This window comes from Lactobacillus kefiranofaciens, from assembly GCF_014656585.1.
Classification (GTDB): domain Bacteria; phylum Bacillota; class Bacilli; order Lactobacillales; family Lactobacillaceae; genus Lactobacillus; species Lactobacillus kefiranofaciens.
Window position 1 is genome coordinate 230,686 of sequence record NZ_CP061341.1, and the last position, 57,671, is coordinate 288,356.

The 57,671-nt window shown below is 39.5% G+C and carries 53 protein-coding genes, 2 tRNA genes, 2 pseudogenes and 1 riboswitch (2 of these 58 only partly in view); of the genes and pseudogenes, 46 read left to right on the forward strand and 11 right to left on the reverse strand.

The window, feature by feature from the left end:
- Positions 1–439 carry the final stretch of a monovalent cation:proton antiporter family protein gene (locus ICI50_RS01130; protein ID WP_188891789.1) on the forward strand. 1,397 nt of this gene lie to the left of the window's left edge, so the window shows 439 of its 1,836 coding nt (coding positions 1,398–1,836); its start codon lies beyond the left edge, outside the window; it ends in the stop codon at positions 437–439.
- A gap of 41 nt (positions 440–480) precedes the next feature.
- Here the strand turns inward: ICI50_RS01130 and ICI50_RS01135 are convergent, their stop codons facing one another.
- The 3 genes from ICI50_RS01135 to ICI50_RS01145 all read right to left on the reverse strand — a co-directional run bounded on the left by ICI50_RS01135 (position 481) and on the right by ICI50_RS01145 (position 3,080).
- Positions 481–1,446 carry a Gfo/Idh/MocA family protein gene (locus tag ICI50_RS01135; protein ID WP_188891791.1) on the reverse strand — a complete coding sequence of 322 codons (966 nt, stop codon included), beginning with the start codon at positions 1,444–1,446 and terminating at the stop codon, positions 481–483.
- Positions 1,447–1,458: 12 nt separating this feature from the next.
- Positions 1,459–2,250, reverse strand: a complete 792-nt coding sequence (locus ICI50_RS01140) for a DUF6612 family protein (RefSeq protein WP_013855242.1) — start codon at positions 2,248–2,250, stop codon at positions 1,459–1,461.
- Between the two features lie 80 nt (positions 2,251–2,330).
- Positions 2,331–3,080 (reverse strand): DUF6612 family protein, encoded by a 750-nt coding sequence (locus ICI50_RS01145; RefSeq protein WP_188891793.1) that lies wholly within the window; start codon positions 3,078–3,080, stop codon positions 2,331–2,333.
- A 166-nt stretch (positions 3,081–3,246) separates the two neighbouring features.
- Between ICI50_RS01145 and ICI50_RS01150 the strand changes: the two genes are divergently transcribed.
- From ICI50_RS01150 to ICI50_RS01235, 18 genes and pseudogenes are all read left to right on the forward strand, one after another.
- Complete coding sequence (locus ICI50_RS01150) at positions 3,247–3,939, forward strand: 2,3-diphosphoglycerate-dependent phosphoglycerate mutase (RefSeq protein ID WP_013855244.1); 693 nt, start codon at positions 3,247–3,249, stop codon at positions 3,937–3,939.
- A 211-nt stretch (positions 3,940–4,150) separates the two neighbouring features.
- Positions 4,151–4,753, forward strand: a complete 603-nt coding sequence (pcp, locus tag ICI50_RS01155; protein ID WP_013855245.1) for a pyroglutamyl-peptidase I — start codon at positions 4,151–4,153, stop codon at positions 4,751–4,753.
- 62 nt (positions 4,754–4,815) lie between these two features.
- Complete coding sequence (locus tag ICI50_RS01160) at positions 4,816–5,376, forward strand: aldose epimerase family protein (protein ID WP_056940845.1); 561 nt, start codon at positions 4,816–4,818, stop codon at positions 5,374–5,376.
- 99 nt (positions 5,377–5,475) lie between these two features.
- Positions 5,476–6,582, forward strand: a complete 1,107-nt coding sequence (locus tag ICI50_RS01165; RefSeq protein WP_095342284.1) for an LCP family glycopolymer transferase — start codon at positions 5,476–5,478, stop codon at positions 6,580–6,582.
- Positions 6,582–7,189, forward strand: a pseudogene (locus ICI50_RS01170) (glycerol-3-phosphate acyltransferase). Before ICI50_RS01165 ends, ICI50_RS01170 begins: the two are co-directional and overlap by 1 nt.
- A gap of 42 nt (positions 7,190–7,231) precedes the next feature.
- Positions 7,232–10,219, forward strand: coding sequence for an LTA synthase family protein (locus ICI50_RS01175; protein WP_054640416.1), 2,988 nt, complete (start codon positions 7,232–7,234; stop codon positions 10,217–10,219).
- A gap of 260 nt (positions 10,220–10,479) precedes the next feature.
- On the forward strand, positions 10,480–11,742 hold the full coding sequence (gene tyrS / locus ICI50_RS01180) for a tyrosine--tRNA ligase (RefSeq protein ID WP_188891795.1): 1,263 nt from the start codon (positions 10,480–10,482) through the stop codon (positions 11,740–11,742).
- 460 nt (positions 11,743–12,202) lie between these two features.
- Positions 12,203–12,493, forward strand: a complete 291-nt coding sequence (locus tag ICI50_RS01185) for a hypothetical protein (protein WP_244964971.1) — start codon at positions 12,203–12,205, stop codon at positions 12,491–12,493.
- A 119-nt stretch (positions 12,494–12,612) separates the two neighbouring features.
- A tRNA-Thr gene (locus ICI50_RS01190) sits at positions 12,613–12,685 on the forward strand.
- A gap of 59 nt (positions 12,686–12,744) precedes the next feature.
- The gene (locus tag ICI50_RS01195) at positions 12,745–14,058 is read left to right on the forward strand and encodes a C1 family peptidase (protein WP_056940848.1); all 1,314 of its coding nucleotides are present in this window, start codon (positions 12,745–12,747) and stop codon (positions 14,056–14,058) included.
- Positions 14,058–14,711 (forward strand): HD domain-containing protein, encoded by a 654-nt coding sequence (locus ICI50_RS01200; RefSeq protein ID WP_013855252.1) that lies wholly within the window; start codon positions 14,058–14,060, stop codon positions 14,709–14,711. Before ICI50_RS01195 ends, ICI50_RS01200 begins: the two co-directional genes overlap by 1 nt.
- A gap of 170 nt (positions 14,712–14,881) precedes the next feature.
- Positions 14,882–16,513 carry a peptide ABC transporter substrate-binding protein gene (locus ICI50_RS01205; RefSeq protein ID WP_056940849.1) on the forward strand — a complete coding sequence of 544 codons (1,632 nt, stop codon included), beginning with the start codon at positions 14,882–14,884 and terminating at the stop codon, positions 16,511–16,513.
- Positions 16,514–16,588: 75 nt separating this feature from the next.
- The gene (locus tag ICI50_RS01210; protein WP_095342283.1) at positions 16,589–18,217 is read left to right on the forward strand and encodes a peptide ABC transporter substrate-binding protein; all 1,629 of its coding nucleotides are present in this window, start codon (positions 16,589–16,591) and stop codon (positions 18,215–18,217) included.
- A 149-nt stretch (positions 18,218–18,366) separates the two neighbouring features.
- The gene (guaB, locus tag ICI50_RS01215; RefSeq protein WP_056940850.1) at positions 18,367–19,509 is read left to right on the forward strand and encodes an IMP dehydrogenase; all 1,143 of its coding nucleotides are present in this window, start codon (positions 18,367–18,369) and stop codon (positions 19,507–19,509) included.
- A 157-nt stretch (positions 19,510–19,666) separates the two neighbouring features.
- The gene (gene opp3b, locus ICI50_RS01220; protein ID WP_025084211.1) at positions 19,667–20,596 is read left to right on the forward strand and encodes an oligopeptide ABC transporter permease; all 930 of its coding nucleotides are present in this window, start codon (positions 19,667–19,669) and stop codon (positions 20,594–20,596) included.
- An 8-nt stretch (positions 20,597–20,604) separates the two neighbouring features.
- Positions 20,605–21,636, forward strand: a complete 1,032-nt coding sequence (locus tag ICI50_RS01225; protein WP_013855258.1) for an ABC transporter permease — start codon at positions 20,605–20,607, stop codon at positions 21,634–21,636.
- Between the two features lie 15 nt (positions 21,637–21,651).
- Positions 21,652–22,707, forward strand: a complete 1,056-nt coding sequence (locus ICI50_RS01230) for an ABC transporter ATP-binding protein (protein ID WP_013855259.1) — start codon at positions 21,652–21,654, stop codon at positions 22,705–22,707.
- Between the two features lie 20 nt (positions 22,708–22,727).
- Positions 22,728–23,669 (forward strand): ABC transporter ATP-binding protein, encoded by a 942-nt coding sequence (locus ICI50_RS01235; RefSeq protein ID WP_013855260.1) that lies wholly within the window; start codon positions 22,728–22,730, stop codon positions 23,667–23,669.
- 81 nt (positions 23,670–23,750) lie between these two features.
- Here ICI50_RS01235 and ICI50_RS01240 read toward each other — a convergent pair whose 3' ends face one another.
- Both ICI50_RS01240 and ICI50_RS01245 read right to left on the reverse strand, forming a co-directional pair.
- The gene (locus ICI50_RS01240) at positions 23,751–25,067 is read right to left on the reverse strand and encodes a C1 family peptidase (RefSeq protein ID WP_013855261.1); all 1,317 of its coding nucleotides are present in this window, start codon (positions 25,065–25,067) and stop codon (positions 23,751–23,753) included.
- A gap of 139 nt (positions 25,068–25,206) precedes the next feature.
- Complete coding sequence (locus ICI50_RS01245) at positions 25,207–25,632, reverse strand: Hsp20/alpha crystallin family protein (protein WP_095342281.1); 426 nt, start codon at positions 25,630–25,632, stop codon at positions 25,207–25,209.
- A gap of 221 nt (positions 25,633–25,853) precedes the next feature.
- On the opposite strand from ICI50_RS01245, the gene greA reads away from it, so the two are divergent.
- Both greA and ICI50_RS01255 read left to right on the forward strand, forming a co-directional pair.
- Positions 25,854–26,315 (forward strand): transcription elongation factor GreA, encoded by a 462-nt coding sequence (gene greA, locus ICI50_RS01250; protein WP_013855263.1) that lies wholly within the window; start codon positions 25,854–25,856, stop codon positions 26,313–26,315.
- 78 nt (positions 26,316–26,393) lie between these two features.
- Complete coding sequence (locus ICI50_RS01255) at positions 26,394–27,056, forward strand: CPBP family intramembrane glutamic endopeptidase (RefSeq protein ID WP_013855264.1); 663 nt, start codon at positions 26,394–26,396, stop codon at positions 27,054–27,056.
- A gap of 60 nt (positions 27,057–27,116) precedes the next feature.
- On the opposite strand, the gene ICI50_RS01260 is transcribed toward ICI50_RS01255, so the two are convergent.
- Both ICI50_RS01260 and ICI50_RS01265 read right to left on the reverse strand, forming a co-directional pair.
- Positions 27,117–27,187, reverse strand: a tRNA-Gly gene (locus ICI50_RS01260).
- A gap of 42 nt (positions 27,188–27,229) precedes the next feature.
- Positions 27,230–27,826, reverse strand: coding sequence for an SOS response-associated peptidase family protein (locus ICI50_RS01265; protein WP_095342280.1), 597 nt, complete (start codon positions 27,824–27,826; stop codon positions 27,230–27,232).
- Positions 27,827–27,944: 118 nt separating this feature from the next.
- On the opposite strand from ICI50_RS01265, the gene trpS reads away from it, so the two are divergent.
- The 19 genes and pseudogenes from trpS (at position 27,945) to ICI50_RS01355 (ending at position 47,766) form a co-directional block, all read left to right on the forward strand.
- A complete protein-coding gene (gene trpS, locus ICI50_RS01270; protein ID WP_095342279.1) occupies positions 27,945–28,967 on the forward strand; it encodes a tryptophan--tRNA ligase in 1,023 nt (340 codons plus the stop codon).
- A gap of 20 nt (positions 28,968–28,987) precedes the next feature.
- Positions 28,988–29,467 carry a deoxycytidylate deaminase gene (locus ICI50_RS01275; RefSeq protein ID WP_013855267.1) on the forward strand — a complete coding sequence of 160 codons (480 nt, stop codon included), beginning with the start codon at positions 28,988–28,990 and terminating at the stop codon, positions 29,465–29,467.
- Entirely contained in the window at positions 29,424–30,065 is a 642-nt protein-coding gene (locus tag ICI50_RS01280; protein ID WP_013855268.1) for a TPM domain-containing protein, read from the forward strand. Before ICI50_RS01275 ends, ICI50_RS01280 begins: the two co-directional genes overlap by 44 nt.
- A 51-nt stretch (positions 30,066–30,116) precedes the next feature.
- A riboswitch (M-box (ykoK) riboswitch) is annotated at positions 30,117–30,280 on the forward strand.
- A gap of 83 nt (positions 30,281–30,363) precedes the next feature.
- Positions 30,364–33,027 (forward strand): magnesium-translocating P-type ATPase, encoded by a 2,664-nt coding sequence (gene mgtA / locus ICI50_RS01285; protein ID WP_013855270.1) that lies wholly within the window; start codon positions 30,364–30,366, stop codon positions 33,025–33,027.
- A gap of 97 nt (positions 33,028–33,124) precedes the next feature.
- Positions 33,125–35,101, forward strand: a complete 1,977-nt coding sequence (gene metG / locus ICI50_RS01290) for a methionine--tRNA ligase (protein ID WP_188891797.1) — start codon at positions 33,125–33,127, stop codon at positions 35,099–35,101.
- Positions 35,101–35,868, forward strand: coding sequence for a TatD family hydrolase (locus ICI50_RS01295; RefSeq protein WP_188891799.1), 768 nt, complete (start codon positions 35,101–35,103; stop codon positions 35,866–35,868). The genes metG and ICI50_RS01295 overlap by 1 nt, the downstream gene beginning before the upstream one ends.
- The gene (gene rnmV / locus ICI50_RS01300; protein WP_013855273.1) at positions 35,855–36,421 is read left to right on the forward strand and encodes a ribonuclease M5; all 567 of its coding nucleotides are present in this window, start codon (positions 35,855–35,857) and stop codon (positions 36,419–36,421) included. The genes ICI50_RS01295 and rnmV overlap by 14 nt, the downstream gene beginning before the upstream one ends.
- Positions 36,411–37,295 carry a 16S rRNA (adenine(1518)-N(6)/adenine(1519)-N(6))-dimethyltransferase RsmA gene (gene rsmA / locus ICI50_RS01305; RefSeq protein ID WP_188891801.1) on the forward strand — a complete coding sequence of 295 codons (885 nt, stop codon included), beginning with the start codon at positions 36,411–36,413 and terminating at the stop codon, positions 37,293–37,295. Before rnmV ends, rsmA begins: the two co-directional genes overlap by 11 nt.
- Before the next feature lie 139 nt (positions 37,296–37,434).
- Positions 37,435–38,832: pseudogene (locus ICI50_RS01310) on the forward strand (ISLre2 family transposase).
- Between the two features lie 123 nt (positions 38,833–38,955).
- The gene (locus tag ICI50_RS01315; RefSeq protein WP_013855275.1) at positions 38,956–39,204 is read left to right on the forward strand and encodes a Veg family protein; all 249 of its coding nucleotides are present in this window, start codon (positions 38,956–38,958) and stop codon (positions 39,202–39,204) included.
- A 106-nt stretch (positions 39,205–39,310) separates the two neighbouring features.
- A complete protein-coding gene (gene purR / locus ICI50_RS01320) occupies positions 39,311–40,141 on the forward strand; it encodes a pur operon repressor (RefSeq protein ID WP_188891802.1) in 831 nt (276 codons plus the stop codon).
- Between the two features lie 47 nt (positions 40,142–40,188).
- Positions 40,189–41,574 (forward strand): bifunctional UDP-N-acetylglucosamine diphosphorylase/glucosamine-1-phosphate N-acetyltransferase GlmU, encoded by a 1,386-nt coding sequence (glmU, locus tag ICI50_RS01325; RefSeq protein ID WP_013855277.1) that lies wholly within the window; start codon positions 40,189–40,191, stop codon positions 41,572–41,574.
- A 312-nt stretch (positions 41,575–41,886) separates the two neighbouring features.
- Positions 41,887–42,087: a hypothetical protein gene (locus ICI50_RS10725; RefSeq protein ID WP_025084276.1), complete on the forward strand. Its 201-nt coding sequence runs from the start codon at positions 41,887–41,889 to the stop codon at positions 42,085–42,087.
- Entirely contained in the window at positions 42,047–42,319 is a 273-nt protein-coding gene (locus tag ICI50_RS10730) for an SLAP domain-containing protein (RefSeq protein ID WP_236694810.1), read from the forward strand. Before ICI50_RS10725 ends, ICI50_RS10730 begins: the two co-directional genes overlap by 41 nt.
- Position 42,320: 1 nt before the next feature.
- The gene (locus tag ICI50_RS01335) at positions 42,321–42,806 is read left to right on the forward strand and encodes an SLAP domain-containing protein (RefSeq protein ID WP_244040366.1); all 486 of its coding nucleotides are present in this window, start codon (positions 42,321–42,323) and stop codon (positions 42,804–42,806) included.
- A gap of 97 nt (positions 42,807–42,903) precedes the next feature.
- Positions 42,904–43,752, forward strand: a complete 849-nt coding sequence (locus tag ICI50_RS01340; protein WP_188891804.1) for an SLAP domain-containing protein — start codon at positions 42,904–42,906, stop codon at positions 43,750–43,752.
- A gap of 132 nt (positions 43,753–43,884) precedes the next feature.
- Positions 43,885–45,558 carry an SLAP domain-containing protein gene (locus ICI50_RS01345; protein WP_013855281.1) on the forward strand — a complete coding sequence of 558 codons (1,674 nt, stop codon included), beginning with the start codon at positions 43,885–43,887 and terminating at the stop codon, positions 45,556–45,558.
- Between the two features lie 250 nt (positions 45,559–45,808).
- Complete coding sequence (locus ICI50_RS01350) at positions 45,809–46,783, forward strand: ribose-phosphate diphosphokinase (RefSeq protein WP_056941131.1); 975 nt, start codon at positions 45,809–45,811, stop codon at positions 46,781–46,783.
- A gap of 65 nt (positions 46,784–46,848) precedes the next feature.
- On the forward strand, positions 46,849–47,766 hold the full coding sequence (locus tag ICI50_RS01355; protein ID WP_013855283.1) for an ROK family protein: 918 nt from the start codon (positions 46,849–46,851) through the stop codon (positions 47,764–47,766).
- Between the two features lie 58 nt (positions 47,767–47,824).
- On the opposite strand, the gene ICI50_RS01360 is transcribed toward ICI50_RS01355, so the two are convergent.
- Positions 47,825–48,100: a hypothetical protein gene (locus ICI50_RS01360; RefSeq protein WP_013855284.1), complete on the reverse strand. Its 276-nt coding sequence runs from the start codon at positions 48,098–48,100 to the stop codon at positions 47,825–47,827.
- A 33-nt stretch (positions 48,101–48,133) separates the two neighbouring features.
- On the reverse strand, positions 48,134–49,507 hold the full coding sequence (locus tag ICI50_RS01365) for an HD domain-containing protein (RefSeq protein WP_013855285.1): 1,374 nt from the start codon (positions 49,505–49,507) through the stop codon (positions 48,134–48,136).
- 115 nt (positions 49,508–49,622) lie between these two features.
- On the opposite strand from ICI50_RS01365, the gene ICI50_RS01370 reads away from it, so the two are divergent.
- From ICI50_RS01370 to ICI50_RS01395, 6 genes are all read left to right on the forward strand, one after another.
- Positions 49,623–50,027: a YwiB family protein gene (locus tag ICI50_RS01370; protein ID WP_054640571.1), complete on the forward strand. Its 405-nt coding sequence runs from the start codon at positions 49,623–49,625 to the stop codon at positions 50,025–50,027.
- A 46-nt stretch (positions 50,028–50,073) separates the two neighbouring features.
- The gene (gene rpoE, locus ICI50_RS01375; protein WP_013855287.1) at positions 50,074–50,616 is read left to right on the forward strand and encodes a DNA-directed RNA polymerase subunit delta; all 543 of its coding nucleotides are present in this window, start codon (positions 50,074–50,076) and stop codon (positions 50,614–50,616) included.
- Positions 50,617–50,737: 121 nt separating this feature from the next.
- On the forward strand, positions 50,738–52,357 hold the full coding sequence (locus ICI50_RS01380; protein ID WP_013855288.1) for a CTP synthase: 1,620 nt from the start codon (positions 50,738–50,740) through the stop codon (positions 52,355–52,357).
- A gap of 191 nt (positions 52,358–52,548) precedes the next feature.
- Positions 52,549–53,955, forward strand: coding sequence for an ISLre2 family transposase (locus tag ICI50_RS01385; protein WP_188891805.1), 1,407 nt, complete (start codon positions 52,549–52,551; stop codon positions 53,953–53,955).
- A 142-nt stretch (positions 53,956–54,097) separates the two neighbouring features.
- Entirely contained in the window at positions 54,098–55,393 is a 1,296-nt protein-coding gene (locus tag ICI50_RS01390; RefSeq protein WP_025084042.1) for a UDP-N-acetylglucosamine 1-carboxyvinyltransferase, read from the forward strand.
- A gap of 55 nt (positions 55,394–55,448) precedes the next feature.
- Positions 55,449–55,967, forward strand: coding sequence for a GNAT family N-acetyltransferase (locus ICI50_RS01395; RefSeq protein WP_013855291.1), 519 nt, complete (start codon positions 55,449–55,451; stop codon positions 55,965–55,967).
- Positions 55,968–56,011: 44 nt separating this feature from the next.
- On the opposite strand, the gene ICI50_RS01400 is transcribed toward ICI50_RS01395, so the two are convergent.
- Positions 56,012–57,436 carry a C69 family dipeptidase gene (locus ICI50_RS01400; RefSeq protein ID WP_013855292.1) on the reverse strand — a complete coding sequence of 475 codons (1,425 nt, stop codon included), beginning with the start codon at positions 57,434–57,436 and terminating at the stop codon, positions 56,012–56,014.
- A 62-nt stretch (positions 57,437–57,498) separates the two neighbouring features.
- Positions 57,499–57,671 carry the 3' end of an AraC family transcriptional regulator gene (locus ICI50_RS01405; protein ID WP_188891806.1) on the reverse strand. It continues 652 nt past the right edge of the window, so 173 of the gene's 825 nt are visible here — the last part of the coding sequence; its start codon lies beyond the right edge, outside the window; it ends in the stop codon at positions 57,499–57,501.

The following is a 57,671-nucleotide window of genomic DNA, read 5'->3' on the forward strand; positions in this document are numbered from 1 at the left end:
CTCTAACCATGCCGATGAAGACAATATCAAGATTGCTAAGATTGCTAAGTATGAAGGCGTAAATCGCGTGATTGCGCGGTTAAGCGAAGTGACGAGCGATACTTTAGCTGAACTTAAGGCAAAAGGTATTGAGATCTTCAACTTTACCAATGTTCATGCTGCCTTGATGTGGGCGATGATTGAGTCGCCAGCGGTTTACCGAATCATGACGGATACCAAAAATGTGCTGTATTCTGTTCAGGTGAAGAACACGTCTTATACGGGACGGCAGTTAATGGATCTGGAATTCATTGATCAGATTACGGTTAGTCGTATTCGTCGTGGGGATGAATGGTTGACGCCGCATGGTAATACGGTGATTGAACCAGACGACATTTTAGTCTTCTCAGGTGAATTCAAGGCCGCTGATCGTGTGCGCGACTTGTTAAGTCGTGGATAGAAAATAAAAACACCCAGGAATTATTTCCCGGGTGTTAATTTTTATTCCATTGAATTCCGTGCTGCTACTAAAATTTGCATAGTTTCTAGCGTATTAACGAAGGCCGCGTCAGCTTTACGCGTGTCATGTTGATCAATCATTTGGCTAAAAGCGTTGAATTCACTAGCCATTCGGTGCGGATATTTGTTTAAGTTGTAACGCTTAGGTTGCTGGTTACGCATTTCGATCGTGAAGTTATCCAGCGTTCCGGTTGAGCCATCGAAGTAGATGCTGCCTTTTTCTCCTTCGATAAAGGAGCGTGGCGTTACGTAGCTATCTTTGCTGGCGGTGAGGGATGCCTGCTTGTCGTTATAAGAAAGATGCAAGGTACCAGAAGTATCAACGCCTTTTTGCATATTGGCATAATACTTCGCTTCATCGGGCAAGCCAAATAGTGCTGCTGCCAGGTGAATGTTATAGATATTCAGATCCATCAAGGCACCACCGTCTTTTTTAGGATCAAAGACTGGGGCAATTTCACCTTTTAAAAAGGCGTCATAACGGCTAGAATATTGCGTGTAATTCAAGTTTACGATGTGAATCGGCGCGATCTTAGGCAACTCTTCTTGAATACGTTTGAAATTCTCTAAATAGAGATTGGTAATTGCTTCAACGATGATTAAATCATGCTCGTCAGCAATTTGTTTTAATTTCTTGGCTTGATCTACGCTTAAGACAAAAGGCTTTTCACAGATAACATTTTTGCCATGCTCTAATGCGGCTTTGGCTACTTCATAATGCAAGAAGTTTGGCCCTGCCACATAGACTGTGTCAACAGCAGGATCTGCCATCATCTTTTCATTATCTGTATAAACTTTTTGAATATTATATTTTTTAGCTAATTCCTGGGCAATATGTTCACTACGCTTGGTAGTTGAGATTGCTGCTAATTCTAAGTTGTTAATTTGATCAGCGGTAGTTAAAAAATCGTGAACGATCATGCCACTGCCGACAATTCCTAATTTCATTATTTTAAAACCTTATTTCTTTTTGTTAGTAATTGGTAAATCCTTGGCATTCGTAGCATCTGATGGAACTTTTAAGAAGTCGTGGCTGCCGAAGTTGCCGTAGCTTTGTCCAACCTTAACGTGCATTAATTTACCTAATTTCATGTTGATGAAGACGGTGAAGGTAGATAATTTATCATTCTTAACGACTGCCTTAACCGACATGTCTTGATATTTGCCTAGCTTTTGAATTTGCTTGAAGACTTTGGCCTGAGCCGTGCTTTGTGGAGTAGTGTTAAAGATTGGCGCAGCGGCTTTCTTCATCAGCTTCTTATCTGTCAATTTAGCGGTAAGAGTGTAAGTTCCCTTATTGCGCTTCAGCTTGTAGGCGTCGACCAGTTTCTCACTTGGGTTGGTAATTAAGTGATTGTTCATGATGGCGTCTGTTAAGTCAGCGTAATTATGCCCAGTTAATTTTTCTAGGTCGGCCTTGTACCAAGTGTCTTGGCCATTGATATAGACGTTGTTTAAATTAACCCATTCTTCACTAGAGCGAGTTTTGCCCTTGCTAGTAGTTTGATTAGTGATGTGATAAACGGTTGAGTCACCACCAAAGTTCGTGTTGGCTAAGGCCACTTGCTTTGACGTATCAGTGCCTAAAGTAACAGACTGAATTACTTGTCCGCTCTTGAAGTTCTGTTTAACTTTTTTAACAACCTGGGTCTTAGTTAAAGCCGGCTTAGCTTTTTTCTGTTGCTTGCTGCAGCCACCTAATAAGAATAAAGCGGCTAAAGAAATACCAATAAGTGTTTTTTTGAATTTCATAATTTTTCTCCTATATTTTGCTATGTCCATTATAACGAAAAGCCCGATCCCATTGACAGAATCGGGCTTATTTTGGTTAATTATTTTTTGTCTAGCTTGCCTAAATCAACAGCAGATTTCTTAATATTATTAGGAACAGATAGCTGTTTAATCTGATTGATTTGGTCGGCATTCATGGTGAAGGTCTTAATCTTGCCATCGTCTTTATAGGTGGAAGCAACTTTCACATTGTTAACGCTGTAATTGTGATCGACATCGATCTTGATATTATACTTAATTGGCTTGACGTCATCTAAGTCAATACCAATTAGAGAAGTAATGGCAGAGTCTGAAATAATGGCATTCCAGATTTTCTTGCTGTTGCCTTGGTAGATTAAAACATAATTGGTGCCGGCCCGCTTAACCTTAAAGATTTTAGCAATGTCGGTAAAGGGCACGAGCATATTGTTTAAGTTGTCTGTAATTACAGAATAAGAGCTGTTCTTACTGAGCTTGGTCTTGAACCAGCGATTGGTGCTAGTTCCCTTCATTTGAATATAATTATTCTTGCCTTCAATCCACATCTTGTAGTGATTTCCCGTCGTTGAGACGTTAGTGTAGACCACCGTGGGATTTTTAACATATTGTGCCTCGGCTTTTTGCATTATCTTACCGCTGCTTTTTTCCGCCCAATTGGCATGCATGGACTTGAATTTGGTCTTTTGCGCGTTGGTTAGGATAGTTTTAGCAGAAGGCAACGTATTTTGCTTCTTTTGACTTGAATGAGCACACCCTGCCAAAAATAGAGCCAAGAAACCGACTAACGCAACTAAAAATTTTTTATTTTTCATTTTTACCACTTCTTGTATTAGATATTTCTGTTCTAAATTAGCACAAAAAAGCAAATAATGGAAAGATAGTTCAAATTTTGCTGTTTTTTTGCTCATATCTCTATGAAAAAAACGGTGAAATGTGTAAAATATGGATGAAACATTGAATATTAAAAGGAGATATTTCATGTCAAAATTAGTTTTAATTCGTCACGGACAAAGTGAATGGAACCTTTCAAACCAATTTACTGGTTGGGTTGACGTTAACCTTTCAGAAAAAGGTGTTGAAGAAGCTAAGAAGGCTGGTCGTTTAATCAAGGAACACGGTCTTGAATTTGATCAAGCTTACACTTCATTATTAACTCGTGCTATCAAGACTTTGCACTACGCATTGGAAGAAAGTGGCCAACTTTGGATTCCAGAAATGAAGACCTGGAGACTTAACGAACGTCACTACGGTGCTTTACAAGGTTTGAACAAGAAGAAGACTGCTGAAAAGTACGGTGATGAACAAGTTCACATTTGGCGTCGTTCATACGATATTTTGCCACCAGCTATTGATGATGACAACGAATTCAGTCAAGCACATGACCGTCGTTACGCAAACTTGGACCCACACATCGTGCCTAAGTGCGAAAACTTGCATGTATGTCTTGACCGTGTAATGCCATTCTGGGAAGATCACATTGCTCCAGACTTACTTGACGGCAAGAACGTAATTATCGCAGCTCACGGTAACTCACTTCGTGCTTTGACCAAGTACATCGAAAACATTTCTGACGACGACATCATGAACCTTGAAATGAAGACCGGTGAACCAGTTGTTTACACCTTCGACGAGAACTTAGATGTTGTTAAGAAGGAAAAGTTAGACGACTAATTAAATATAGTAGTTATTCACACTAAAAGAACTTCGATTAATTTCGAAGTTTTTTTGTACAGAAAAAAGACGTCCATTCAGGACGTCCTAATCTATCAACTTGCTCCAAAAACTATAATTCTAAATTTTTATTTTCATAATTTTGGAACAAGTCTATTATATTATAAATAAAGAAATTCTGCCATTTTTTTCTAAGAAAGAAGCTAGAAAAATGAAAATTTTAGTTACTGGATTCGATCCATTTGGCGGTGAAAAGGTTAATCCTGCGATTGAGGCAGTGAAGAAATTACCGGATGCAATCGATGGAAATGAAATTATTAAGCTAGAAGTTCCTACTATTTTTTACCAAAGCGCGCAAGTGGTTAAAGCCAAAATCGAGCAGGAAAAGCCAGATATGGTAATCAATGTGGGTCAAGCCGGTGGCCGGAGCGCGATTACGCCAGAAAGAATCGCCATTAACTTTCAAGCTGGCTCTACGCCTGATAATTCGGGCAAGGGACCAAAAGAAGGCAAAATTGAAACAGACGGTGCAGACGGCTATTTTACTCAATTGCCGATTAAACAGATGGTAACCGCGATTCGTCAAGTAGGCATTCCAGCTATGGTATCTAATTCCGCGGGCACTTATGTCTGCAATCACTTATTCTATGAAGTGCAATACATGCGCGTGCACGAGTTCCCTGATTTGAAAGCAGGTTTCATTCACATCCCGTTTTTGCCTAATCAAGTTAAGAATGGTCGCCGGCCTTCAATGAGTTTGAACGATATGGTTACCGGCTTGACTGCAGCTATTAAGGAAGCAATTCATGACTAAAAATTGACAGTTACCCCTTGTAAGTGCTATTTTTGTCGTAAGAGTAAAGTTGGGAGAAAAATATGCAAACAATTGATAATTCTCTCTTGCAAGTCTCTATTGACGAGAATGGGGCCCGGATGGCTCATCTTGTGTCTGAAAGCGATAATTATGATTATCTCAATGATCAAGAGGCAAAAGAGGGTATGGCAATTGCTTTTCCAGTGATTGATAGCGACAACAACTGGGCCAGCAAGCTGCCTTGGACAGTCGTTGATAAGGGCGATACGCGAGTGAGTTTGACTTTAATTGATACGCCGGAGAGCTATCAGAGTTTTCCCTATCATTTTGAAGTAATGACGACCTATTCCTTGGAGGGGAATCAGGTGAAGGTATCCTTTTATCTCAAGAATTCTTCACATAAGGAGTTGCCATTTTCCTTAGGCTTTGTTTTTCCAATTGCTTGGTCAAGCCAAAGCAGCCTGAATAAAATTAGCTTAATTGGTGAAGAGCATGCAATTGATGTGGCTTCGACTGATTTTAAGCTGAATGCAGAGGATGGCAAGGTTACTGCTTTTACGAATAAGGTTGAATTAGAGGCTGAAAAAAGCCGCGAATTTGTTTTAACCTTGACTTTAAAGTAAAAATTAGTAACGATTTTAATAAGATATTGAAAGCAGGTCAGCGATGATTTGCTTTTTTTGTTATAATACACTCAATGTGAATTTACATAGGAATAATTTATGAGAAGTAGAAGAGAAGAAAGAGAAGCACATCCGAGTGCAACTCGAGTGCAAAACCATCAATATAAAAATCATCATGTATGGGCATGGGTGACAGGCGTTATTGCTTTAATTGCGGTAATTGCAGTGGCTGGCTACTTCGCCTCAATTTATTTCAAGACGAAAAAGGCCGTTGATCAGACCTATGATCCCCATAACGCAGTCAAGACGACCGGTGAATTCAATGGCAAAAAGCGTTTTGCCGTTTTACTAATGGGGACAGACACGGGAGCCTTGAAGAGAACGGAGAAGCGCGGACGAACGGATACCATGATTCTGGCTGTCGTTAATCCGGCCAAGAAGCATTATACCTTGGTCTCGATTCCGCGAGATACGATGGCGCAGATGATTGGTGAGACGCCGACTAGAATTGAGAAGATCAATGCCGCTTATGAACTAGGCGGAGCTAAGATGTCAATGGCTTCGGTTTCTGAGTTAATCAATGTGCCGATCAAGTATTACGCTGTCGTTAATATGGGCGGAATCATGAAGATGATTCGCTATGTTGGCGGAATTAATATTCGACCAACTCTGAGTTTTGAATATGGCGGCTATGTCTTTAAAAAAGGTAAACTGATGCATATGGGAGGAGCCACAGCGTTGGCTTACTCTAGAATGCGTTATGACGATCCTAGGGGCGATTATGGCCGTCAAGAGCGTCAACGTCAGGTAATTATTACTTTGATTAAAAAAGCCGTCTCAGTCAGTTCTTTATCGAATCTAGACTCGATCTTAACCTCTGTTTCCAGCAACGTGCGGACTAATTTGCCGTTTAGTGCTTTACAACAGATTGCCATGAATTATCGTGGCTGCGCCGATCATTCCTCAAGTGATTACCTGCACGGCTATAATGCGATGATCAAGGATGCGGCTTACCAAGTGCAGCCAACTAGCGAATTGCAGCGTATTTCTAATTTAGTGCGGACAGAATTAGACTTGCCTGAGGCCAAGGTTGATAATAATGAAACTTATCAAAATAAGCGAAATGAAGCTAATGGCTTTAGTTTTAAGAGCAGCAAGACGCAAAAATATCATATTTATGACTATACCGAGGCAGGCGATAATTAATGGATCAGTTGTATTCCACAATCATTGGCTATGTCTTTAGGAACTTTTTGACTGCTATGGTCGTGGGGAAGATTTTCTTAAAGATCAACCCCACTGAATATGGCTCCCATAATCCAGGGACGGCTAATATGGGTGCCGTCTTTGGCAAAAAATGGGAAATCATGACCTGTATAGGCGATTTACTGAAGAGTTTGATTGCCTTGTTTATTTTGTCTTCCCGGCGCATATTAATATTGCCTTTGCTGGCTTAGGCTTAATTTTAGGCCATTGCTTCCCCATTTGGGATCACTTTAAGGGAGGCAGAGGCGTAGCGGTAGAAGCCCAAGTCGCGGTCTTTTATGATTGGCGCGGGGGTTTTACTACTTTACTGATTGCTTTAGTCTTGACTGCAATCATGCAAAATTTGACGATTCCGCCTTTAGTGTTTATGCTGTTATTCAGTGTTGATGAATTTTTGCATAGCCAAGAGGCAGGGATTGTCTTTATGGTGATTACTTTAATCATGATCTTTAAGTTCTGGCACGATATCGTTGATTTTTTTACTGGACGCGGTAAGAAGGTCGATATTCTGCTTTCAATTAAGAGAAAGTTAGGGATCAAGAATTGAGTAATAGCAAAAAAAATTTTAGTAAGGACATAGAACTAGAAAATGAGTGAGACTAACAAGAAAAAGACACTGAATGTTCTCCAGATTATTTGTTTAATCGTGGCGGCATTCTTCATACTAGTGCAAATGTTCTCATGGGGTAAAACCTTTGGCAGATTGCCACTGAGTACCTTGATGAGATATATTCCGGGATTATTGGGTCGCAGCACAATGGTGCTAGTACCAATGGTCTTTGGGGCTGTCTACAGTAAAAAGAAGGTTCATCCAACTGAAGCCTTCAGATTCTGGATGATGGCAGTAGTGACACTAGTAGTTTTGTATTTGGTTAACTTCTTTAAGCGACCAGGCAGCTTCAATATGTGGAAGCTCTGGGGTATATTTTTCCCAGTTTTAACCAGTACATCCGTATTACTAGCCGGCTTGATTTTTAGTATGCTGGCTCAACCATATATATATGAATTGCAGCACCGCATCACTACTAAGCAAAACCTAATGCTGCTAAGTGTATTAACTGTAGTGGGCTTTGCTACCAGTGCGGGTACGATGATCTTCAATTACTCTGTTTATGGTGTTTATTTGATTCTTTACTTTGCTTGGGGGATGTTTTTAGCTAACGTCAAGATTCCTAGGAAGGTATTTAACTGGTCAATTTTCGCTGGAATCGTGTCATTCTTTGTAATGTTCATCGGTGTGCCCGGCTTCAACGGCGTATATTGGTACCAGCGTTTATCTGGTCGTAGTGGCGTTTACTCCTGGGCCCCTAAGTTCTTGAGTAATATTACATCACCATTTCTATTTTTAATGGTGTTAGCTGCTTTCTTGATCTTTAGAAAGGTCATTGTTAGCTATAGCGCTAAAGAAATGCGCTTCTTTATCCCAATTATTATCTTTATGGATGCACCAATTATTGGTGGTTTCGTTAAGTCATTCCGCTTCACTGGTAGTGCTGGTTTTAATAAATTCTTGATGATCATTATTATGATGATTGTCGCTTTTGGCTTGTACTATTTGTATCAGCGCTATTTGTTCAGAATTAAGCCAGTTAAGCGTGCGGTTGATTTCTTCAACAAGCACAACAATTTGGCCGAGATTGTAGTTGATCTATGGGACAACTTCACTAAGTGGGCAGTTGAGAATAGAGTAAGACTGCTTACCTGGGGTTGGTTCTATGTACTGAGTTTTGCATCATTCTTGATTGAATCAGATAACTTGCGAATTCAGATAACGACTGCGACAGACATTAACGCCGTAATCTTCCTGTTGGGAACTAGATTCTTTGCAATTATCTTAACGGCGATCTTCTTAGACGCCATGTTTGCGATCTTCTACTTTATTACGACGCGTTATTGGATCTCAACTATTCTGGTCAGCGTAATTACGATTGGTTGGGCTATTGCCAACAAGATCAAATTAAACCTTCGTGGTGAACCAATTTACCCAACTGAAATCGATGAAATCGTTAACTGGAAGACTTTGTTGCCGATGGTCGGTCAAAAGACCGTCATTATGATCGCTGTTGCTTTGGTTATTGTGATTGCCTTGACTGTCTTCTTAGAAGTGAAGTTTCCAATTAAGAAGAAGGGTTCATGGAAGCGACGCGGTATCTGGGCATTGCTCAGTTTGCTATTATTCATGACGCCAATGCGCTTTAACCATGATGGTGGAATAATCTATCACATTAACCGTGGTTTTGATAATAATCAATCATTCAGAAACCCTGAACGTGATATTCAAATTAATGGTCCATTGTTGAACTTCCTGAACTACTTCGACTTGCAGATTATGAACAAACCAGCTAACTACTCACAATCTACAATCAAGCATTTGGATGACAAGTACAGTAAGTTAGCAGACCAAATTAACAAGACTAGAAAGAACACCTTAAAGGATCAAACGATTGTCTACAACTTGAGTGAAAGTTTTGTTGATCCATATACTTTCCCAACAATTAAGATTGATCCAAAGGTACCAAATCCAGTTAAGTTTATTCAATCAATGAAGAATAGATCTACTTACGGTAGCATGCTTAGTGCAGGTTACGGTGGTGGTACTGCCAACATGGAATGGGAGACTTTGACTGGCTTCAACATGGGGATGTTCACGTCAACCTTGACGCCATATGTTCAGATCGTACCTAACTACGACTTCTACCCAACCATCGGGATGGACTTTAGCTACAAGTCAGCCGTTCACCCATTCATTGGTACTTACTACTCAAGAGTAGAGGATTACAAGAGATTTAAGTTTAACAAGTTCGTTTATGATGGTTCTAAGTACAAGATTATTGACCAAAAGAAGCTGGGCAAGAGTACTTACAACTCTGACTACACTACTTATACTAATGGTTTGAAACAAATCAACAGCATGAAGGGTGGTCAATTCATTAACTTGATCTCTATTCAAAACCACATGCCTTACAACAACTGGTATCCAAATAATGAATACATGGGCAAGGTGTCTGGTCAACTCTTCAATACTGCTGCTGTTCGTGAACAGATGGCAACTTACATCAAGGGTACGCAATACACCGATAAGGCAGTTAAGCAATTCATCGGCAAGATCGACAAGATTAAGAAGCCAATTACGGTTGTCTTCTATGGTGACCACTACCCAAGTATCTTGTCACAGAACTACACTGCCAAGTATCCTGTTCAAATGCACTCAACGCGCTACTTCATTTACTCCAATAAGTACGCTAGAGACCATGGTGCTAAGAGCAAGTTGACGCACAATACTAACTACGTCAACACCAGTGATTTCACTGCCATGATGCTAGAGCAGACTAATTCTAAGGTCACTCCTTACCAAGCATTGTTGACTGAAGTACATCAGAAGTTGCCGGCAATTACCATTAACTTCAATGGTGACAAAGGCTTCCAATTAGTTGACCAAAAGGGTCATTTCGTAGATCCAAAGAAATTGACTTCAGAACAGCAAGCACTTTTGAACGATTACGAAATGGTTCAATACGATATGACGGCAGGTCAAGCTTATGGCTTGAAGGCTAAAGGCTTCTACAGCAATAATTAAAATTATAATTGACTAAATCAATTTTTCTCGTTAATATCGTAATTAACAAATAAGTAGCAAATCGGCTCAGCGTTCAGAGAACTAGCGGTAGGTGTGAGCTAGGCAGGCCGATCTTGACGAAATACGATTAGGATAGTTCCTTTATCAACTGTAATAAGATGCCAATTTGGCATGAACGTGGGTGGTACCACGGCTAAAAGATGATAATTAGTCGTCCCTTGATCGATAGGATCAAGGGACGTTTTTTATTGGAGGAAATTATGGCAAAATTTGATATTTTAGAAGACTTAAAATGGCGCGGTGCCATTAATCAAGAAACCGATGAAGAAGGTTTGCGCAAGTACTTAGTTGAACACGATGACTTAGCTTTGTACTGTGGTACTGACCCAACCGGTGACTCACTGCACATTGGTCACCTGATTCCGTTTATGATTTTGAAGAGATTTCAAATGGCTGGCTACCACCCAGTAATTTTAATCGGTGGTGGTACTGGTTCAATTGGTGACCCATCAGGTCGTAAGACTGAACGAGTTTTGCAAACTGCTGCTCAAGTTAAGCACAATGAAGAATGCTTAACTAACCAAATGAAGAAGCTATTTGGTACAGAAAACTTTGAAATTAAAAACAACGCGGAATGGCTAGGCAAGCTTAACTTGATCGATTTCTTGCGCGACTACGGCAAGTTCTTCCAAGTTAACAACATGATCAATAAGGATGTTGTTGCTAGCCGTCTGGAGAATGGTATTTCATTTACTGAATTTACTTACCAAATTTTGCAAGCCATTGACTTTTACCACTTGAACAAGGATAACGGTGTTCAATTGCAAATTGGTGGTAGTGACCAATGGGGCAATATTACTGCCGGAATCGATTTAATTCACAAACTTGAAGGTGCAGATCGTCCAGCCTTTGGTTTGACTATTCCTTTGATGCTTAAAGCAGATGGTACCAAGTTTGGCAAGTCAGCTGGTGGTGCCGTTTGGCTTGACCCTGAAAAGACTAGACCTTACGAATTCTACCAATTCTGGATCAATCAAGATGACCGCGACGTGGTTAAGTACCTGAAGTACTTCACCTTCCTTAGCCGGGAAGAGATTGAAGACCTGGCTGAAAAGACTAAGAAGGAACCTTGGAAGCGTGCCGCTCAAAAGCGTTTGGCCGAAGAAGTTACTAAGTTCGTTCATGGTGAAGCTGGCTTAAAGGAAGCACAAATGATTACCGATGCATTGTTCTTAGGCAATATCAAGAACTTATCGGTAACGCAAATTGAACAAGGCTTGAAGAATGCTCCGAGCGCTGAAGCTGGTAGTGAAGAGAAGAACCTGGTTGATTTCTTAGTTGACACCAAGATTGAACCTTCTAAGCGTCAAGCACGTGAAGATATCAAGAACGGTGCGATTTACGTAAACGGTGATCGTGAACAGAGCGTAGACTTTGATGTAGATCCATCCAGTGCATTTGATGGTAAGTACGTCATTATCCGTAAAGGTAAGAGAAAGTATACTTTAGTCACGATCAAATAGATATGAAAAAGAAGCTGAGAGGCTTCTTTTTTTGTAATTAAATGTAACTATACGATTTTTAAGTAATACATAGATGCTTAAAAGCTTAAAAAAATCTAATTGAAGCATAAAATTAATAATTTGTTATTTAATATTGTGCATTAATAGCCCCTAAATGTAGTGTTGATTATTTCACAAATTCACATTAATACTATATGATTTGAATATAGTTAACTTTATCACTGGCATAATATCCTTGTATATAATTGACGGATATTGGTATAGAGCTAGTCACTAAAATCTATCTTTTTAAAGAAAAGCTGTGAAAGTAATCACAATCCTGCTTACTTTTAGATAAAAGATGTTATAGTAAAGGTGGATCGAGGAAATAAGTAAATAGAAAGAGGTTATTAAAATGTTAGAATCAAGAAAAGTTTTAAAGGTTGTTTCAAGTTTAGTAATCGGTTTAAGTTTAGTTTGAATTTGCACTTGTGGTGTGCAAGCAACTTCATTCAACGCCTCAAAATTGGGAACTGCTGAAGTTGCTCCAACTAGACCATCAATTAAGAAAGGCGATAAGATTTTCGTAGTTGTTAAAGACACGAAGAATCAAAAAGTCGCTGTTTACAACAAGAACGCTAAGAAAACCGGCAAGAAAGTTGCTATGGGCTCAACTTACACAGCAAAAGCTGTTAAGAAAGTCAACAAGAAAAAGATCATTAGAATTAGCAAGAAGCAATGGTTGAACAGCAAGGATGTTGTTAAGAACTAAATAACTTAAGAGTTAATAATCTCTAACTATTTATTATTTCTGGACTCTTGGATTAGGAAAAATAAAAGGGCAAAGATATTCGAAATGAATGTCTTCGCCTTTTTTGATACAATAAAGACGCCGCTTTAGCTCAATAGGTAGAGCACCGCCGTGGTAAGGAGGAGGTTCCCAGTTCAAACCTGGGAAGCGGCTTAAAAATAATGCTAAAATGACAGTAACATTTGAATGATGATTACGAGAAAGGAAATCCTATGAAGCACGAACTTACAATGGCAGAAATTGTCCAATTTAAGCAAGATTATGAACAGAAGCCGCAAAACCGCGTGGCGGAATTAGCAGTCGTTAACAACGGCGTTCAAAAGGCCAGCTTTAACACTGAAGGCGTTAGAAAATTAAACCGCACGTTTTCAATTGAAATTCCCACAGACAATGTAACGGATCAGAAGCAATCAGGTCGTTGCTGGTTATTTGCAGCCTTAAATACTTTGCGTCATGGCTTTGCTAAAAAATATAATGCCAAGAACTTTACTTTTTCACAAAACTATCTCTTCTTCTGGGATAGAATCGAAAGAGCAAACATCTTCTTCGACAATATTTTAAATACTGTAGATAAGCCATTAGACGACAGAACAGTGCATTCTTATATGCAAGGCCCTGACACCGATGGTGGACAATGGGCCATGGCTATTTCATTGGTAAGAAAATATGGCTTGGTGCCAACCTACGCTCAAGATGAAAGCTTTACTGCCAACAACACTGCGGCTTTCAACCGAGCTTTGAACATAAAGCTGCGTGAAGATGGTTTAGTTTTACGTAAATTAGCTCAAGCTGGCAAGACTGATAAAATTGAAGAAAAGCGGCAAGAATTCTTAAGCGAAGTTTATCGCATGGCCGTGATTGCCTTTGGTGAACCTGTCCAAAAGTTTGACTTGGAATTTAAGGATGATGATGGCAAGTATCATTTTGATGGCAACTTAACGCCATTGGACTTTTTCCACAATTACTTTACCGATGATCTGGATGACTACATTGTTTTGTTCAATGCACCTGATCATGAATTCGATAAATTGTATGCCTTGCCATTTGAAGACAATGTCGAAGGCGGTACGCCAGTTCACTTTTTGAATACTGAAATCGACAACTTGAAGCAAGCCGCAATCAAGCAGCTTGAAGCCGGTGAGACCATTTGGTTTGGTTGTGATGTAGGCAAAGATAGTGATCGCCAAAAGGGTATTTTGTCTAAAGGACTTTATCAAACTGACGCAATTTTTGATATTGAAACTAAGCTCGATAAGAAGGCCCGTTTGCAAACCGGTGCATCTGGTTCAACTCATGCTATGACTTTAGTCGGCGTTGATGTAGTTGACGGCAAGCCGCGTCAATGGAAAATTGAAAATTCTTGGGGCAGTAAGGTTGGCGAAAAAGGCTACTTCGTGATGGACGACGATTGGTTCAATGAATATCTCTTTAAGGTAGTAGTTAAGAAGCAATACATCCCAGAAAAATTAGTTAAAATTTGGAATGGCGAAGCTACCCCAGTAGAAGCATGGGACTCAATGGCATAATGAATATCAGTCAGGTTATTGCATTTACTAAAAATCATTTAAAAGATGAGAAAACAGGTCATGATTTTTATCATGGCGAACGCGTTGCCAAGTTAGCTACTAAAATGTATCTAGCCGATCATGACTCAGCTCATGAGGATAGCCGTGAAGTGGCGATTATTAAAAGTGCGGGTTATTTGCATGACACGATTGATGAAAAAATTTGCGCTGATCCAGAAAAAGTAGTTGAAGAGATCAAAGATCTTTTGCCTCAGGTGGGCTTTAATGATCTTGAAGTCTGGGATATTTTATTTACCATTCAGCACATGTCTTTTTCCGCCAATATTGAGCATCATTATCACTTGCCCTTGTCTGGTCAATATGTGCAAGACGCCGATCGTTTGGAAAGTCTTGGTGCAATTGGCATCGCGCGTGCTTTTACCTATGGTGGCAAGCATGGCAATAAGATCTATGATCCTAAGATTAAGCCGGCTAAATTAGTGAGTCATGATCAGTATCGTACTCATGTAGAAACTACGATTAATCATTTTTATGAGAAGCTTTTTCATTTAATTAATTATATGAACACGCCAGCGGCTAAAAAAGAAGCACAGCGAAGGACAGATTACATGAAAAACTTTGTTCAAGAGTTTATGGATGAGTGGAATGTTTAAAATAATTTAATATTTAATAAGCCTTGATGCAGTAGCATTGGGGCTTATTTTTTTATTTAAAAATTAAAAATATAATTAAAATAAACTTGAAAAATGATTTTTGATCATATATACTTATAGACAACTTAAGAAATTCTATTAATTTTCTCATAAACGAGAGGAGCAATAATATGAAGTTTACCAAGTTATTTGCTGCAGGAGCAACAGTCTTAATCGCTGGTTCCACGTTAGCAGCTTGTGGTGGCAATAGTAATAATTCGTCTAGTTCATCAAGTTCATCCAAGAAGACGATTAATTGGATGGATTCAGCTGAAATTCCAACTATGGATATTTCTAAGGCAACAGATGTAACTAGTTTTAACCAATTAGGTAACGTTGAAGAAGGCTTGTACCGTTTGGGCAATAAGAACAAAGTTGAAAATGCTTTGGCAACCAGTACTAAGGTTTCTAAAGATGGTAAGACTTGGACTTTCACATTACGTCCTTCTAAGTGGTCCAATGGTAATAAGTTAACTGCTAAGGACTTCGTATATTCTTGGCGTAGAACTGTAAATCCAAAGACTGCTTCACAATATGCTTACCTCTTCGAAGGTATTCACAACGCAACTAAGATTTCTGCTGGTAAGGCACCAGTTAACAGCTTGGGTATTAAGGCTGAAGGCAATGACAAGTTAGTCGTAACTTTGGACAAGCGTATTCCTTACTTCAAGTTGTTAATGGGCTTCCCATTATTCTTCCCACAAAACCAAAAGGTTGTTGAAGCAAATGGTTCTAAGTATGGTACTTCATCCAAGACTACTGCTTTCAACGGACCATTCGTACAAAAGGGTTGGACAGGTTCAAACCTTTCTTGGAAGCTTGTTAAGAACAAGAATTACTGGGACAAGAAGAATGTTAAGCTTGATGCAATTAACTATAGTGTTCAAAAGACACCTTCAACTGCTTACAATTTGTACCAATCAAAGAAGCTTGATGCAACTGTCTTAGATGCACAACAAACTAAGAACTTGAAGCACAATGCAGGCTACACATTGCGTGACACAGCTGCAACATTCTACCTTCAATTCAACCAAAAGAGAAAGATTTTCCAAAACGCAAACTTGCGTAAAGCTATCTCAATGTCAATCAATAGAAAGGCTTTAGGTAATGCTTTAGGTGGTGCCAACCCTCCAGCTGACAGTTTGACTGCTAAGGGCGTTGTTAACCACGATGGCAAGGATTGGGCTTCAGTAGTTGGCGATAAGGAAAGTGCTTCTTACAACCCAGCTGATGCCAAGAAGCTTTACCAAAAAGCTTTGAAGGAATTAGGCGTTAAGAACGTTTCATTCACCATCCTTTCAGATGATACTGACGCTGGTCAAAAGACTACCGAAACTCTTCAAAGTCAATTAGAAGAAAACTTGAAGGGCATGAAGGTTTCAGTAGCTAACGTTCCATTCAAGACTCGTTTGAACCGTTCAACTAATGGTAACTTTGATATCGTAGTATCAGGTTGGTCAGCTGACTTTGCCGACCCAATTTCATTCGTTGACTTGTTTACCAGCAAGAACGCTAACAACAACGGTAAGTGGAGCAACGCTCAATACGATAAGCTGATTGCTGATTCTAAGACTACTGCTGACACTACTAAGCGTTGGAATGATTTGGAAAAGGCAGAAAAGATCTTGCTTAGCGAAGAAGGTATCGCACCACTTTACTACAAGACTGAAGCTTGGCTTGTACGTCCAGACATCAAGGGTATCGTTTACAACGGTGCTGGTTTGAACTACAACTTCAAGAGTGCCTACGTATCAGGTAACTAGATAAGTTAATTGTTCTTTGAAAAAGAGTAGCCGCAAGTAAAGGCTGCTCTTTTTTGCACCCAAGGGGGTATTAAAATGAATAAATTTCATAAATTGATGGCTGCTAGCGTAACAGTTGTGGCTGCAGGAACATTAGCTGCTTGTGGCAATAATAGCAATAGTTCATCCAGTGGCACTAAAAAGACATTAAACTGGATGGATAAAACTGAAATTGAAGGAATGGACTTGTCTAAGGTTACTGATGCGACAAGTTTTACCCAGTTGAACAATACGATGGAGGGTCTGTATCGTCTGGGTAAAAATGCTAAGGTCAAGCCAGGCCTAGCTACTAAGACAACTACCAGTAAGGATGGCAAGACTTGGACCTTCATCTTGCGTCAAAATGATAAGTGGTCAAATGGTGATCCCGTAACTGCCCAGGATTTCGTTTATTCCTGGCGCAGAACGGTTACCCCAAATACAGGTTCGCAATATTCATACTTGTTCTCAGGCGTGAAAAACGCGGATGCCATCGTGGCTGGCAAGAAGAAGCCAACTACGCTAGGCGTCAAGGCTATAGGTAAAGATAAGCTGGTTGTCACTTTGGATAAGCGAATTCCATATTTCAAGCTGTTGATGGGCTTCCCATTATTCTTCCCACAAAACCAAAAGACGGTGGAGAAATACGGCAAGAGCTATGGTACTTCTTCTAAGACGACGGTTTATAATGGACCATTTGTCCAAAAAGGCTGGACTGGTTCCAACCTCTCTTGGAAATTGCAGAAGAACAAGCATTACTGGGATAAGAAGAACGTAAAACTCGATACGATTAACTTCAGCGTCCAAAAGACGCCTTCAACTGACTACAACCTGTACCAAGCAGGCAAGTTGGATGCAGCCTTGCTTGGCCCGCAAGCTTCTAAGCAGTTAAAGCACCAAAAGGGCTATACCTTGAGAAAGACTGCTTCAACTATTTACTTAGAGATGAACCAAAAGAAGAAGCCATTTAGCAATGAAAACTTCAGAAAGGCTATTTCTCTAGCAGTTAACCGGAAAGAATTGGCTAATTCCGTTGGTGGGGCCGCAGAACCTGCCGACACTCTTTCTCCAGAAAACATGACAGAAGTTAATGGTAAAGACTACACTGACCTAGTAAGAGGAACTGCTACTAAGAAGTTCAACACTTACAATAAGCAGCAGGCTCAAGCATACTGGAAGAAAGCCCAAAAGGAATTAGGTACAGAGTGCAGCTTCGCTATCTTGACTTACGATGACGATGCTTCTAAGAAGGGCGGCGAATTCTTGCAGAGTGCAATTGAATCAGCCCTAAAGGGTGTTGACGTCAAGGTTCAAAGCATTCCGAAGAAGACTGCTTTGGGTCACGCAGGTAATGGCGATTACGATGTCTTCCTTATGGGTTGGACCGCCGACTTCTCAGATCCAATTTCATTCTTAGACTTGAATACGACTCATAATTCTCAAAATTGGGAAAAGTACTCAGATTCTACTTATGATAAGCTTGTTGCAGAATCTAAGGTAACTCCAAGTGAGGCTAAGCGTTGGGACAGTTTAGTTAAGGCTGAACAAAGAATTATTGATACGCAAGGCGTTACTCCTTTGTATCACCCAGAAGAAGCTTGGATGGTTCGCTCCAGCGTTAAAAACGTGGTTTACAACGGTGCTGGTGCTCCATACAACTTCAAAGAAGCTTATGTCGAAAACTAATAAACAACAATTAATCATTCATGAATCTCCTCTCTTAAGTGAAAGCAGGCTGAAAAAATCAGTCTGCTTTTTAATTTTTCCTTGAAAAATAGTTGCTTCGCTAGTAAAGTATAGCTAATAAATTTTTTGAATGAGAAAAGGAGAGCTCTATGTCTAATTGGAATACCAAATTTGCCAAAAAAGGTTTAACCTTCGACGATGTTTTATTAATTCCAGCAGAAAGTCATGTTCTACCTAATGAAGTTGATTTAAGCACTAAGCTGGCTGACAATATTAAGTTAAATATTCCATTGATCAGTGCTGGCATGGATACCGTTACTGAGGGAGCAATGGCAATTGCGATTGCTCTCCAAGGCGGACTGGGCGTGGTACACAAGAATATGTCCATTCAAGCTCAAGCTAGCGAAGTAGCTAATGTGAAGAGCGTGATCGTTCCAAGTAATGCCTCTAAGGCTACCGTAGATGACCAAAATAGATTGCTCTGTGCTGCAGCAGTTGGTGTAACTAGCGATACTTTTGAAAGAGCAGAAGCATTGCTAGAAGCCGGTGCGGATGCAATCGTAATTGATACCGCGCATGGTCATTCAGCTGGCGTTTTGCACAAGATTAAAGAAATTCGCGATCATTTTCCTAATCAAACTTTAATTGCTGGTAACGTGGCTACTGGGGATGCAACGCGTGCATTATTCGATGCCGGCGTTGATGTAGTTAAAGTTGGGATTGGCCCTGGTTCAATTTGTACTACTAGAATCGTGGCCGGTGTTGGTGTTCCGCAAATTACCGCAATTTATGATGCTGCTACAGCTGCACGCGAATACCACAAGCCAATTATTGCCGATGGTGGGATTAAATATTCAGGCGATGTAGTTAAGGCTTTAGCCGCTGGTGGCAATGCCGTAATGCTCGGTAGCATGTTGAGTGGCACTACGGAAGCTCCTGGCGACATTTTTGAAGATAATGGCAAGAAGTATAAGAGCTACCGTGGTATGGGTTCTGTTGGTGCAATGGCCCAAGCACATGGCTCAAGCGATCGTTATTTCCAAGGTGGCGTTAATGAAGCCAACAAGCTGGTTCCTGAAGGAATTGAAGCTCGGGTAGAATACAAGGGTGACGTTTCCGACGTTGTCTTCCAGATTGAAGGTGGTCTTCGTTCAGGTATGGGTTACTGTGGTGCTGCCAACATTCCTGAATTGATTGAAAAGGCCCAATTTGTACAAATTACTAATGCGGGCTTACGTGAATCACATCCACATGACGTGCAAATGACTAAGCTAGCTCCTAACTACAAGTAAAAGCAATACACATATAATTTAATTAAAAAATAAGAGGGAAGATCAAACTTTTCTCTTATTTTTTAATTTTTATTTCCTTTAGACTAGATATTTTTTAATCTTTTGGTATAATTAAAATTAAAATATAAAACAAAAGGAAAATGAGGGAGCAATTAATATGGCTAGATACCTATTAAAACGTATATTTTACATGATCCTCACTTTGTTTATTGTAGCCACGGTGACTTTCTTTCTAATGAAGTCAATGCCTGGTTCACCTTATGCTAACGAAGCGAAGATGACATTAACTCAGCAACATATTATGAACGAACAATATGGTTTGAATAAACCAGTTTGGGAACAATACTTGATCTACATTGCTGGGATGCTGCATGGCGACTTTGGTACTTCATTCCAATATAGCAATCAACCCGTAGCTTCGTTGATTGGTGCTCGTTTGGGTGCTTCGGTTCAATTGGGGCTGCAAGCATTAATTCTTGGGGTGGTCCTCGGCGTGATTGTTGGTGCAATTGCCGCTGTTAAGCAAGGTACCTGGGCTGATTCAACTGCTACCGTAATTTCAATTATTGGTAAGTCAGTTCCTAACTTCGTTTTAGCCGTATTGCTTCAATATTATATTGGTCTTAAATTAGGCTGGTTCCCTTTAGCTGGTTGGGGACAGTTCTCTCAAACAATTATGCCAACAATTGCTCTTTCGGTAGGGCCATTTGCGGAAACAGCACGGTTTATCAGGACTAGTATGGTCGATAACTTAAGTAGTGACTACATCGAATTGGGTAAGGCTAAAGGTTTAAGCAAGACCGAAGTAATTAGAAAGCACGCAATGCGTAATTCGATGATTCCTTTAGTTACTTTAATCGGACCTTATGCAGTAGCCTTAATGACTGGTTCAATGGTTATTGAAAATATCTTTAATATTCCTGGAATCGGTGAACAATTCGTTAAGTCAATTTTGACCAATGATTATCCAACGATCATGGGAATTACGATGGTCTACTGTATTGGATTAATTGTCATTTTGTTGATTACCGATATAGTTTACGGATTGATTGATCCAAGAATTAGATTAGATGAAAGCGAGGCTTAGAAGACGATATGACTGAAGAAAATTTAACCCTTCCGGCAGATGCCTTTGAACCTTTACCAAAAGATGAAGCTCAAGATAACGAAAATATTGCGGGCCCATCATTATCATTTGGACAAAACGTTTGGCTTCGTTTTAAACAAAGAAAAGCTGCAGTCATTTCTGCAATTATCGTTATCTTGATGATTGTAGTCGCTTTCGGTTCGACACCATTCATCAATAAAAGTACCCTGGTTAAATCACATCCGCAATACGCCAATTTGCCAGCAAAAGTGCCAGGCTTGAGTGCAGTTAATGGCTTGAACGGTAAGATTAAGCAAAATGGTAAATGGGTTGATGCCTATGCCGAAAATAATGTTCCTAAAGACAAATACTTTTTAGCCGGGACTGACTACTTAGGTCGTTCGCTGGGTCAGAGAATTATTTATGGTACTAAGATTTCTTTAATTGTTGCCTTAGTTGCTGCCTTGTTTGACTTAACTATCGGGGTTATGTACGGAATAGTGTCCGGCTGGAAAGGCGGGGGAGTCGATAACGTGATGCAACGGATTATCGAAATTATCTCCTCCGTACCTAACTTGATTATTGTAGTTTTGATGTTGGTTAAATTGAAGCCAGGGATTACCTCAATCATTTTGGCTATTGCAATTTCTAGTTGGACAACGATGGCGCGGCAGGTCAGAGCAGAGACCTTGAGTTTGAAGAATGAAGAATACGTTTTAGCTGCCCGTTCTTTGGGTGAATCACCCTGGAAGATCGCTTGGAAACACTTGGTTCCGAACCTTTCAAGTATTATTATCATTCAAACGATGTATACTATTCCAACGGCCATCTTCTTCGAAGCTTTCTTAAGTTTCATTGGTATCGGTATTTCAGCTCCAGAAACTTCATTGGGTGTCTTGCTTAACGAAGGACAAAAGAATTTCCAATTCTTACCATACCAAATGTGGTACCCAGCAATCGTTTTATGTATCTTAATGATTGCCTTTAACTTGTTGGGTGATGGTTTACGTGATGCCTTTGACCCAAGAGGACAAAGATAGAAAGGACTAACCTAAATGCCAGAAGAAAGAGTTTTAGATGTTAAAAATTTAAAAATTGATTTTCACACTTACGCTGGTGAGGTTAAGGCAATTCGTGATGTGTCCTTTCACTTAAATAAAGGTGAAACGTTAGCCATTGTAGGCGAATCAGGTTCAGGGAAATCAGTTACTACCCGTAGTATTATTGGGCTTTTAGCTAGAAATGCCCAAATTGAGGGTGGTGAGATTAATTTTCATGGTAAGAATTTGCTAGATTTGCCTGAAAAAGAAATGCAAAAAATTCGGGGTAATGAAATCTCAATGATTTTTCAGGATCCAATGACTTCACTTGACCCTACGATGAAAATTGGTCAACAAATTGCTGAACCGTTAATTAAGCATAAAGGTGTTTCCAAAAAGAAGGCTTGGGCAAAGGCTTTGGAAATGATGAAGGCAGTTGGGATTCCTAACGCTGAGGAACGAATCAATGAGTATCCTCACCAGTTCTCAGGTGGGATGAGACAAAGAATCGTGATCGCAATTGCCTTGATTTGTGAGCCAGAAATTTTATTGGCTGATGAGCCAACTACCGCTTTAGACGTAACTGTTCAAGCAGAAATTTTGGACTTAATGAAAGATTTGCAAAAGCGGGTTAAGACCTCAATTATTTTCATTACGCATGATTTGGGTGTGGTTGCTGGAATGGCAGACCGAGTAGCTGTAATGTATGCTGGCGAATTTTTGGAATTCGGCAGCGTAGATGAAATCTTTTATGATCCGCAACATCCATATACTTGGGGCTTGATTAATTCTATGCCTACTCTTGATAGTGATACTTTGGAATCAATTCCAGGGACGCCGCCTAACTTGCTTGATCCGCCTAAGGGAGATCCCTTTGCTCCGAGAAATAAATATGCTATGAAAATTGATGTTGAGCAAAAGCCACCATTCTTCAAAGTAACTAATACGCATTATGCAGCAACGTGGTTGCTTGCCCCAGGTGCGCCTAAAGTTGAGCCACCAGCAGAAATTCAAAGACGTTGGAAGAAATATGATTCAATGAAACTAGATGAATTGATAAAGACTGAATAGTCGCAGCAAAGGAGATTTTTATGCCAGAACAAAAGAAAATTTTGGAAGTAAAACATCTAAAACAATACTTTAAAAATGGCCGTAATGTTACCAAGGCTGTAGACGATGTCAGTTTTGATATCTATGAAGGTGAAACCTTTGGACTAGTAGGTGAATCAGGATCAGGTAAAACCACTACCGGTCGTTCAATTTTACAATTGTATAAGCCAACTAGCGGTGAGATTATTTTTGAAGGTAAGAACGTAGAAAATTTAAAAAGTAGGGCAGATAAACTTGCTTTTACTAGGGATGCCCAAATGATTTTTCAGGATCCATATGCTTCACTTAATCCTAGAATGACCGTTGAAGATATTATCGCTGAAGGGTTAGACATTCACCATTTAGTCAATAACAAGGAAGAAAGAAGTAAGCGAGTAGAAGAGCTGCTGGAAACGGTTGGTTTGAATAAAAGCCATGCTAGTCGTTTCCCACATGAATTCTCAGGTGGTCAGCGGCAAAGAATCGGAATTGCTCGTGTGTTAGCGGTAGAGCCTAAGTTTATCGTAGCTGATGAGCCAATTTCTGCTTTGGACGTTTCAATTCAGGCACAAGTAGTTAACTTGATGATTGAATTGCAAAAGAAGCGTAATTTAACTTACTTATTTATCGCGCATGACTTGTCGATGGTTAAATTTATTTCTGATCGAATTGGGGTTATGCACTATGGTAAGTTGCTTGAAGTTGGTCCGGCCGATGATGTTTATGACCGGCCATTGCATGATTATACGAAGAGTTTAATTTCTGCAGTACCAATCCCTGATCCAGAAATTGAACGCTCAAGAACACGAATTCCATATGATGCTCAAAAAGAAGAAATGGACGGTAAAGAACGTAGCATGCATGAAATCCGTCCCGGACATTTTGTTCGTTGTAGTGAAGATGAAGTACAGCATTATGAAGAAGTAGCTGCTAGTTACGAGTAGAAATTAAAACATAAAGAAAAAGACTTAATTCAGTGATTTGAACACTAATTAAGTCTTTTAATTTGCTTTTTATTATTAAGCTTAAGCTAATGAATCCCAAGCAGGCAAGTCAGTAATTGGACCTTCCGCAAGTTCTTGTTGCTTCTTAGTCAAGTACTTCTTGTGAACAACAACTTCGTAAACATAGTCCTTGAACCAGTCATTATTCATGACGTAGAAGCCTTTAGCACCAGACTTGTCACCCCATGAGTTTTCAACCTTCCATTGACGAACATCACCGTTATCTTCATCAACACCAACTAAAGTCATGGCATGAGAAACTTGACCAACACCGGTTCTTAATCTGTCAGCCTTAGACATCTGAAGATCAACACCAAACAAGTCATCTAACTTGTAAAGGTTAGTATCAAGATAGCCGCTCTTCCGGTTCATTTGACGAAGCACATCGTTACCAAACCAAACAGCTTCACCATCTTTTAATTGAGCAATGGCAGCTGATGATAAGTATTCCATTGGTACGTTTAACAGCTTGATTCTGATTGAACCAGCAATGTTGTCTTCTGCTGGAAGACCATAGAGCTTGTCATATTCGTGATCAGGTGCGTTGGTTAAAACAACGTAGTCGTCAAAGTCAACGTCGCCTAAGTACTTGTGCAAGAATTCTAATGGGGTCAGGTTCTTGTCTAAGTGATACTTCTTATCGTCATCACGATATTCTAGGTCAAACTTCTTAGGTGGTTCACCAACGGCAATGGCGGTCATTTGGTAAACTTGGCTCAAGAATTTTTCACGAGTTTTCTTGATTTCGTCTTCCTTGCCGTATTGTTTTAATTCACGCAATACTAAGGCATCTTTCTTTAATTTGTCGCCCAAAGCAGTCGCAAAACCAGTCGTATCATTAGTGTTGAAGGTTTCAGGCATTGCGTATGAAGGAACAACACCGTATTTTTCTACTAAGGCTGCGGCCATTTGGAATTGACCACCGTCAGTACCAGCAAAATCCAAATCAGTCTTAACTTGACGTGAGTCAAGTGGCATATTGGCACTAGCCAAGATTCTGTTGTAGAACATGTTGGCCCGTTCAATCTTGTCCCAGAAGAAGTTGTAAGCTTGTGAGAAGGTGAAGTTCTTAGCCTTGTACTTTTTGCCAAAAGCGTGGCGCAAAACATTTAAGGTTGCGAATTCCCAGCAACGACCTGAGTGCTTTTGATTGGTCACATTATCGGTATCTAATTCAGTTGAGAAGACACGGGTTAATTTGCTTTGTACGCGGTCGTTATAAGAAGCTTCGAGTACACCACTGCGTTGAGCGGCACGAGCAACGACTTGGTTTTCAGGATTCTTATTAAAATCAGCAGAGAACTTTTCTAGTTCTTGCACAGTTAATTCATGAGCCATTTAAAAATCTCCTTTATTCTTTTTAATTTTTTCTTAAATTAACTCTATTTTAAGCCAAAATAAAAGCAGGTTCAATTACTGAACTCGCTTTAGAGAATTTATCCGTCACTTATTAGATTTCTTGCAATAATCTAATAAATTAATCAATTTGGATAGAATTGCCATCATTGCCAGCAGTTTGCTTTGGTAAAGTGATGGTCAATACACCATTATCATACTTTGCATGGATGTCAGTTGCAACTACATTTGGTAATCTGTAGCTTCTTGAGATGCTGCCTTCGCTTCTCTCTTTATGAATAATGTTGTGATCTTTGTCACTAGTGTCCTTAAATGATTTTCTAGAGCCGCTAACATTTAAGACGCCATCTTTGTAGCTAACATTGATATTATTCTTGTCCATGCCAGGCATATCAATCTTGACCATGTAGTCCTTGTCGTTTTCTGCGACATCAGATTGCATAATGTTTTCAATTTCGCTGTCATCAAAGAAATTTCTTGGAAAACCAAACCAGTCGTTCATTGCGTCCATCATATCATTACGACGATTCATAATATCGTTTGCCATATAACAAAACTTCCTTTCATTTTTATTTGCTTTCTTATCTCGTAAGGACTCGTTCTCTTTTTCCTTACACTGATTATTGTAGTCGTTTGTCAGCAAAATTAAATTATTTAGCACTCAGAAGCATATAGTGTTAAATAAAGATAAAAAGATTATTAAATCAACGGTTAACTCTTATGGATAACTTTTGTATAATAATGATCAAAGGAAGATTGTGAATTATTATGGTATATTTTCAAAAAATGACGCCGGAAGGCTATCAACAAATTAAAGATGAAATTGCGCGTTTGAAGAAGGATCGGCCAAGAAGAATTAAGATTCTGCAGGCTGCACGGGCTTTAGGTGATTTATCTGAAAATACGGAATATACGGAAGCTAAACGGGACTTAGGCCACTTGCAAAGTCGTTTGCGTTATTTAGGCAAGCAATTGAAATATGCCGAAATCGTTGAGACTGAAGATGATGGCAAGGTTAATTTAGGCAAAACCGTTGTTCTAAAGTTTGATGACGATGATGAAACTGAAGAATATAAAATTGTTGGTCGAATGGAAGCTGATCTGGCTGAAGGAAAAGTTTCCTTCGATTCGCCTTTAGGTCAAGCCATTATGAAAAAAGAAGCTGGTACTACGGTCCAGGTGGAAGCTCCAGCAGGTGCCTATCAAGTCACGATTGTAGCTGTTAAATAGGCTATGTATTCAATAAGCTGTACTTTTTTGGTATAATATGGGTTTTGTAGGGTACAATTCAGATTAGGAGTGAAGGCTTTGAATACGCCACAGTCTAGAGAAGGCAATGTTATTCGCTATGCAGTTTATCTGATCGGCTATGTGATGGTATTTGCAGTAGTGAAATTAGTCACCAGGAAGTCGCCGCTGCGTATATGGGACTTGATTTTATTCGGCCTAATTACAGCAATGATTTTACTTTTTTATATATATCGTTTTAATCGTGAGCAGCGCTTTTTCTCGCGTGATTTTCAATTGCCTTGGCTGGGCAATATGTCGACAGTTGTCTTGCTTACTTTAGTAATCACGGCCACGCGAATTTCACTCTCATATCTACAGGCGTATCACGCGATTAGCTATTATGACTTTGAGTTAATTTATTTAAAAAATGAATCAAACAATATGTTTTGGTTCCTAATTGTGGCTCAAGGAATTATCTTGCCGATCTTGCATGAATTTTTAGCAACTGGATTTTTGTTTAATTATGCTTTTCGCACTAATACCAAAAAGGCAGCAATCTTGGGGATAATCGTGTCAGGGGTTATTTTCAGCGTGTTGAATTTTCAGAGTTCGCCCTTGCTGCTAGCAGTAGAAGCCGTGTATGGCATGCTGTATGCGTGGAGCTATCTTTATACGCAAACCATTTGGATGCCAATGTACCTAGCTATTGTCAGTGGTGTGTTAACTGTAATTATGATTTAAAAATTAGACAAGCAAAAAGGATGAGAAAATTAATTCTCATCCTTTTATTTTTGTAAAAAAAGCGGATAGCGTGAATCGAACCCGCATCTACAGCTTGGGAAGCTGTCGTTCTACCATTTAACTATACCCGCAATACAAATTCTATTTTATCATGCTTTAGCTAAAGAAACCAATTATTTTTTTGCTTGTTTTTGAACAGTTAAGTGAATATTTTGTCGATCAATTAAGCTAGTGAAGTTTTGGAAAAGCCAGCGACGTAATTCATTAGGCTCAATGACCAGGGGCATTCGATTATGGATTGGTCGCATGTCCTGGTTAGGATCAGTAGTTACCATGGCAAAATTGTTTTGATCATAGATTCCTGCAATCAATGTAATGGGATTCTCGGTTTTAAAACCGTAGCGTTCATGATACTTTCTGCCGTTTGATGCTTGGTATGTCTTTTTAGCATATTCAAAGAATTCGCTGGTCAAGATAATGCAGCGCTGTTTAGCAAAAGACTGGTCCCACATTGAAGGCTTAGCTTCATAAAAACGCTCAATTCTGGCATTAAACAAAGGCTTATGCTCATCAACCGGGCTAGGATAACCCCAATTTTTATTGATTAATTGCAATTGATTATTTTGAAAAAGCAAAACAGGTGCCGTCTGATTGGGGAAGATGTCTTTAGCTTCTACATCAATTTTTGGTTCAACTAATGGCAAGGCTAAATCTTGCTTAAGATATTTTTGAATTTGTTTTAGGTCAGTTAGACGAAACTGGTTACACATAAGGGAATCCTTTCTTTGCTGGTAGTTTAATAGTAGCCTATTTTTTGTTAAAATTAAGTGATTAAACGACTTTATAATGAAAAAATAAGAATTTATTAGATAGAGAAGAGCAAAATTTATGGCAAAAGGAATTTTATTAACGGGAGATCGTCCTACTGGTAAGCTCCACATTGGACATTATATTGGCTCCTTAAAGAATCGAGTAAAATTACAAAATTCAGGTAAATACGATCCTTATATCATGATCGCGGATACGCAGGCTTTAACCGATAATGCCCGCAATCCTGAAAAGATTCGCAATTCTTTAGTTCAAGTAGCATTAGACTATTTGGCCGTTGGTCTTGACCCAGAAAAATCAACGATCTATGTTCAATCCCAAATCCCAGCTTTGTTTGAATTAACTGCTTACTACATGGACTTAGTAACGGTTGCACGTTTGGAAAGAAATCCAACCGTTAAGACTGAAATTAAGCAAAAGGATTTCAAGGATTCTATTCCTGTTGGCTTTTTGAACTATCCAGTTTCTCAAGCAGCTGATATTACTGCATTTAAGGCGACTGTTATTCCAGTTGGGGATGATCAAGAGCCAATGCTGGAACAAACACGTGAAATTGTCAGAACCTTCAATCGAGTTTACAAGACCGACGTTTTAGTAGGACCTAAGGGCTACTTCCCACCTAAGGGTCAAGGTCGTCTGCCAGGTCTTGATGGCAACGCTAAGATGTCCAAATCATTAGGCAATTGCATTTACTTATCAGACGATGCCAAGACCGTTCAAAAGAAAGTTATGTCTATGTTCACTGATCCTGACCACGTTCATGTAGAAGATCCAGGCAAGGTAGAAGGCAACACTGTCTTCACTTATCTCGATGTCTTTGATCCAGATAAGGACAAGGTAGCTGAACTTAAGGCCGAATACCAAAAGGGCGGCTTAGGTGATGTAAAGATCAAGCGCTATTTGAATAAGGTTTTAGAAGCAGAACTAGCACCAATTCGTGAACGCCGTGAGAAGTTTGCTCAAGATGAAGATGCAGTTTATGAAATGCTCTTAGAAGGCTCAAAGAAGGCCAACCAAGTTGCTAACGCTACTTTAGAGCAAGTTCGTGATGCGATTGGTTTGAACTATTTTAAGAATAGATAAGATCGAGTTGAGGTAAAGTCATGCATGATCGAATTCCTTGGAAACAATATTTTATGATGCAAGCCTTGGTGATTGCCCAGCGGTCTACCTGTAATCGAGCTTTAGTGGGGAGCGTCTTAGTAAAGGGCAATCGCATTATCGGTACGGGCTATAATGGTTCCGTTTCCGGGCAGCCGCATTGCGATGATGTTGGTCACCAAATGGTGGATGGTCACTGTGTAAGAACAATTCATTCAGAAATGAATGCAATTATTCAATGTGCCAAGTTTGGCGTTTCTACAGAAAATACCGAGATCTACGTCACGCATTTTCCTTGTTATAATTGCTGCAAGTCATTATTGCAAGCAGGCGTGAAAGAGATCAATTATTATTTTGATTATCGTGACAATCCTCTGGCAATGCAGCTGCTTCATGATTGTGGGGTACCATATGAACAAATTAAGATCGATCGCAAATATGTGGAAAGCCTGGCTCATAAACTTGAAGAAGACGAAAATTAGTCTACTTTGGCTGGTTGGCTTAGTAGCAGTATTTTTAACTACTACTGGTTTTATCCAGGACAATATTGAAGATAATCTCCACTTATTAAATAAAGAGACTAAGACATTAATTACCGAAAAGAATAATCGTTACTTTCAAACTAAAGAGCAGCCACAGATCACGGTGATCACGGTTAAGCGTTTGAACAAGCTAACACCGAAGGCATTAGATCACTCTAAACGTAGTGTTTTTATTGTAGTAGGACAAAAGGGCAAAAAGCGCAATGTGCAAATTTTTTCTACTAAAGATTTGCATGGTGCCTTTACGGCTGATACCAGAGCCAATATTTTGCGTGCTGAAGTTAATAAATTGCGCAGCAATAATAAAAATACTTTTAATGAAGGCTTGCGTTTTGTCTTTCGCGCTTGTGCTACCCGGGTTGACCAGCAATATCAATATGCATTGGACAAATATGATTTAACTAGTGCGGAACAAAATAAGATTTCGCATCCGCATAGCGTAGCCTTACCTATTGCCTTGGCACTAGCATTTTTAATCATGGGGATCGTCTATGTGCTAAAGAAATTTGGTCACCGCAATATATCTTCACCTAAATAACGGCTTGACTTATTGTGGCTTAATCCTTACACTTTTTATAGATATAGTTAGCGAAAAAACTGTTAGGTGAGACTCCTACGTGAACACACGCTATCGCCCAGAAACATCCAGAGATGCCAACGGGTTAAATAGGTGTCGTCGATTTAAGGCGAGATCCAGATAGCTAGCATGTGCTTACGTCACGTAGTGTTAAAACTGAACGATGAGTATGACAAAGCCTTGTTTGGCGTTGAGTCACCTGCAGTAATAGCAGGTGGCTTTTTTGTTTGCTTGTCAATCTGAATGAGAGGGGCAAAGAATGTTAAAAGCAGCTAGTAAAAAGCGCTTGAATGTCGACATTCGTAGAATTCAACAGATTGCTCGTGAATCGCGTAGTGAGACGCTAGCGAGGTTGCAAGCTAGTGCAGAAGGGCTTTCCACCAATAAGGCTGAAGAAAATAGAAAAGAATATGGCAAAAACGAGATAAGAAACAATGTTAACGCGTCGAAATGGCGCTTATTCTGGGAATCAATCGCTACGCCATTTACAGTAGTGCTGATTATCTTGACGTTGGCCACTTTGTTTACCAGTTATATCTTAGTGCCGCAAGGCGATAACGTAGATACAGTCATTGTCATGGCAGTCCTATTGATTATTTCAGTAGTGGTTAATTTTGTTCAAAAAATTAGAATTGCCAAAGTTACGGAAAAATTGCTTGATATGGTTTCAGTCACTACTAACATTCGTCGTGATGGCGACAACGTGGAACTGCCTACCGATGAGGTTGTAGTAGGAGACGTGATTAACCTGTCGGCTGGTGATATGATCCCAGCGGATATGAAGTTATTGACGAGTAAAGACCTCTTCTGTTCTTCTAGTTATCTAGATGGTGATCCTGAGCCTGCCGAAAAAATGGCTAACGTAGCCCTGAAGCCGAAAATGTTGGCTGATTATCTGAATTATCCCAATATTTTATATGAGGGTACAACGGTCGTCTCTGGGTCTGGCAGTGGCATCATCTTTGCTGTAGGCAACAACATCGTTTTTGGCAAAAAAGTACAAGAAATTTCCCGCAAAAAGGTGAAAACTACTTTATTCGATCGTGAAATGAAGCAGTTAGCGAAGATTTTGATTATTGCAACCGCAATTTTAGTGCCACTATTATTTATTATTAATGGTCTTACTAAAGGAGATTGGGGTGAAAGTCTCGTCTTCGCTTTGGCTGCTGCCGTGGGATTAACGCCGGAAGTTTTGCCAATTATCGTGAATAGCAACTTGAAAAAGGGTGCGCTTGAAATGTCTAAGCAAGGTGCCATGGTGAAGCAATTGAATGCTATTCAGAATCTAGGTTCGACCGATGTCTTTTGTATTGATAAGACAGGAACATTGACACAGAATCAGGTTGTATTAGAGCGACACTATGATCTTGATATGGATGAAACGCCACGAATTTTGAAATTCTCATATTTGAATGCGTATTATCAAACGGGCATGAAGGGCTTAATTGATAAGGCGGTCATTGACGCGGCTGGAGATGAATTAGATGTCAATGAAATTCAGCGTGACTATAACAAGATCGATGAGATTCCATTTGACTATACTCGTAAAAGAATGAGCGTCGTGGTTGTCGATAATGATGAGCATCACGGTCAGCACTTATTGGTAACTAAAGGTGCGGCAGAAGGGATGCTTGATATTTCTAGCAAGATTGAACTAAATGGTAAAACTGAAGATCTAACTGCAGCTTGGCGCAAGAAAATTTTAAATCAGATTAATGAATTAAATGATGATGGTCTGCGCGTATTATTAATCGGTTATAAGCTTAATCCTGCTCCTGTGGGAGAATTTTCTGCTAAAGATGAAACTGATTTAACGATCATCGGTTATTTGGCTTACCTGGATCCACCTAAAGAAAGTACCAAAGAAGCTCTTCAGGAGCTGAAAAACGATAATGTGAATGTCAAAATCTTTACCGGTGACAATGAAGCCGTTACGCGTGCAGTTGCCTTACAAGTTGGCTTAAATGTCGATACGGTGTATGACGGTCAACAAATTGAGGCAGCTACGCCGAATGAATTGGCCGAAATTGTAGAGAAATGTGATATTTTCGTGCGTCTAACACCAGAGTTGCGGACTAAGATTATCAATGCCTTGAAGCAAAATGGTCATACCGTTGGCTATATGGGCAATGGCAATAAGGACGCTTTGGCGATGAATGTTGCTGATGTGATGATCACGTCGAATAACGCGGTAGATATCATTAAGGAGTCCGCGGATATTGTCTTTGAGCAGAAGGACTTACAACTGCTTGAAGAAATGATCATCATGGGGAGGAAGGTCTTTTCCAATACGATGAAGTATATCAAGACCTTCTTAGTAACTAATTTTGGCAGCATGATTGCAATGGTGGTGTCATCTCTGATTTTGCCATTTTTGCCATTATTGCCTTTGCAGCTATTAATCCTAAATCTGTTATATAGTATCAGTTGTTTAGCGATTCCATTTGATAGCGTGTCAAAGAACTATGTCAAAAAGCCGCAAAAGTGGTCAATTAAAAAGTGGCCTAAATTTGTGTTGAACTTTGGCCCAATTCCGGCGATTATTGACTTTATTGCAATGGCGGGGATGTTTTATTGGTTTTGCCCTAATCTAGTAGGAACTAATTATCATCATTGGGTCTTTGTATCATTATTTTATTCAGGAATTTTTGTAGAATCGCTGTGGACGCGGTCAATGGTAATTCATGTTTTGCGTGATGAGAGATTTCCATTCTTTAAACAGCGCGCCACACCGCTTGTTTTTTTGGTCACGTTGGCTTTAGCCTTATTTGGCAGTGCATTGCCTTCTTCTAATATAGGTCCTAATCTAGGATTAATGCAGCTACCGTTAAGTTTTTCATTGTTTGTGGTGGTTTTGGAAATTATTTATGTTTTACTGACAACCGTGGTGAAAAAGTTATATTTGAAAAAAGAAAAATTTTAATTAAAGAAGGAATTGGCTTTATTTGGGTCAATTCCTTTTTAGATTTCATGGTAAGATAGAATAGATATTTTAGACGAATAAAGGAGTATGACAATTAATGGCTGATAAAGATACTTTTTATATTACAACCCCAATTTACTATCCTTCTGGTAGATTAACTATCGGTAATGCTTATACGACAATTGCAGCTGACACCATGGCCCACTACAAACGCAGTCAAGGCTATGATACCTTCTTCTTGACTGGTACTGACGAGCACGGCTTGAAGATTGAGCAAAAGGCCGAAGCACAAGGCATCAAGCCACAAGAATTCGTAGATAAGATGGCTGCTTCTTATAAGAAATTATGGAAGAGTCTGGATATTTCTTACGACAAGTTCATTAGAACTACGGATAAGCAACATGTGGTAGCTGTCCAAAAGATTTTTGAAAAACTTTTAAAACAAGGTGATATTTACTTAGGCGAATACACTGGCTGGTACTCAGTTGAAGATGAAGAATACTTCACTGAATCCCAATTAGCTGAAGTTTACAAGGATGATGATGGAAACGTCATCGGTGGTAAGGCACCAAGTGGTCATGACGTGCGCTTGGTTAAGGAACCATCCTACTTCTTCAAGATGAGCAAGTATGCCGATCGTTTGGTTGAATACTACAAGGAACATCCTGACTTTATCTTGCCTCATTCCCGTGAAAATGAAATGATCAACAACTTTATTAAGCCAGGCTTGGAAGACCTTTCCGTAACGCGGACCACGGTTGACTGGGGTATTCCTGTGCCAAGCGATCCTAAGCACGTGGTTTATGTTTGGATTGATGCTTTGTCCAACTATATTACTGCTTTAGGTTATGGTTCAGATGATGATTCATTATTCAAGAAGTACTGGCCTGCTGATGTTCACTTGGTAGGTAAGGAAATCGTTCGCTTCCACACTATTTATTGGCCAATTATGTTGATGGCATTAGGTTTGCCACTTCCTAAGCATATCATCGGCCATGGTTGGGTATTGATGAAAGATGGCAAGATGTCCAAATCTAAAGGCAACGCTGTTTACCCAGAATCATTGACGAGCCGCTACGGGGTTGACCCACTGCGCTATTACTTAATGCGTGCTCTTCCTTTTGGTGCTGATGGAATCTTTACGCCAGAAGACTTTATTGAAAGAATCAATTATGATTTGGCTAACGACTTGGGCAATTTGTTAAACCGTACTGTTTCCATGATCAACCAATATCAAGATGGTCATGTTGCTGCTACTGCTATTGCGCAGGATGAATTTGGCGAAGATTTACAAAATACTGCAGCTAGCGTCATTAATGATTACAGAGAGTACATGGACTCATTGCACTTTTCACACGCTTTAGATAGTATTTGGAAATTGGTAAGTCGTGCTAATAAGTACATTGATGAAACTACCCCTTGGGTATTGAACAAGGAAGGCAAGACTGAAGAGCTTTCTCGCGTAATGTCTAACTTAGCGGAAAGCTTACGTTTAATTGCCGTGATGATTGCGCCGGTAATGACTGAGACTGCTCCTAAGATGTTCTATCAACTGGGCTTAAACTGGGGTGATCACGAGCAAAGAAAGTTGGCCTTTGGTGACTTTGCCTGGAATGTTAAGGTAGTGGAAAAGCCAAAGCCAATCTTCCCAAGACTTAAGGCTGAAGAAGAAGTTAAATACATTAAAGACGAAATGGCTAAGGCTAAACCAAAGAAGACTACTAGAAGCGAGCAAAAGAAGGGTAAAGAAATTACCATTGATGATTTTGATAAGGTTAAGATTCAAGTGGGTCAAATCTTGTCAGTAGAACCTGTTCAAGGCTCAAAGAAATTGCTCATGTTCAAATTGGACTTTGGCGATGGCAAGGAACGTCAAATTTTAAGTGGTATCCGCAAGTTTTATCCAGATGCTAGCGAATTGCTTGATAAGAAAGTTTTGGCTGTTACTAACTTAAAGCCACGGAAGATGTTAGGACACTTGAGTGAAGGCATGCTTTTATCTAGTGAAAAGAATGGCGAGATCAAGTTGGCTATTGTCGGTGATGAGCATGCAGTTGGAGCTGAATTAGGTTAATGGAGATTATTGACAATCATACTCATTTAAATGATGAACCTTTTCGCGGTAAAGAGCAGTATTATCTTGTCCGAGCTAAAGCTTTAGGCGTGACCAAAGTGATTTGTGCTGGTCAAGATCCTGACTTTAATCAGCGGGCAGTTGATTTAGCACAAAAATTCGATAATGTTTACGCAATGGTAGGCTACTGTCCTGATGTCGCTAAGGACTACGATCAAAAGGCTGAAGATGAGTTGATTAAGCAATTAAAGATGCCAAAAGTCGTTGCCATGGGTGAGATTGGCCTGGATTATTATTGGGATGAATCTCCGCGTGACGTGCAGCGAGAAGTATTTGCTCGCCAGATTGAAGTGGCACATGACTTGAAGATGCCGGTTGATATCCATACCAGAGATGCATTTCCAGATTGCTATGACATTTTGAAAAACAGTAATCTAGAGTATGGCGCTATTTTGCATAGTTTTAATGGTGGTGTTGATTGGCTGAATAAGTTCCTTAATTTGAATGTCTACTTCTCATATTCGGGCGTAGTTTCCTTTACTAAGGCTATTGAAGTGCATGAGAGCGCCAAGGCTGCGCCACTTGATCGAATTCTAGTAGAGACTGATGCGCCATATTTAACGCCTAAGCCATATCGTGGTCGGCAAAATGAAACGGGTTACGTGCGATATGTGGCTGAAGCTATTGCTAAATTGAGAGATATTCCACTTGCGGAAGTTGCAGATGCTACATATAAGAATACAGTGAGAGTTTATGGGCTTGAATAAAAAGAATTTTGATGCGGTAATCGTTGTCGAGGGAAAAGACGATACTATCCGTTTAAAGCAGTTTTTCCCTGGAATTGAAACGATTGAAACTAATGGTTCAGCCGTTTCAGATAAAGTGTTGGCACAGATTAAAAAACTAAGTAAAACAAGACAAATTATTGTCTTTACCGATCCGGATTTTAACGGTGAGCGTATTAGAAGAATTGTGACGAACGCTGTGCCTAATGCTAAGCAAGCCTTTATCACGCGCAAAGAAGGCGAGCCTCATAAAAAGGGTAGCTTAGGCGTAGAACATGCTTCAAAGGAAGCATTAACTAGAGCCTTAGGCGATTTGCATGAAGTTGAGCCACAAAAGAGTGATTTAACCGAAGACGCGTACCGCAATTTGGGTCTAGCTGGTGGCAGTGGTTCGCGCAAGTTGCGTGAACAAGTAGGAATTAAACTAAGTGTTGGTTACGGTAATTCCAAGCAGTTTTATAACCGTTTGCATACCTTTGGCATTTCGCTTAATGAATTGAGAGTGGCAGTGAAGGAGGCAAAGGATGGCAAATAATATTCCAATTGGTTCCCCTGTTAGAATGCAAGCAATTATTAATCGTTACTTCGTTAAAGCTAAGAAAAATTTAGGGCAGAACTTTTTGGTTGATCAAGCGGCTATTTTAGGTATCGTACAAGCAGCAGATATTCAGCCGAATGATCAAGTTATTGAAATCGGCCCAGGAATTGGTTCATTAACTGAGCAATTGCTTTTAGCTGGAGCCAAAGTTTTCGCTTATGAGGTAGACGACAGCTTGCCTGAAATTTTGCAAAATGAATTGCCCCCCAAAATTGACAATCAACCGTTAAGCCAACGCTTTAAATTGCTGCTGAAAGATGTTTTGAAGGCTAATTTTAAAGAGGATTTGGCAGGCTTCTTTGATCTGAAAAAGCCAATTAAGGTAGTGGCTAATTTGCCGTACTACATTACGACGCCAATTATTTTTGCTTTAGCCGAGTCAGATCTGCACTTTGCTAGTTTGACCTTAATGATGCAAAAAGAAGTTGCGGAAAGATTAGAAGCTAGTCCTGGCAATAAAGAATATGGTCCATTAACAATTTCTGTTCAAACAGAAATGAAGGTAAACCTGGCTCTGCAGGTAAGTCATAATTCATTCATGCCACGGCCCAAGGTAGACTCTAGCGTAGTTGTCTTAACTCCGCTTAAAGATAAGCCTGTGATTGGTAATCGACAGCATTTCGTTTGGGTAGTTAAGATGTGCTTTGCACAAAGAAGAAAGACGCTGAACAACAACTTGAAGGCATTAGTTCCTGATAATACGACAAGAGAGGCCCTAATTAAGGAATTAGGCGTTGATCCACGGATTCGCCCGGAAGATTTAACAATTAAACAATTTATTAAAATTGCTAGAAATGTACATAGGAAGTAGTGCTAAGTGTATAATTTTTTGCGGTAAGTTGAATAATTAATTAAAAAAGCTCAAGTCCTTTGAATTTGGACTTGAGCTCAAACAAAAAGACCAGTAGTCTGATGTTAAGAACAAAAAACACATTAGAAGCTGGTCTTTTATGGAATCTATTATAGCTGATATCGTAAAAATTATTAAGTCTGAAAATAATGTTATTGCCCGTGAAAAGGCATTAATGTGCTATTTCTTTGATCTGATTAGAGAATTGATGACAGCAGCACTAGAAGAAGTTGATGCCGGCTTAGTTGAAGAAACTAAAAAGCAAGGCTATCAGATCGAGAAGAAAAATAAGCGTTCAGTTGTGACTGCCTTGGGTGAAATCAGCTATAAGATATGCTTGTCCTGGCAAAAAGGCTAAATATCCACTGGATAAGCTGATGGGCTATGACAAATATAAGCGTTACAGTGTTTTGGCAGTGAAGGATATTTTGCAGGTTAGCGCCGTGGCAACTTACCGCAATACTGCTTTAGCTGTTAATACTCTCTCCTGTTTCAAGATTAGCCATAGTCAAGTTGGCAAGCTGATTGTGCAAGCAGGCAAACAGATTAAAGTACAGCAGCAGTCTGAGGAAAGATACGATGGTATTACCCAAAAGAAAAAGGTGCCAGTGCTTTATCTTGAAGGCGATGGCGTTGTGATTAAGGGCACCAAGAAGCGACTGGAATTTCATCGCTATCAGGTCTGCGAGGATATTATTAATTTAAGCAAAACGCGCAGAAAGAGAGTACAGGCCAAAGAGTTTGTTTCTTTAAGCCGCTTGGATGCTTTACCAGAAATTAAAGCTTATTTAGCCAATACCTATGACTTAAGCAATACTTTAATCATCAGTAATGCCGATGGCGGTGCTGGTTATGCCAAGAAAGATTTTGCTGAAATAGTTGGCTATTGCCGGCAGCACGAACCCTTCTTGGATGTCTTTCACTTGAATAAAAAGATCAAGGACCGTTTAGGCTTTATGCCGGCTATGCCAGGCAAATTGATCAGTGCAGTTGAGTTTAAATATGACCGTCACTTAACTGATGTGATTTTAGACACGATTGAAAGCAATCTGGTTGATGAGCTGAATACGCCAGAAAATCATGAGAATTTAAGGCGCCTGCGCAGCTATCTTCATCGTCGCTGGGTGGATATTAAGCCATTCAAAATGCGTCATTTGTCCGTAATTAAAGCAATTGGTTGCTGTGAAAGCAATCACCGCAAGTATACTTATCGCGTCAAAGGGCAAGGAAAATACTGGTCAGAAGATGGTGCCGAAGGAATTTTGCGTGTGCTGACTTGATTAAAAACAAAGAGCTGGAATACTGGCTTAGCAGTGAGTTTGCAGGTGGACAGCTCGATATTGGTGATCAAAAAGACCTGAAAGGTGCAGTTCGTGCCAGCCTAAGAAAGACGCATGAAGCTCATCTGGGCATTCATCACGGCGCCATTGAAAGCTTAACAGCAGGTCATAGCTATTTGGATGATTTCGGCAGAAAAATAAGTCAAATAAATATTTAAGAAATTAAGGTCAGACTAATGGATAATAGCCTACCGCAAAAATATTGACACTTACGAAGTAGTGTATAATATTGATTTTATTATATAATTGTGATAAACTTGTTCTAAAGGAGCTGTTGTTTAGTGCCAACATCAATTATCACAATTAAAAACAAGCTGGATTCTCACTTAGGTGATACCTTAACAGTGGTAGCTCAAGCGGGTCGTAAGAAAGTTACTAAGAGACGGGGAGTTTTAAAAGAAACATTCCCTGCAGTGTTTGTGGTCGATCTTGATCAACATCAGAATAATTTTAAACGTGTTTCTTACAGTTACACTGATTTATTAACTAGAAGTATTGCATTGAAGTTTGATGATGAAGCTGAAGCTTAAACACAATTGAAAAATGACACTAGCATTTATTAAAATGTTAGTGCTTTTTTTTGCCCTTTAGAGTATATTTATTAAGTATCAAAGCAAACATTAGAAAGGAAATATCATGAAACGTTCAGAAAGATTGGTGGACATGACCAAATATTTAATGGAACGTCCTCATACTTTAATCGCATTACCATTTTTTGCTAAGCGCTATGGCGCTGCTAAGTCATCGATTTCAGAAGATTTGGCGATTTTGAAGCACACTCTTGCTGGCAATCAAGACGGAGTTTTGGAAACTGTCGCTGGTGCAGCGGGTGGCGTCCGTTATATTCCATTTTTAGGTAAGAAACATGCAGAAGATTATTTAACAAATTTAGCAGCTAGAATTGAAGATCCTAGTCGTATTTTAGCTGGCGGTTTTGTTTATCTATCAGATATTTTAGGCGATACACAGGACTTACGCAGAATTGGTGAATTAGTAGCTACTCACTATGCGTATGATGACGTTGATGCCGTAATGACTATTGAAACTAAGGGAATTGCTTTGGCTCAAGCCGTGGCCCGCTATTTAGATGTTCCATTTGTAACTGCTAGAAAACGTTCTAAGGTTACTGAAGGAGCTACTGTTTCCGTTAATTACATCTCTTCTTCACTAGCTCTAGTTTCTAAGATGGAATTGCCAACTCGCGCTCTGGCTAAGGGATCTAAGGTCTTGATTGTCGACGACTTTATGAAGGGCGGCGGCACTTTGACTGGGATGGAAGAACTAGTTAAGGAGTTCGAGGGTACTATTGCAGGGACTTGCGTGCTTTGTGAAGCTGACTTCGATAAGGAAAAATTAGTTAATAATTACCTCTCTTTGGTAAAAATCAGTAAAATTGATACTGCTAAGAAGTTGATTATGGCTCAACCAGGCAACTTCTTGGATAATACTGATTTTGACCGCTTTTAAAATGTTATACTAAAAACAATTTTTAATTATTAAGAGGTTAGTTACTAATGAAAAAATATGTTGTTGTTCTTGCCGCAGGCAAGGGTACTAGAATGAAGTCCAAGTTATATAAGGTATTGCACAAGGTTTGTGGCAAGACGATGGTAGAACACGTTGTTGATGCTGCAAGCGGAGTAAATCCTAGTGAAATCGTTACCGTCGTAGGTACTGGTGCTGGTGAAGTAGAAAAGGTACTAGCTAATAAGTCAGAGTTTGCCTTCCAAGAAAAGCAGCTGGGTACTGGCGATGCCGTAATGACTGCTAAGGAAGCATTAGGTGATAAAGATGGTGCAACTTTGGTTGTTACAGGCGATACTCCATTGTTTACCAGCGATACTTTTAATGAATTGTTTAAGTATCATGCAGAAAAAGGCAATGCTGCTACTGTTTTGACTGCAGAAGCACCTAATCCTTTTGGTTATGGTCGAATTATTCGCGACGCTCAAGGCAATGTCTTGAGAATCGTTGAACAAAAAGACGGTAACCCAGAAGAATTAAAGGTTAAGGAAATCAATACCGGCGTCTTTTGCTTTGACAACAAGAAGTTGTTTGAAGCTTTAAAGCACGTTGACAACAACAACGCTCAAGGCGAATACTACTTGACTGATGTACTTGAAATTTTGCGTAATAGTGGTGAGCGTGTTGGTGCTTACAAGATGCCAGACTTCAGTGAAAGCTTAGGCGTAAATGATCGAATTGCTTTAGCTCAAGCTACTAAGACAATGCAAAGAAGAAGTAACGAAGCACATATGCGCAATGGCGTTTCATTTATCGATCCAGATACTGCATATATTGACAGCGACGTTAAGATTGGCAATGATACGGTGATTGAAGGCAACGTAGTAATTAAAGGCAATACTGAAATCGGTAGCGGTTGCTATATTACTAATGGTTCAAGAATCGTTGATTCCAAGATTGGCAACAATGTAACTATTACGTCTTCAACTATTCAAGAAGCTGAGATGGACGATAATACTGATATTGGCCCTAACTCACACCTTCGTCCTAAGGCAATTATTCGCAAGGGTGCACATATTGGCAACTTCGTTGAAGTTAAGAAAGCGGAGATTGGTGAAAATACTAAAGTAGGTCACTTAACTTATGTTGGGGATGCTACTTTAGGCAAGGATATTAATATTGGTTGTGGTACTATCTTCTCTAATTATGATGGGGTTAAGAAGTTCCATACTAATGTTGGTGACCACTCATTCATTGGTGCTGGTGCAACTATTATTGCACCAGTCAATGTAGCTGATCATTCATTTATTGCTGCTGACTCAACAATCACTAAAGATGTTGATAAGTTTGATATGGCAATTGCTCGCGGTCGTCAGACTAACAAGCCTGACTACTGGCATAAATTACCTTTGTCTCAAGATAAAGACTGGAATTAACTCAATTAATTAATAAATAACCTTAGCTAAAACGGCTAAGGTTATTTTTATTCATAAAATGATGTATAAGATATAGTAAATTATATAAAATGTACTTTTATTTCGCTATGTATATATATAAACCCAACTAAATAAAATAACGCATCTGCTTAAAACAACTAAATTTCATAAAAGAGAACTCTATATAAGTCTAATCTTATAGCCTTTATAGCAAATAAATAGCAATAAAAATAACAGAACTATTGGCAAATGGTAATTAAAGCATTACAATAGAGGCACAAACAGAGAAAAATTGAATAGAGGTAGAGATCTATGAAAACGAATCATAAGATTATAATGTTATCAGTTGCTGCAATGATGGGAATTAGTCCTATTGTAGGAATTAGTTCTTTGCATGCTGGAGAAGTAGTTTATGCAAGCACTTATCGTACTGTTGGAAGCAATAGGGTCAAGGTAATTAAGGATACTTGCTTTGTTAATTCCAAAGGCAAGGCTCTTAACCTTAAGTCATAATGCTTACGTTTATAATTCTAAGGGTAAGAGAGTAGACAATGGCTTAGGCAAGTATTTTATTAAAAAGGGTACTTCTATGTCATATGTTGGCACTAAAAAGATTCATGGCAAGAAGTATTATAATCTAGGCCACGGCGAGTACATTAAGGCTGGTAACGTTAAAGGTTCATTTTCAGCAGTTAAGCCGCATGCTACAACAGCACCGACGGCTTCAGGAGCTACCCCCAACTGATATGAGCGAGCCTAATTTAACTTTAAAGGCTAATGCTTATCCGTATAATGCTAGTGGTCAACGGATGGGCAGTTATTTGGGCTTTACTTATATTAAGAAGAATACTACCATCAATTACTATGGTACTAAGAGTATTAAGGGTAAAAAATACTACTACATTGGTGATGACGCTTATATTAAGAGTGGCAATGTTGGCAAAGTTCGCAGTCAAGTAGCAGTTAAGCCACATGCTACGACGGCTCCCACAGCAGAACATAATCAAGCATCGCTTTCTATGCCTCGCGGCAAGCATACAATTACTTTGAAGAAGAAAGCTTATGCATATGATAAAAATGGCAAGCGCATGTACAACTATTTAGGTTATAGTTATATCAATAAAGGTGCTGAGTTGAACTATTATGGTACCAAAAAGATTAACGGTCGTACTTATTATTATGTTGGTGATGATGCTTACATAAAAGCCGTTAATGTGGGAACAAAAAAATAAGAAAAGCTTAAAGTGAAAATATTTGCTTGCAAATTCAAATAAGAGCTCTACAGTATAGTTGCTAATAAGTATTTTTTATATGAGGTAGGTATTATTTATGAAATTAAGTCATAAGTTGGTAATGGTATCAGCAGCAGTTTTAATGGGTGTAAGCCCAGTTTTAGGAATGGCAGAAAACAGTGTTTCTGTGCAAGCTGCTCCAATCGCTCATGCTAAGGGTGTACACAACACTTATGGTAAGAACAGTCGAGTTAAACTGACTAAGACCATGAAGTTTGTTGATAGATTTGGCAAGAAGACTTCTAAGACTGCACCTAAGGGTGGGCATTACACTATTTGGAACGTTAAGACAATTAATGGTCAAACTTACTACAGCATCCAAACTGATTTAAAGTACTGGATTCCAGCAGCAGCTACTGAAGGTACAGTAACTTACAAGTCAGGCAATACTACTTATACTCTTAAGTCTAATGGCAAGAAGGTTACTACTTCTAAGAGTGTAAAGAAGAGTGCTAAAAAGTCAGCTAAGAAGGTAGCCAAGACCACTAAGAAAACTACCAAAAAGGCTAAAAAAGAAGTCAAAAAAGCAACGAAAACTACTAAAAAAGAAGCAACGAAAACTACCAAAAAGGCTAAAAAAGAAGTCAAAAAAGCAACGAAAACTACTAAAAAAGAAGCTAAGAAAACGACAAAGAAAGCTTCAAATAAGGTTGCAAAGAAGAGCAATTCTAAGAAGACTATTAAGCCGGTAAAAATTACCATGAAGAGAAGAGCTTACGTATACGACAAGAATGGTAAGCGTGTTAAGAACTATGAAGGCACCTATTACGTTGGTAAAGGCATTACTGTTAAGGGCTTAGGCACTAAGACTATCAAGGGCGTTAAGTACTACGCATTACAACCTAACCATTATTACGTAAAGGCTTCAGATGTAACTGTTAAGTAATAATTAATCATGAAAGATACCTTTTCATTAAGAAAAGATGTCTTTTTTGTTCCAAAATTGGCAAAAATGAAATTTGGATTTACAATAGATAAATGAATTTGAATTTAAATTTTAGATCTGAGGTATTTATTAATGAAATTAAGTCATAAGTTAATTATGGTATCTGCAGCTGCATTGATGAGTGTTAGTCCATTATTAGGCACTAATCAAAACGTTAATGCTGCAACTTCCAAATCATCTAAGACCACTGCTAAGAAGACTTCAACTAAGAAAGCAGCTTCTAGCAAAAAAGCTACTGCTAAAAAGACTTCTAGCAAGAAAACTGCTGCTAAGAAATCTACTTCATCCAAGAAGTCAACTTCAAAAAAGGCAAGTTCTAAGTCATCTTCTAACAAGATCACTCTTGTTCACAATGCTTACGTATATGACAAAAAAGGCAAGCGTTTAGACCAGTATATGGGCAGTGCTAAGTACACTACTATTGCTAAGGGCGTGACTGTTACCTCAAATGGTACTGTTAAAATTAAAGGCACTGTTTACTACAACTTAGGCGGTGGTGCTTATATTAAGGCAGTTAATGTTGATGGTAAGGCAGCTGCAACTACTAATGATAAGAAGGCCGCTTCATCGAAGAAGGATACTGACACAAATGATGATACTGACAGCGTTAAGTTGATTCATAACGCTTATGTTTACGATGAAAATGGTAAGCGGATTAAGAAGTACAACGGCAAATCCAAGTTAAAGAAGGGTACTAAGATTGACGTTTATGGTACTCAGATCATTAATGATAAGAAGTATTACCAATTAGATGAAAAGGGTACAGCTTTTGTGAAAGCTGGCAATATTGATGCTAAGAAGGTTAACAAGACAACTTTAAAGCACAATGCTTACATTTATGATGAAAACGGTGATACCAAGAAGAAAACTGTTAAAAAGGGTAAGACTGTAACAATCATTGAAGCTAGATATATCGGTACTAAGCTTTACTACAAGATTGGTGATGATCAATTTATTAAGGCTTCTAACGCTGGCAAGGTTTCTGGCCCAGAACTTGAACCAGTTAACGAACCAGATGGTGCAGCAACTGTAGTTGTGCCTGATGAAGATACCACTGATGCTAATGCTTCATACGTAACTATGACTAAGCTTGCTCCACTTTACAATGTTAAGGGTCAAGCAGACAACACTAGATCATTTGGCGAAGGTCAAAGACAACAAGTTTCTGAATTAAGATACATTGCAACTTCAGCTACTAGCACTCCAGAATTATTCTACAAGTTAGCTAATGGCAGAGGCTATGTAAAACAATCTGATGTTCAATTTAGTGGACGCATTCTTAATGCTGCTAACACTCCAGAACAAGCTAAGGCAGATGTAACGATCGCAACTTCAGCTAATAAGACTAAGCTTGCTCAAAGCATTAGTGAAGCAGATTCTGTCAGAAATTCAGAAGCCTTCAAGCTTGCTTCACAAGCTGCTAAGAATGGCTACAATGAAGCTATCAGCAAGGCAATTAAGGTTAATGACAATAAGACTGCTACTATCGCTGAAGTTAATGACGCAGAAGCAAACATTGTTACTGCTAAAACTAACTTAGGTGGCAAAAAAGTTGCCGTAGCTAATTTAAGCAATTTAACTCCAAACGAAGTAACTGAAATCGTTAAGTTAGCTGCAGCGGTAAACAATGTTCCTGAAACCGCTATTCAATTTACGAACAACAATACTGTTTTATCAATTGTAACTAACGGTTACCACCAAACTTTGAACATTAATGATTATGCAGTTCAAACTAGTCAAAACTAATTATTGATTTAAATAAATGAAAATAAGACGTAGTGCACACAGAGATGTACTACGTCTTATTTTTTAGGATATTTTCGTTGTACTAGAAAGTACAAGTATATTCTAGCTTTTTTAGTCATAAATAGTTAGTGCTTTTGCTCTGTTTTTTACTATTACAGGTAAAATCTTGTTATAATTAAAGAGTATGTAGTTCTTTTTGGAATAACTTTTGCTAAAATAGAGCTGGTTAAATATTTTTACGGAGGAAATTATGTCCTATAAAGACGATATGATGATTTTTGCCCTTAATTCAAACGTGCCATTGGCACAAAAGATTGCGGATCGTGTTGGTGTGCCGCTATCTAAGTCCAGTGTTGAACGTTTCAGCGATGGCGAAATTCAAATTAACATTGATGAAACTGTACGTGGTAAAGATGTATATCTGGTTCAATCAACTAGCAAGCCAGTTAACGACAATTTGATGGAATTGTTAATTATGATCGACGCTGTACGCCGCGCTAGTGCCCGTACAATTAACATTGTAATGCCTTACTATGGTTATGCTCGTCAGGACCGTAAGACTCGTGCACGTGAGCCTATTACCGCCAAGCTAGTTGCTGATATGCTTCAAACAGCTGGTGCTAACCGTATCTTGTCACTTGACTTACATGCACCACAGATTCAAGGTTTCTTCGACATCCCAGTCGACAACTTAATGGGTGCTCCATTATTGGCTGACTACTTCTTGCGTAATCACCTTGAAGAAGGCGCAGTTGTTGTTTCACCTGACCATGGTGGTGTTAACCGTGCTCGTAAGTTAGCTGAATTCTTGGGTTGTCCGATTGCTATCGTTGATAAGCGTCGTCCTAAGGCTAATGTTGCCGAAGTTATGAATATTATTGGTGATGTTAAGGGCAAGCGTGCCATCATTATTGACGATATGATTGATACTGCTGGTACTATTACTTTAGCTGCCCAAGCATTGATTGATGCTGGTGCTACTGAAGTTTATGCGAGTGCCACTCATGCTGTTCTTTCAGGTCCAGCTATTAAACGGCTAAATGATTCTCCAATTAAGAATTTAGTTTTGACTGATTCAATCAATCAACCAGCTGAAAACAAATTGGATAAGATGCTTTTAGTATCGGTTGGCTCACTAATGGGGGATGCCATTAAGTGTATTCAAAACCACAAATCACTTAGCCCATTATTCAACACCAGATATGAAGCTGACAAGAATAAGTAAAAGATATTTAGAAATTAGAAGGCGGTTAGTCAATTTGACTAGCCTTTTTTTAGCAGGTGATAAAAATGACACAATACCTAGCTTTTGATATTGGCGGTACTAATTTAAAATATGCGTTGATTGATGAAAAAGGGCAAATTAGTGAGAAGAAACGTATTAAAACTAGTAATGAAAGTCTAGACTCATTTATGGATTCCCTTTACATCGTTGGCGACAAATATGAAGGCAAGTTCGAGGGAATTGCAGTCTGTGCGCCAGGCAAGATTGATACCGAGCACAAGACGATTTATTTTGGCGGAGCTTTATCTTTTTTAGATGGTTTAAATTTAGAAAAAACATTAGGGAAGAGGTATCGTGTCCCAATAGCTGTAGAAAATGATGGCAAAGCCGCCACTTTATCTGAACAATGGCTAGGTGAATTACGCGGTGTAGATGATGGCGTTGCCCTCACTTTAGGTACTGGCGTTGGCGGTGGTATTGTGGTGAACCATCGCGTGGTTCATGGCTGGACCTTTCAAGCTGGAGAACTTAGCTGGATGATCATTAATTCGGGACTAGGCACGCAGAACGTAGCTGCTTATACTGGTTATAGTTGTTCTGCAGTGAACATGATTCGGAAGATCAATTTAGCTTTAGGCAATGTGAATGATCTTGATAACGGTCGAGCAGTTTTTGAAGCGATTGATAAAGGCGATTTGCGTGCAACTGCAATTTTTAATCGCTATTGTCGCAGCGTAGCAATTATGATCATTAATATCCAAACCGTGATTAATGCCTCCAAGTTTGTAATTGGTGGTGGAATTAGTGCACAACCAGCTTTAATTAGCGGCATTGATGATCAATTGCATAAGATTCTTGCTAATAATCCAATGATCGGTAAGCAAATGATTGTGCCTCCAGTTGTTGCCGCTAAGCATGGTAATGATTCCAACCTATATGGAGCATTATATGCATTGCTATTAGAATTGAAAGATAAGAATTAGGTCAAAATAAAAAAGAGTTAGTTGCAATGACTAACTCTTTTTACGTTGCTAAGCAAAATTATTTTTGACTTTCACTGATTGCCTTAGCAATTGCGACGCTGGCTGCGGCAACTGTAACTACCATAGCGGTCTTGCAGCCTACCTTGACTACGTCTTTAACCAAGTCTTTGTTGTCGTGAATGAAGTCGAATGACAACTTGGTGTAATCCATGCAGTAGCCATGAACGGTACTCATCAAGTCTTTAATTTGCTTGTAGCCGTTTTTTTCAACGTGGTTAACTGCTTCAGGTTCAATATGGGTTCTAACGTCTGTGTTTAAGTTTTCGTTATCCATTGTAATACCTCATTTCTATATCTTATCTATATTTTACTTCTTTTTATCTCGTTTAGGTCTTCTTAAATACCGCAATGCGCCATTCTTAACATATTTTTGAAATTGATCGTAAAGTGTAGCGAAGATTTGCGGCTGATCTTCATCGTGGGCTAGCATTGTCTTAGGGAAGAAGAAGCGCTCATCCCCTTGAAAAGTTCCATTTAAAGCGCGGACTAACGGGCTCATTTGTGATAGTTCAATCATACTGCCGTCATCCTGCATAATCTCAATCTGGCTATTAGCGTTTTTGCCCGAAGGCTTATAAGCATCATATGGCTCATCGAAGGCTGAATTAATTGCAGTATAGTAATCAGGATTAAAACCAGCTTGCTTAATGATGTTTTTAAGTTTAGGTAATAGGTTTTTAGTTTCTTCGTCGATTCTGACACTGGCTAGAGGTTCTCTGTAAAGATAGCGTTTGGCCAGGTCTGATAGAATAGGATCGCGTGCTTCAGTCCACATGGAAAAATTGGTTTCCATAACGCCATCGTCTAATTTAAGATAATCATCAAGCGTCCAATTGCCTGCTAAAAATTTGGCTAAGCTAGGTGTAACTTGTAAGTTGCCTTTTTGGTAAATAGCTTGTGCCCGTTCAAGCAAATGATGCAGGATAACCTCCATTGAACGCCCCACGCGGTGAAAATAAACCTGTTGATACATTTGATAGCGTGAGACGATATAATCTTCAACTGCATGCATCCCATTATTGGTAAAGCAAATCCCATCTTGGTAAGGACGAATCACACGTAGAATTCTCGAAAGATCAAACAAGCCATATTTCACGCCTGTGAAGTATGCATCACGTTGTAAATAATCCATCCTGTCTGCGTCAGCTTGGCTAGAAATCATTTTGACTACTTGTGCGTTAGGGTATGTTTTGGCAATTACGCTAGCCACTTGTTCTGGAAAGTTAGGCGCCACTTGCTTCAATGCCTGATTAATTTCTGTATCAGGATCAGTAATAATTTTTTGCCCGATTTTTTCATGATTAGTGCCAAACAAATGCTCGAAAGTATGCGAATAAGGGCCATGACCGATATCATGCAATAATCCCGCACATTCGACCAATAAGCGATTATCATCGTTCCAGAGGCCATCATCTGGACTGGTTGAGGGGTATTTTTTAGTAAAAATATCGCAAATGCGCCGAGTTAATTCATAAACGCCTAAATTATGTTCAAATCTGGTATGCGTTGCCCCAGGGAAAACGTAGCTTACCGGTCCTAGTTGTTTAATTCTGCGCATACGTTGAAATTCCTTAGATTTAATGACGTCTAAGACAACTTTATCTTCAATGTGAATGTAGCCATGAACCGGGTCACGGAGCACGACTTCTTGTTTTAATTTTGGACTTTGAAATCTTGCCATAAAAATTCACCAAGCTTGTTAATTTAAATTTTGAAAAAATATATTAAAATAGAATACGTCTACTTAAAATTATAGCAAAGATGTGCATAGATTGGTTAACGGAAGGGATGAGAACGTGGCAGCAATTACAATTAACCTAACTAGTAAAATTACACAGGATAACGATACCGAAACTTTTACGAGACATGCACGCGGTACGATGACTGAAAAAGATGGCATTATTAGAATTGCTTACGCTGAAGAACAAGAGATTCCGGTCAAGATGCTCTTAAAAGAAGATGAACTATTAATTCGCCGCGGCGTTGATCAAAACAACTATTCTTTTATGAGGTTCATTCCTGGTGAAAAGGGAAAGTGTCGTTATGTCGTAGAAGGTCGGCAGATGGATATGGTCAGCGTGACGAATTTATTAGAATATACAGCCAAAGAAGACGGTTCACATCAACTTCGGGTTGAATATGACCTCTTTAATGGACTATACTTAATAAGTAACTATGCAGTCACGTTGATTTTTACTTAAACGCCTAGTAAAATAGTAAAGATTGTATAAGAGAGGACGTACAGCTGTGGGATTAGACAAATTTAAAGACAAAAACCGTGATGAATTGTCAATGATCGAAGTTGCTCGTGCAATTTTGGAAGACAATGGTAAGAGAATGGCATTTGCCGATATTGTTAATGCCGTACAAAAATACTTGGACAAGAGTGACGAAGAGATTCGTGAACGTTTGCCACAATTCTATACTGACATGAACACTGATGGTGAATTTATTTCAATGGGTGAAAATGTGTGGGCACTTCGTTCATGGTTCCCATATGAATCAGTTGATGAAGAGGTCAACCACCCAGAAGATGAAGACGATGATGATTCACGCAAGCACCATAAGAAGGTTAATGCTTTCTTAGCAAGTGCTACTGGTGATGATGACATTATCGACTACGATAATGACGATCCAGAAGACGACGACTTAGATGCCACTGCTGATGATAGTGATGATGATTCTGATTATGACGAAGATAATGACGATGCAGATGATGTTTTGCCAGATGGCATTGAAGGTCAATTATCACAATTAAACGATGACGATGATGACGACGAAGATGATTAATTTGCTTGACTTGAATAGAAAAAGCAGATAATATTTTTGTTGGGCACCCTATGTGCGTTTAGCTCCCTAGAATAGCAGGGAGTTTTTTTGTTTAAAAGGATAGTTAAAAAAGGAGCAAAAAATGACAAAATACATCTTCGTAACTGGCGGTGTCGTATCTTCACTTGGTAAGGGAATCACTGCATCAAGTTTAGGTCGACTTCTTAAGAACCGTGGCTTAAAGGTCACCATGCAAAAGTTTGACCCATACATCAACATTGACCCTGGTACAATGAACCCATACCAACACGGTGAAGTTTATGTTACCGATGATGGTACAGAAGCTGACCTTGACTTAGGTCACTATGAAAGAATCGTTGACGTTAGAACCAGCAAGTATTCTAACGTTACTACTGGTAAGATTTACCAAGAGGTTTTGGAAAAAGAACGTCGTGGTGACTACCACGGTGCAACTGTACAGGTAATTCCTCATATTACTGACATGATCAAGAAGAAGATCATGCGTGCAGCTTTAACCACTGATTCAGACGTAATTATTTCTGAAATTGGTGGTACTGTTGGGGATATCGAATCGACTCCATTTATGGAAGCTATTCGTCAAATGCGTCGTGAGGTTGGTGCAGACAACGTAATGTATATTCACTGTACTTTAGTACCACTTCTTCATGCAGCTCATGAGATGAAGACTAAGCCAACTCAACACTCAGTTGCTGAACTTCGTAGTATTGGTATTCAACCAAATATGCTTGTTCTTCGTGCTGAGGAACCAATCGACCAAGAACACAAGGATAAGATTTCTACCTTTACTGACGTTCCTGTTGATCGTATCATTGAATCAATTGACGCTCCTTCATTATTCGATGTGCCTTTAGCTTTCCAAAAGCAAGGCATGGATCAAAAGGTCTGCGACTTCTTGCACTTAGAAAGTCCAAAGCCAGAAGCAGATATGGAAGCTTGGAAGAAGTTGGATGAACGGGCTAAGAGCTTGAAGCACCATACTAAGATTACCTTGGTAGGTAAGTATGTTGAACTTGAAGATGCTTACATTTCAGTTACTGATGCTTTACAACATGCAGGTTACTTGTACAATACCAAGATTGACGTAGATAAGGTTCAAGCTGAAGACGTAACTGAGGACAACATCGCCGATATCATGAAGGGCTCTGATGGTTTAATCGTACCTGGTGGTTTCGGTACCCGTGGTCTTGAAGGCATGATTACTGCAATCAAGTATGCGCGTGAACATGACATTCCGTTCTTGGGCATCTGTTTAGGGATGCAAATGGCTAGTGTTGAATTTGCTCGCGACGTTTTGAATTTGGAAGACGCCAACAGTGCAGAAGCTGAACCAAACTGCAAGAACAATATTATCGATATCATGGCTGATAAGCGTGATGAAGAAAATATTGGTGGTACCTTGCGTTTGGGTCTTTACCCTGCTGCTCTTAAGAAGGGTACTAAGACTCGTGCTGCTTATGACGATCAAGATGTTATTCAAGAACGTCATCGTCACCGTTTCGAATTCAACAACAAGTACCGTGATGCCTTTGAAAAGGCCGGCATGGTCTTCTCAGGCGTTTCACCAGACAACCGTTTAGTAGAAATTATTGAATTGCCAAAGAAGAAATTCTTTATTGCAGCTCAATATCACCCAGAGTTCTTGAGTCGTCCGCAACGTCCAGAAGGACTGTTCAAATCATTCATTGGTGCTGCTAGTGGATTACCAGCAGAAAAGTTCTAAGCTTGATAATCATTTGAATTATACAAAATCTTAAGAAAACAAGAACTGAAGGCCCTAAGTGTATAATTTTTTGCGGTAAGTTGAATAATTAATTAAAAAAGCTCAAGTCCTTTGAATTTGGACTTGAGCTCAAACAAAAAGACCAGTAGTCTGATGTTAAGAACAAAAAACACATTAGAAGCTGGTCTTTTATGGAATCTATTATAGCTGATATCGTGAAAATTATTAAGTCTGAAAATAATGTTATTGCCCGTGAAAAGGCATTAATGTGCTACTTCTTTGGTTTGATTAGAGAATTAATGAAATTAGCACTAGAAGAAGTTGATGCCGGCTTAGTTGAAGAAACTAAAAAGCAAGGCTATCAGATTGAAAAGAAAAATAAGCGCTCAGTTGTGACTGCCTTTGGTGAAATCAGCTATTGGCACAGAAGATATGCTTGTCCTGGCAAAAAGGCTAAATATCCACTGGATAAGCTGATGGGCTATGACAAATATAAGCGTTACAGTGTTTTGGCAGTGAAGGATATTTTGCAGGTTAGCGCCGTGGCAACTTACCGCAATACCGCTCTAGCAGTTAATACCCTTTCTTGTTTTAAGATTAGTCACAGCCAAGTTGGCAAGCTGATTGTGCAAGCAGGCAAACAGATTAAAGTACAGCAGCAGTCTGAGGAAAGATACGATGGTATTACCCAAAAGAAAAAGGTGCCAGTGCTTTATCTTGAAGGCGATGGCGTTGTGATCAAGGGCACCAAGAAGCGACTGGAATTTCATCGCTATCAGGTCTGCGAGGATATTATTAATTTAAGCAAGACGCGCAGAAAGAGAGTACAGGCCAAAGAGTTTGTTTCTTTAAGCCGCTTGGATGCTTTACCAGAAATTAAAGCTTATTTAGCCAATACCTATGACTTAAGCGATACTTTAATCATCAGTAATGCCGATGGTGGTGCTGGCTATGCCAAGAAAGATTTTGCTGAAATAGTTGGCTATTGCCGGCAGCACGAACCCTTCTTGGATGTCTTTCACTTGAATAAAAAGATCAAGGACCGTTTAGGCTTTATGCCGGCTATGCCAAGCAAATTGATCAGTGCAGTTGAGTTTAAATATGACCGTCACTTAACTGATGTGATTTTAGACACGATTGAAAGCAATCTGGTTGATGAGCTGAATACGCCAGAAAATCATGAGAATTTAAGGCGCCTGCGCAGCTATCTTCATCGTCGCTGGGTGGATATTAAGCCATTCAAAATGCGTCATTTGTCCGTAATTAAGGCAATTGGTTGCTGTGAAAGCAATCACCGCAAGTATACTTATCGCGTTAAAGGACAAGGAAAATACTGGTCAGAAGATGGTGCCGAAGGAATTCTGCGTGTGCTGACTTGCATTAAAAACAAAGAGCTGGAATACTGGCTTAGCAGTGAATTTGCAGGTGGACAGCTGAACATTGATGATCAAAAAGACCTGAAAGGAGCGGTTCGTGCCAGCCTAAGAAAGACGCATGAAGCTCATCTGGGCATTCATCACGGCGCCATTGAAAGCTTAACAGCAGGACATAGCTATTTGGATGATTTCGGCAGAAAAATAAGTCAAATAAATATTTAAGAAATTAAGGTCAGACTAATGGATAATAGCCTACCGCAAAAATATTGACACTTACCTGAAGGCCTCAGCTCTTGTTTTTTTCGTAAATATCCTTTAACATTATTATGATTAATTGAAAGTAGAAAAGGATTTGTTTTCGCCAATGAAACAGATGATAATTCATGGTGGAAAGCCCTTGCAGGGTGATGTTTGGATCGGTGGAGCTAAGAATTCTACGGTTGCATTGATTCCAGCATCAATTTTGTCGAGAACACCAGTAACTTTGGAAGGCGTCCCAAGAATTGCTGATGTTGTCAACTTGATGGACTTGTTGAGTGAGATGGATGTACATTGTGATTTCGGAGAGACCACGTTGCGCATTGATCCTACTGATATTAAAATGAGTCCATTGCCAGCTGGGAAGATCAAGAGTTTACGTGCATCATATTACTTTATGGGTGCGCTTCTTGGTCGTTTTGGCAAAGCAGTTGTGGGCTTCCCTGGTGGTGACGATATTGGACCACGTCCTATTGACCAACATATTAAAGGCTTTGAAGCCTTGGGCGCTAATGTACAGAATAAAAATGATCAGATTATAATTACGGCTCCTGAAGATGGACTGCACGGTGCGAAGATTCACCTGAAGATGCCATCTGTTGGGGCTACAATGAATATTATTATGGCTAGTGTGACCGCACAAGGTCAGACAATCATTGAGAATGCCGCAAAAGAGCCAGAGATTATTGATTTAGCTACCTTTTTGAACAATATGGGGGCAACTATTCGTGGCGCTGGTACTGATTCGATTAGAATTGAAGGTGTGGATATGCTTAAGGCGCAGATTCCGCATACGATTATTCCTGATAGAATTGAAGCTGGTACTTATGTAGCGCTAGCTGCTTGTATCGGTAACGGTATCCGCATTCATAATATTATTGAAGAACACCTTGATTCATACCTGGCTAAGGTAGAAGAAATGGGGGTAGTGATTGATGCTGATGAAGATTCACTGTATGTTTATCCAGCAGGGGATCTTAAGATGGTGCAAGTGAAGACGGATGTCTATCCGGGCTTTGCGACAGATTTGCAGCAGCCAATTACACCGCTGCTTTTGACTGCTAAGTCTGGTGAAGGTGTAGTAATTGATAATATTTATCCAAAGCGCATTGGTCATATTGCTCAGTTGCAGAAGATGGGCGCTAATATCAAGGTTGAGGACAATATTATTTTGGCTCACCCCACTAAGCAGCTGCATGGAGCTGAAGTAACCGCGGGGGAGATTCGCGCTGGTGCGTGTCTAATGATTGCTGGTCTGATGGCTAGCGGTACTACGGTTATCGATAAGGCCGGCAATATCTTGCGTGGCTATGATCGAGTGCAAGAGAAATTGCGTCAATTAGGTGCCGACGTGAGTATCAAGGATGATCCCGCCGTACCTGGCATTTTAGACAATATCTAAAAAGAAAATTAAGCTGCATGATCTAGATCATGTAGTTTTTTTGTGGAGAAAAATAATGAGTTTAGTTTTCATGAGACGTGCAAAAGAGGCAGATGTGGATAAAATTGGGGAAATTTTAGCTGATGCTATCCATTTTTTGAAGGAAAGTGGTAGTCCGCAGTGGCAGAGTGGGTATCCTAACTGTCAAAGTGTGCGCGAAGATATCAAAAATGGCGCGGCTTGGGTATTAACTGTGGATAAAGAAGTCGCAGCTTATGCGGCTGTGGTGATTGGCAGAGATCCAAATTATACTAAGATTGCTGGTGCGTGGAAGAATGCTGTTGATCAATATGCGACGATCCACCGCATTGCAGTATCAGATAAGTTTAGAGGGATGCATTTGAGTCAGTTTTTCTTAAGCAACATTATTTCAGTTACTTATGCACAGGGGATACGCAATTTTAGAATTGATACTTATCAAAAGAATAAAATTGTCCAGCATATTGCAACTAGTCATGGCTTTGAAAAGCGTGGAATTATTCAAGTTGATGATCCAATTGATCCAGATCGCTGGGCTTACGAATTAAATTTATAAATAAAAAATCACATGACCGTTTAAGCCATGTGATTTTTTATTTATTAATCAAGCAAGTCGTATTTCAAAGTCATTAAACCGTGACCTTCGTCAACCATTTGGCCAAGTAGTTCAACAGTATTGTAGTAAACTGTATCAGCCATCTTTTGGTTAGCTGCAATTAACTTATCTTGCAATTCCTTGCCTACAAGATCCTTAACTTCCTTGTCAGTATCGTGTTGGATCTTGTGGCATTCTGCTAAACTCTTTTGTTCAAAGGCATCTTCTAATTCGCCATAAACGCGGTAGTTAGTGTCACCGAGTTGAGCGGTCAACTTGTTAAGCCAGAAGATCTTGTTCAAGTTGAACTTAGGCGTAGTTTGGAAGTTCTCTGGAGTAGTAGTGACGTTAGTGTAGAATGGTACCATTGAGTTAAAGGTGTTAGGGCCAAATGCTAACCATTGTACGCCAGCGATTGCTGCAGGAACATCGTTTCTGATTTGCAAAATATGGGTTTCAAAGTTTCTGTTGATACCGATTGGACGGAAGGTCTTCTTTTGTTCAGCTGTGCCCTGGTCGCCGTAAGCATCGTAAGGAGTGTCTTGGTAGTGTGAACTTTCAGCCCATTTAATGTCTTCGATTGAGATCAAACGGTTTGCGTGGCAAACGAAAGGTTGATCTTGGTCAGCAGGAGTGCCACCGAAGTCTGGGTCAAAGTAGTTGTGAATGTACCAAGCACGTGGGTTATTGTAGTGAGCATCTTTGATAGTTGATGAACCAAAGATGTGACGCATGTTGTAGCCTTCGCGGTCTGGATTTAAGTGGTATTCGCTGATTAAATCCTTTAAGTCGCTTGAAGCGGCGAAATTGTCAGTGTCGTCAAAATCGAATTCATCGATGTTTAAACGGTTGGGTGCAATGACATAAGCATCGTCAGGGATGCGACGAGCGATCCAGTGGTGGCCGCCGATAGTTTCAAGATACCAAATAGTGTCCTTGTCAGAAAAGGCCATGCCGTTCATTTCGTAAGTGCCGTACTTTTCAACCAAGTAACCTACGCGCTTAACACCGTCGAAAGCTGAATGCAGGTATGGAAGAGTTAAAGTAACGAAATCTTCTTCTCCTAAACCACCTTCACTTGGATCAAGGATTGGATCAACGCCTTGGATGCGTGAATTAGTAGTAATGGTTTCGGTAGCGGTCATAGCAACGTTGTCAGCGTTGATGCCGGCAGCGCCCCAAGTACCGTTTTTGCCAGAAACATCAGGAGCTGAAGTATAGCGCAGTGGAGTTTCTGCTAAATCTTCGTCGTCAATCTTTTGCTTGCTGATGACACTGGTATAGTGCTTAGGTTGGTCTTCTGGGTTAACGGCCTTGAAGCCTTCAGGGATAATGACTCTACCGCCGTCTTCACTACGAGCGATCATAGTTGAGCCGTCGATAGTTGCTTTTTTACCTACTAAGATAGTAGTACATTCTGTTTGTTTCATCTGATCATTCCTTTACTGTAAGTTATATTTCTACCTACTATATATTATATGCAAAAAATGGATTAATTTCCACGAAATACATTAGGACTCACACCACTGTAGCGCTTAAATGCCTTGGAAAAGGTGAATTCATCCCCGTAGCCGACTTTTTTGGCGACTTCCTTTAAATTATGCGTGGTACTTGTAAGTTCTTTCTTAGCGGCTTCCATGCGCAATTTTATAAGGTATTTTTGCG

Excerpts from the sequence above, each read along its gene's own strand:
- ICI50_RS01135 (WP_188891791.1), bottom strand. The coding sequence starts at position 1,446 with ATGAAATTAGGAATTGTCGGCAGTGGCATGATCGTTCACGATTTTTTA.
- ICI50_RS01140 (WP_013855242.1), bottom strand. The coding sequence starts at position 2,250 with ATGAAATTCAAAAAAACACTTATTGGTATTTCTTTAGCCGCTTTATTC.
- ICI50_RS01145 (WP_188891793.1), bottom strand. The coding sequence starts at position 3,080 with ATGAAAAATAAAAAATTTTTAGTTGCGTTAGTCGGTTTCTTGGCTCTA.
- ICI50_RS01150 (WP_013855244.1), top strand. The coding sequence starts at position 3,247 with ATGTCAAAATTAGTTTTAATTCGTCACGGACAAAGTGAATGGAACCTT.
- pcp (WP_013855245.1), top strand. The coding sequence starts at position 4,151 with ATGAAAATTTTAGTTACTGGATTCGATCCATTTGGCGGTGAAAAGGTT.
- ICI50_RS01160 (WP_056940845.1), top strand. The coding sequence starts at position 4,816 with ATGCAAACAATTGATAATTCTCTCTTGCAAGTCTCTATTGACGAGAAT.
- ICI50_RS01165 (WP_095342284.1), top strand. The coding sequence starts at position 5,476 with ATGAGAAGTAGAAGAGAAGAAAGAGAAGCACATCCGAGTGCAACTCGA.
- ICI50_RS01175 (WP_054640416.1), top strand. The coding sequence starts at position 7,232 with ATGAGTGAGACTAACAAGAAAAAGACACTGAATGTTCTCCAGATTATT.
- tyrS (WP_188891795.1), top strand. The coding sequence starts at position 10,480 with ATGGCAAAATTTGATATTTTAGAAGACTTAAAATGGCGCGGTGCCATT.
- ICI50_RS01195 (WP_056940848.1), top strand. The coding sequence starts at position 12,745 with ATGAAGCACGAACTTACAATGGCAGAAATTGTCCAATTTAAGCAAGAT.
- ICI50_RS01200 (WP_013855252.1), top strand. The coding sequence starts at position 14,058 with ATGAATATCAGTCAGGTTATTGCATTTACTAAAAATCATTTAAAAGAT.
- ICI50_RS01205 (WP_056940849.1), top strand. The coding sequence starts at position 14,882 with ATGAAGTTTACCAAGTTATTTGCTGCAGGAGCAACAGTCTTAATCGCT.
- ICI50_RS01210 (WP_095342283.1), top strand. The coding sequence starts at position 16,589 with ATGAATAAATTTCATAAATTGATGGCTGCTAGCGTAACAGTTGTGGCT.
- guaB (WP_056940850.1), top strand. The coding sequence starts at position 18,367 with ATGTCTAATTGGAATACCAAATTTGCCAAAAAAGGTTTAACCTTCGAC.
- opp3b (WP_025084211.1), top strand. The coding sequence starts at position 19,667 with ATGGCTAGATACCTATTAAAACGTATATTTTACATGATCCTCACTTTG.
- ICI50_RS01225 (WP_013855258.1), top strand. The coding sequence starts at position 20,605 with ATGACTGAAGAAAATTTAACCCTTCCGGCAGATGCCTTTGAACCTTTA.
- ICI50_RS01230 (WP_013855259.1), top strand. The coding sequence starts at position 21,652 with ATGCCAGAAGAAAGAGTTTTAGATGTTAAAAATTTAAAAATTGATTTT.
- ICI50_RS01235 (WP_013855260.1), top strand. The coding sequence starts at position 22,728 with ATGCCAGAACAAAAGAAAATTTTGGAAGTAAAACATCTAAAACAATAC.
- ICI50_RS01240 (WP_013855261.1), bottom strand. The coding sequence starts at position 25,067 with ATGGCTCATGAATTAACTGTGCAAGAACTAGAAAAGTTCTCTGCTGAT.
- ICI50_RS01245 (WP_095342281.1), bottom strand. The coding sequence starts at position 25,632 with ATGGCAAACGATATTATGAATCGTCGTAATGATATGATGGACGCAATG.
- greA (WP_013855263.1), top strand. The coding sequence starts at position 25,854 with ATGGTATATTTTCAAAAAATGACGCCGGAAGGCTATCAACAAATTAAA.
- ICI50_RS01265 (WP_095342280.1), bottom strand. The coding sequence starts at position 27,826 with ATGTGTAACCAGTTTCGTCTAACTGACCTAAAACAAATTCAAAAATAT.
- trpS (WP_095342279.1), top strand. The coding sequence starts at position 27,945 with ATGGCAAAAGGAATTTTATTAACGGGAGATCGTCCTACTGGTAAGCTC.
- ICI50_RS01275 (WP_013855267.1), top strand. The coding sequence starts at position 28,988 with ATGCATGATCGAATTCCTTGGAAACAATATTTTATGATGCAAGCCTTG.
- ICI50_RS01280 (WP_013855268.1), top strand. The coding sequence starts at position 29,424 with ATGTGGAAAGCCTGGCTCATAAACTTGAAGAAGACGAAAATTAGTCTA.
- mgtA (WP_013855270.1), top strand. The coding sequence starts at position 30,364 with ATGTTAAAAGCAGCTAGTAAAAAGCGCTTGAATGTCGACATTCGTAGA.
- metG (WP_188891797.1), top strand. The coding sequence starts at position 33,125 with ATGGCTGATAAAGATACTTTTTATATTACAACCCCAATTTACTATCCT.
- ICI50_RS01295 (WP_188891799.1), top strand. The coding sequence starts at position 35,101 with ATGGAGATTATTGACAATCATACTCATTTAAATGATGAACCTTTTCGC.
- rnmV (WP_013855273.1), top strand. The coding sequence starts at position 35,855 with ATGGGCTTGAATAAAAAGAATTTTGATGCGGTAATCGTTGTCGAGGGA.
- rsmA (WP_188891801.1), top strand. The coding sequence starts at position 36,411 with ATGGCAAATAATATTCCAATTGGTTCCCCTGTTAGAATGCAAGCAATT.
- purR (WP_188891802.1), top strand. The coding sequence starts at position 39,311 with ATGAAACGTTCAGAAAGATTGGTGGACATGACCAAATATTTAATGGAA.
- glmU (WP_013855277.1), top strand. The coding sequence starts at position 40,189 with ATGAAAAAATATGTTGTTGTTCTTGCCGCAGGCAAGGGTACTAGAATG.
- ICI50_RS10725 (WP_025084276.1), top strand. The coding sequence starts at position 41,887 with ATGAAAACGAATCATAAGATTATAATGTTATCAGTTGCTGCAATGATG.
- ICI50_RS01335 (WP_244040366.1), top strand. The coding sequence starts at position 42,321 with ATGAGCGAGCCTAATTTAACTTTAAAGGCTAATGCTTATCCGTATAAT.
- ICI50_RS01340 (WP_188891804.1), top strand. The coding sequence starts at position 42,904 with ATGAAATTAAGTCATAAGTTGGTAATGGTATCAGCAGCAGTTTTAATG.
- ICI50_RS01345 (WP_013855281.1), top strand. The coding sequence starts at position 43,885 with ATGAAATTAAGTCATAAGTTAATTATGGTATCTGCAGCTGCATTGATG.
- ICI50_RS01350 (WP_056941131.1), top strand. The coding sequence starts at position 45,809 with ATGTCCTATAAAGACGATATGATGATTTTTGCCCTTAATTCAAACGTG.
- ICI50_RS01355 (WP_013855283.1), top strand. The coding sequence starts at position 46,849 with ATGACACAATACCTAGCTTTTGATATTGGCGGTACTAATTTAAAATAT.
- ICI50_RS01360 (WP_013855284.1), bottom strand. The coding sequence starts at position 48,100 with ATGGATAACGAAAACTTAAACACAGACGTTAGAACCCATATTGAACCT.
- ICI50_RS01365 (WP_013855285.1), bottom strand. The coding sequence starts at position 49,507 with ATGGCAAGATTTCAAAGTCCAAAATTAAAACAAGAAGTCGTGCTCCGT.
- ICI50_RS01380 (WP_013855288.1), top strand. The coding sequence starts at position 50,738 with ATGACAAAATACATCTTCGTAACTGGCGGTGTCGTATCTTCACTTGGT.
- ICI50_RS01385 (WP_188891805.1), top strand. The coding sequence starts at position 52,549 with ATGGAATCTATTATAGCTGATATCGTGAAAATTATTAAGTCTGAAAAT.
- ICI50_RS01390 (WP_025084042.1), top strand. The coding sequence starts at position 54,098 with ATGAAACAGATGATAATTCATGGTGGAAAGCCCTTGCAGGGTGATGTT.
- ICI50_RS01395 (WP_013855291.1), top strand. The coding sequence starts at position 55,449 with ATGAGTTTAGTTTTCATGAGACGTGCAAAAGAGGCAGATGTGGATAAA.
- ICI50_RS01400 (WP_013855292.1), bottom strand. The coding sequence starts at position 57,436 with ATGAAACAAACAGAATGTACTACTATCTTAGTAGGTAAAAAAGCAACT.